Below are 55,915 nucleotides of genomic sequence, written 5' to 3'. Positions count from 1 at the left end.
AGCCGCTGTCCGACCACGGATTCCTCGGTCAGCCGAAGGCGCTGGCCAACCTGTTCGGCGTCGAGATGTGGGAGAGATTCTCCTTCTACGGGATGCAGGGCATCCTGCTCTATTACCTCTACTACTCGGCCACCGAGGGCGGGTTGGGGATCTCGGAGGCGTCCGCGGTCTCGATCGTCGGCGCCTACGGCGGCACCGTCTACCTGTCGACGATCCTCGGCGCCTGGGTCGCGGACCGGGTGCTCGGCTCGGAACGGACGCTCTTCTACAGCGCCGTGCTGGTGATGCTGGGGCACATCGCGCTGGCGCTGATCCCCGGCCTGACGGGCGTCGGAGCCGGGCTGATCCTGGTCGCGATCGGCAGCGGCGGCCTGAAGGCGAACGCCACGTCCCTGGTCGGCGACCTGTACGCCGAGGGCGACGAACGCCGGGACGCGGGCTTCTCGATCTTCTACATGGGCATCAACATCGGCGGCTTCCTCGGCCCACTGCTGACCGGGTGGGCGCAGAAGAACTGGGGCTTCCATGTCGGGTTCGGTCTGGCCGCGGTCGGTATGGCGCTGGGCCTGATCCAGTACACCCTCGGCCGCAAACGCCTCGGAACGATCGGTGCGACGCCGGCGAACCCACTGCCGCGCACGATGCTGTGGAAGTACGGCGCCGGGGCACTCGCCATGGTGCTCGTGGTGGTCGTGCTCTGCCTGGTCGGGGTGATCACCACCGGCAACCTGTCCGACGTGGTGGTCGGACTGACGATCGCCGCGGCGGTCGGGTACTTCGCGGTGATCCTGTCCAGCAGGCAGATCACCAGCACCGAACGCAGCCGGGTGGTGGCGTTCATCCCGATGTTCCTGGCCAGCGCCGCGTTCTGGTCGCTGTTCCAGCAGCAGTTCACCGTGGTCGCGATCTACGCCGACAAGTTCCTCGACCGCAACCTGCTGGGCTGGGACTTCCCCGCCTCGTGGGTGCAGTCCATCAACCCGGTGTTCATCATCATCTTCGCCGGCGTGTTCGCGGCGATGTGGACGAAACTCGGTCCGCGGCAGCCGTCCTCGCCGCTGAAGTTCGCGATCGGAACCACGCTCATGGGCCTGGCGTTCCTGGCGTTCCTCCCCTTCGCCGACGGCCAGCCGAACGGCACCCCGCTGCTGGCGCTAGTGTTCATCCTGCTGCTGTTCACCTTTGCCGAACTGTTCCTGTCCCCTGTCGGGCTGTCGCTGTCGACGAAGCTGGCCCCCAAGGCGTTCCACACCCAGATGGTGGCGCTGTTCTTCCTGTCGGTGGCGTTGGGATCCTCGATGGCAGGCACCCTCGCGAAGTTCTACGACACCGACCACCAGGCCCCGTACTTCCTGTGGATCGGCATCGGTTCGATCGCGGTCGGGGTCGTCATGGTGGCCCTGTCACCGTGGATCAGCCGGATGATGCGCGGGGTCCACTGACCGAGGCCACGACGTGAACGGGCGACTGGGCACGCGAATCGGGCTGTGGCTCACCGGCTACACCCGGACCTGGCTGGTTCTCGGGATCGCGATCGGGGTGATCGCGGGGCTCGGTGCGGTGGTCTTCCTGGTGCTCCTTCAGTGGACCGGCAGGCTGCTGCTCGAGGGGGTCGGCGGCTACACACCGCCGCAGGCCGTCGGCGACGGCGGCGGCGGCTCCGACGGCTTCGGCCGCTGGTGGGCGATTCCGCTGGTGGTGTGTGGTGGCGCCCTGCTCTCCGCCGCTCTGGTGGCTCGCTTCGCACCCGAGGCCGAAGGCCACGGCACCGACGCCGCGATCGAGGCCTATCACACCGATCCGCGGTCGATCCGGGTCCGCGCGGTGCTCGTGAAGATGCTCTCCAGCGCGCTGACCATCGGCTCGGGCGGGTCCGCGGGACGGGAGGGCCCGACCGCCCAGATCTCGGCGGGTTTCGGCTCGTTGCTGACCCGGTGGCTGAACCTGTCCGACGATGTCGGGCGGATCGCCGTCGCGATCGGGATCGGCTCGGGGATCGGTGCGATCTTCGGGGCACCGCTGGGGGGCGCGGTGCTGTCCGCGGCGGTCCCGTACCGAGAGGACTTCGAGTTCCGGGCGCTGATCCCCGGCCTGATCGCGTCGGTCACCGCGTACGGGGTGTTCGGGTCCTTCCTCGGCTACGAGCCGCTGTTCGGGTTCGCGTTGCCCGACTACCGATTCGACGACGCCACGCATCTGGTGTGGTTCCTGGTGATCGGGGTCCTGGGCGGGGTGGTGGGACTGCTCTACATCCGGATCTTCTACGGGGTCGCCGCGGTGACCCGTCGACTGCCGGGCAGCAAGGTCGTCAAGCCCGCGGTCGGTGGTCTGCTCGTCGGTCTGCTCGCGCTCGCCGTGCCCCAGGTTCTCGGCAGCGGGTACGGCTGGGTCCAGGAGGCGCTGAGCCGGGACTCGCTGCTGGCCCTGCCGCTGTGGATAGTCCTGATGCTGCCGCTGCTGAAGATCGTGGCCACCGCGCTGTCGATCGGGACGGGCGGATCCGGCGGGATCTTCGGTCCCGGCATGGTGATCGGCGGCTTCGTCGGCGCCGCGGTGTGGCGGCTGACCGAACCGTGGGCATCGTCGGTGCCGGACAGCCCGGCGCCGTTCGTGATCGTCGGGATGATGGCCTGTTTCGGCAGCGCGGCCCGCGTCCCGTTGGCGGTGATGGTGATGGTGGCGGAGATGACCGGCGGGTGGGCCGTGGTGCCGGGCGGGATGATCGCCGTCGCAGCGGCGTATCTGATCGTGCGGCACAGCGATTCGTCGATCTATCTCCGACAGCGCCGCAACCGTGCGGATGCGGAAACCGAACGCGACCGAGGCACCTGACTCACCGCAGGGCGAGCCACCCGGCCAGGCCGAACCCGGCCGCCGCGACCGCGATCCGCAGCGCGTTCGGCGGAATGACCTTCACCAGGGGCGGCCCGCACCAGCCACCCAGCAGCGCCCCCAGCGCCATCGCCGCCGCGGCACCCCAGTGCACCTCCCCGGACACCGAGAAGGCCAGGGCGGCCACGAGGTTCGCGATCCCGAGCAGGAAGCTCTTGAGGATCGTCGCCCGCCACACCGACAGCGCCGTGCAGATCAGGGTGAGCGCCAGGAAGATCACCCCGGCGCCGGCCCCGAAGTAGCCGCCGTAGACCGCCACCAGCCCCAGTGCCGCGGGGAAAAGGACCGGGAACTCCCTGCCGACGGCCAGTTTCCGGATTCGCGGCTGGGCCAGCAGTGCCACCGCCGCGCCCGCAACCAGGTACGGCACCACCGCCTCGAACGACCCTTCCGGTGCCCACAGCAGCAGCGCGGCCCCGGCGAGTCCGCCGGCGGCGCAGACCGCCGCCCACCGCCACAACCGCGGCCCCATCTCGGTCAGCTCCCGCAACGAGTTCGCGGTCGCCCCGATCCCGACCGCGACCAGCGCGACGGTGTTGGTGACGTTCGCGGCGATCGGCGTCAACCCGACCGCGAGCAGCGCCGGATACGACACGATCGACGCGAGCCCGGTGACGAAACCGACCAGCCCCGCGGCGAATCCGGCGACGACGAGCAGCAGGTAGTCGAGCGCGGTCACCGTGGCAGCTGGGCCTGGATCGGCCGCAGGAACCGGCCGGCGGCGTCCACCGCGGGCACGGAGCTGTCCGCGCCGGCGACGAACACTGCGAACGCGACGTCTCCCTCGCTGCCGACGAACCAGCCGTGCGCGGGCTGCCCGGCGACCTCCGCGGTGCCGGTCTTTCCGCGCAGGTCGGCGATGTCGGTGAGCTGCGTCGCGGTACCGGCGGTGACGGTTTCCCGCATCATCGTCTTCAGCGCGTCGGTGACCGCGGCGGGTGCCGGGGTGGGGCCCGCGTCGCCGACGCCGGGTTGCCCCTGGACGAGCATCGGTGCGGGGGTGGACCCGTGCGCGATGGACGCGGCGACCAGCGCCATCCCGAACGGGGACGCGGTCACCCGCCCCTGCCCGATCGCGGATTCGACGCGCTCGGCGGGGGTGTCGGCGGGCGGGACGCTGCCGGTCACGGTGGTCAGGGCGGGCGTGACGTAGTCGATGCCGAGGCCGAACTGCTGCGCCGCCTCGTGCAGCGCCATCGGCGTCATCGACACCGCCAGCTGTCCCATCGTGGTGTTGCAGGAACGGGCGAACGCGGTGTGCAGCGGCACCGATCCCAGGTCGAAGTTGTCGTCGTTCGGGATGGTGCGGCCCTCGATGTTCGCGCTGCCGGGGCACGGCAGCACGGTGTCGGCGGTCACCGAACCCTGCTGCAACGCAGCCGAAGTCGTCACGGTCTTGAATGTCGACCCGGGCGGGTACAGGCCGGTCAACGCGATCGGGCCCTGGGCGCTGGCGGCGGCGTTCTGCGCGACGGCGAGCACCCCGCCGGTGGACGGCCGGATCGCGACGATCGCCGCCTGCTGCGGCAGGTCCGCGATCGCGGCCTGGGCGGCGGCCTGCACGGCGGGGTCGAGGGTGGCCGCGATGTCGGGGGCGGTGGTGCCGTCGTGTCCGGTGAGCCGTTCGGCGGTGCCGTCCGGGTGCACCAGTTGCACCGCCCAGCCGGCGTTGTCGGCCTGTCCCTGTTCCCACATCGTCCGCAGCCCCTCGAGCGCCGGCGACTGCACCGCCTTGTCCACGGTCAGCAGCCGGGTCTGCTTGACGAGGGTGACCCCGGGAATCGCGGCCAGTTGCGCCTCGATCGGTGCGAGGTCGGCGTCGCGGAGGGTGATGACGGTCAGCGGACGGCCTTGCGTCGCAGCGAGATCCGAACCGAGCGTGGCTGCGGAGATGGTGGGCGCGACCGGTGCGAGCAGGGGTGCGAGGGCCGCCGTCGCCGCGGCGGGGTCGCCGACGGTGGCCGGATCGAGATTGACCAGGGTGACGGTCTGCTCGGTCATCAGCGGAGTTCCGTTGGCGGCGAACACGGTCGGCGATCCGCCGGACAGGGTGGTGTATCTCAGGGTGGTCGTCGCGTCGAGCCCGGGCGCCAGCAGTGCCGGGTCCCAGGGGATGGCCCCGCCGTCGGCGACCGACCGGCCACCGCCGCTGGTGGTGTAGGTCCAGTCCTCCGGTGCCGGTGCGGCGGTCGTCGGGGTCGGGGTCGGGGCGCCGGTGGTCTCGGCGACTCCGGTCTCCGTCGGGGCGGCGCCGAAGGTCCAGTCGGCGGCGAGCGTGAACGTGCCGGCGTCGCTGTCGGTGCCCGCGACGGTGAATCGCGCGTCCGTCGCGTTCAGTCCGTCGAACATCTGCCGGATCGCGGTGGCCGCGGCCGCGGGGTCCGAGGTGAGGTCGGCGGCGGCCTGGGCGTCGCGACGGGTCAGAGCGTCGGCGAACTGCTCGGCCGCCGTCTCCGTCTCCGTCGGGCCGCTGCTGCACGCAACGCCGCCGACCAGCAGGGCCGACACCGACATCACCGCGACAACCGGTCTCATGCGCATCCCCCGACCCTAGGCGGCTCCGCCACTCGTGCGCGGTTTGCGGGTCCCGAGACTCGCAAACCGCGCACGAGCGCGTAGCGCCTGAACGCCAATGGGCGTAGCGTTGTAATCAAGTAATCATTGCAACAACCGAGGTGAGAGCAATGGGATACTCATCGAATCGCCGGTTCGGCCGCAGCGGCGGCTGGCAGCAAGCGCAGGCGCCCGACACGCGCGACGTGGCCGAGTGGTTCTCCGGCCGCCTGCCCGACGACTGGTTCACCGGCCCGCCGACCATCGAGGTGGACCGCGAGGAGATCGTGGTGACCGGCGAGCTGGCCCCACCCGAGGAGGCCACCCCGTCAGCGGTGGAGGGACGCGTTTCCCGGTTCCGCGAGTCCACCCGGACGCAGCGGATGCGGATCGCGGACGAGGCCGAGGACCGCTACGGCCGCAAGGTCGCGTGGGGCGTGACCATCGGCGACCACCACCAGCTGTTCACCCACCTGGCGGTGCCGGTGATGACGCGGCTGCGGCAGCCCGAACGCAAGGTGCTCGACACCCTCGTCGACGCCGGTGTCGCCCGGTCCCGCGCCGACGCGCTCGCCTGGACGGTCCGGCTCGCCGGCCAGCACGCGGACGAGTGGCTCGCCGAACTGCGCGAGGCGATGCGCAAGGTCGACGACCTGCGCGCGGAGGGCCCGCAGCTGTAGCGGACCGGGCCGCCTGGTGACGCCGGACAAATTCGCTTGCCCGCACGGGCGGACGCCCCTAGCCTTGAGGACGTCCTGTTGTCGACGATCGGAAGACCATTGCTCATTCGGAGGTAGTGACCGCGCGCCGCGTCTCTCGCGTGCGCACCGCACCCACCCTTCGAAGGAGCTCCATGTCCTCATCTCCAAGAGCGCTGTCGACCCTGTCTTCGCTCGTCCTTTCCGACCTCTCGTTCTCCTGGCCCGACGGTGAATCCGTGCTCGAAGGCGTCGACGCCGTGTTCCCGCCGGGGCGCACCGGCCTGGTCGGACGCAACGGGGCAGGCAAGTCCACGCTGCTGCGGCTGATCGCCGGACGCCTGCGACCCGACCGCGGCTCCGTGACCGTCGGCGGCGATCTCGCCTACCTGAGGCAGGACCTCACCCTGGACCCCACTCGCACCGTCGACGCCGTCCTCGGCATCGAGGGGCAGCGAAAGGCGCTGCACCGCATCGAGTCCGGGGAGGGCACCGAGGACGACTACACCGTCGTCGGCAGTCACTGGGACGTCGAGGAACGTGCCGTCGCCACCCTGGACCGGCTCGGTCTCGCGCATGTCGCGGGCGACCCCGACGGCCTCGGCCGCACGGTGGGAACCCTGTCCGGCGGCGAGACGATGCTGCTCGGCCTGACCGCCGCGCTGCTGTCCGACCCGCAGGTGCTGCTCCTCGACGAGCCGACCAACAATCTCGACCTGCACGCGAAGGCGCGCCTGTACACGGCGGTCGACCAGTTCCCGGGCATCGTCGTCGTGGTCAGCCACGACCGCGCACTGCTGGACCGGATGGACACGATCGCCGAACTCCGCGACGGGGGGCTGCGCTTCTTCGGTGGCGATTTCACGCACTACGAGCAGGCGGTGCAGGCCGAGCAGGAGGCCGCACGGGCCACGGTCCGGGACGCCCGCGCGGACGTGCGCAGGCAGGGCCGCGAACTGATCGAGGCGCAGATCAAGATCGACCGCAGGCAACGGTACGGCAAGAAGATGGAGTCGAGCCTGCCCCCGATCCTGGCCGGCGAACGCAAGCGGCAGGCACAGGTCTCCGCGGGCAAGCTGCGGGGCAACCACCAGGACAAGCTCGACGAGGCCCGCCGCACGCTCAGCGAGGCCGAGGACGCCCTCCGCGAGGACAAGCAGATCCGAATCGACCTGCCCGACAGCGTGGTTCACCCCGGACAGCGGGTGCTCGACGTCCACGTCACGCTGCCGACCGGCCAGCACGTCGAGCTCGGCGTGACGGGCCCGGAACGGATCGCCCTGGTCGGCCGCAACGGAATCGGCAAGACCACTCTGCTGCGCGCGATCGCCGACGCCCCACCCGCGGTGCCGTGGCGGGTGCTGCCGCAACGCCTCGACGTCTTCGACGAGTCCCGGACGCTGGCGCAGAACGTCGCGGACGCGGCACCGCACGCGACCGACGAACAGGTGCGGGCGCGGTTGGCGCGCTTCCTGTTCCGTGGACGCGATGCGGACGTGCCGGCCGCGGCGCTGTCCGGCGGCGAACGACTGAGGGCTGCGCTGGCGACGATCCTGCTGGCGGAGCCCGCGCCGCGCCTGCTGCTGCTCGACGAGCCGACCAACAACCTCGACCTGCCGAGCCTGCAGCACCTGACCGAGGCCCTGACCCAGTTCCGGGGCGCGCTCGTGGTCGTCAGCCACGACGTGCCGTTCCTGCGCGACATCGGGATCACCCGGTGGCTGGAGTTGACGGAGTCCGGTGTCACGGACATCGATCCGCTCTAGAGTCGGCATATGACCGTCGGCACCACTGCAGTCCACGCGTTCCGCGACGACGCCCTCGGCGACCTCGACGCCACCGGGATCGCGGCCCGCCTCGCGTCCGGTGAGATCACCGCTCGGGAGGCGGTGGAGGCGGCGATCGCGCGGGCGGAGGCGGTGTCACCGCTCGCGGCGATCGAGACCGCCGACTTCGAGCGGGCCCTGGGATGGGCGGACGGCCCGCTCGACGGCCCGTTCGCCGGCGTGCCGACGTTCGTCAAGGACAACATCGACGTGGCGGGCCTGCCGACCGGTGAGGGCTGCGCGGCGTTCACCCCGCGGCCCGCCCGGGCGGACAGTCCGGCCGTGACGCAACTGCTGTCGAGTGGCCTCGTGTCGCTGGGCAAGACCCGGCTGCCGGAGTTCGGGTTCAGTCCGAGCGGGGAGTTCGCGACCGCCGAGGCGGTGCAAAATCCGTGGAATCCGGCGTACTCGTCGGGCGCGTCATCGGCCGGCGCGGCGGCGCTGGTGGCGGCGGGGGTGGTGCCGATCGCACACGGCAACGACGGCGGCGGCTCGATCCGGATTCCGGCCGCGGCCTGCGGCCTGGTGGGGCTCAAGCCGACCCGGGGCCGGATGCTCGCGGACCCGAAGGACCAGTCGATGCCGGTCCGCCTGGTCACCCAGGGTGTGGTGACCCGGACCGTCCGGGACACGGCCCGCTACTACGCGGCCGCCGAACGGTACCGCCGCAACCCGAAGTTGCCGCCGATCAGACTGGTGGAGGGCCCGAGCGCGACGCGGCTGCGGATCGGGGTCGTCACCGATTCGGTCAACGGCAAACCCACCGACGACGAGACCCGCGCGGCGGTCAGCGCGACCGCGGACCTGCTCGCCGACCTCGGCCATCACGTAGACGACGCGCCGCTGCCGGTGGGCCCGGAGTTCGTCGAGGATTTCAGCATCTACTGGGGCTTCCTGTCGTTCGCGATCTGCGCCGGCGGGAAGAAGATGCTCGGTCCCGACTTCGACAAGGCCCGCACCGACAACCTGACCCGCGGCCTGGATGCACTGTACCGCCGCAACATCGCCCGGACCCCGCAGGTGCTCTACCGGCTGCGTCGCACGGCACACCGGGCGGTGCAGTTGTTCGCCTCGTATGACGTGATCCTGTCCCCGGTCCTCGGTCACACCACCCCGGAACTCGGGTTCCTCTCCCCCGCACAGCCTTTCGAGACGTTGTTCGACAAGCTGATCACCTACACGGCGTTCACGCCGTTGAACAACGCCGCGGGCACCCCGGCGATCTCACTGCCGCTGCACACCACGTCGACGGGTCTTCCTCTTGGCGTGCACTTCTCGGCCGCGCACGGCGACGAACGCACCCTGCTCGAGCTGGCGTTCGAACTCGAGCAGGCTCGTCCGTTCGCCCGCATCCACGGTTAGGCCACCGGGACCGTCTCGTCCTGCTCGGCGACCACCGACTCGGGCCGCCTCGCCAACGCGCTCGGCCACCAGACGCGCGGCCCGATGTCGTGGACGAGCGCGGGCACCAGCAGCGACCGCACGACGAGCGCGTCGAGGAGGACGCCGAACGCCACGATGAACGCGATCTGCGCGAGGAAGATCAACGGGATCACCGCGAGCGCGGAGAAGGTGGCCGCGAGCACCACCCCGGCCGAGGTGATCACCCCGCCGGTGACGGTGAGCCCGCGCAGCACCCCGGCACGGGTGCCGACCTTCGCGGCTTCCTCGCGCACCCGGGTCATCAGGAAGATGTTGTAGTCGATGCCGAGCGCCACCAGGAACACGAACGCGAACAACGGCACGACGGGGTCGGCTCCCGGGAAGCCGAGGATGTGGTTGAACACGATCGACGAGATGCCCAGTGTCGCGGCGAACGACAGGATCACCGTGCCCATCAGCAGCAACGGCGCGAGCAGCGAGCGCAGCAACAGGCACAGGATCGCCAGGACCACGAGGCTGACCACGGGGATGATCAGGTTGCGATCGTGCGTCGCGGTGGTGCGGGTGTCGAGGTCGGTGGCCGTCGGCCCACCGACCAGGGCGTCCGCCCCGTCGATCGCGTGCACGGCCTCGCGCAGTCGCTGCACGGTGTCCTCGGCGGCGAGCGAGTCGGCGGGGTCGGTGAGGGTCGCCTCCAGCAGGACCCGGCCGTCGACGATCTTCGCCGCGCCGCCCTCGGAGAGGACGGTGACGTCGACGACGCCGGGGACGTCGGCGGCGGCACGCACCGCATCGAGCGTGTCCGCGTTGGCGACGATCACGGCCGGTGACCCGTTGCCCGCGTCGAAGTGGTCACCGAGCACCTGCTGACCGGCGACGGAGTCGGCCTCGAACAGGAAGGTGTCGGACTGGGCCACACCGCCGGCCCGGAACTGCGGCACCAAGAGCGCGAACAGCAGCAGTACGAGCGCGGAACCGACCCAGAACCGGCGCGGGTTGCGCCCGATCCGGGCCGCGAGGGACGCCCAGAATCCGTGCCCACCGTCGTCGGCGGCTCCGGTGCACTCCGGTCGGCGCGGCCAGAACGACGCGCGGCCGAGCAGGACCAGCACGGCGGGCAGGAACGTCATCGAGGCCACGAACGAGGCTGCGATGCCGATCGCGGCGACCGGGCCGAGGCCGCGGTTGGAGTTGAGGTCGGAGAGCAGCAGGCACAGCACGCCGGCGATGACGGTGCCCGCTGAGGCCGCGACGGGTTCGAGGGTGGCACGCCACGCGGCGGCCATCGCCCGGTAGCGGTCACGTTCGCGGCGCAGTTCCTCCCGGAACCGGGCAACGAGCAACAGCGCGTAATCCGTTGCGGCACCGAACACCAGGATGAACAGGATGCCCTGGCTCTGGCCGTTGAGGGTGATCGCGCCCGCGTCCGCGAGCAGGTACACGAGCAGGCACGCCAGGACCAGGGCGAACAGCGCGGAGAAGATGACGACGAACGGCAGGATCGGGCTGCGGTAGACCACGATCAGGATGAGAATCACCACTACCCCGGCGACTAGCAGTAGCAGCCCGTCGATGCCCCCGAAGGCGGCGCTGAGATCTGCCGCGCTCCCCGCCGGACCGGTGACGTGCACGGACAGCCCGTCGGGTGCGCCGGCGAGGGCGGCCCGCAGGTCCGCGACCGTGTCCTTCAGTTCGCCGGTGCTGTCGACCGGAACGAACATCTGCAGCGCCCTTCCGTCCTCGGACCGGATCGGTGGGGAGAACTGCGGACCGAAGCCCTCGGTCCCGGCCATCTCGCCGATGCGCTCGTTGAGGAACGCGGCGTCGGCGGTCTCGACACCGGAATTGCGTTCCGCGACCACGATCGCGGGCACGAAGGTGGTGTCCTGGAAGCCGCTCTGCAGCCGGGCGACCTCGGTCGCCTCCGCGGACGCGGGCAGGAAGGAGGTGCTGTCGTTGGTCTGGACGTCGGTCAGCTTGCCCGCGAACGGGCCACCGGCGCCGGCGAGCGCGAGCCAGGCGAGGATCAGAAGTGCTGGCAGAATCCAGCGCAGACGCCGAGTCCTGGTCGGTGCCGTGGTCGTCACGCTCGTCCTCCGGAGGGATTCGATGGCCATGTCCGATTCGGGATTTTGCTCAGCCTGCTGAACAAATGCAACCCGCACCCGAGGGAGGAGGAACGCGATGGACCCCGACAGCACCGACACCTGGCCCACCGGACGCCTGCTGTCGACCGCTGCACGCCTGGTCGAACAGTCCTGGGAGTCGTTGCTGCGCACCCACGACCTCACCCATGCCGGCCTGTTCGTCCTGCACGCCGTCGCGGCGGCACCGGCATCGCAGCGCGAGATCGCCCGCACCGCGCGGGTGACCGACCAGACCATGAGCCGGACGCTCGAGAAGCTCGAACGCGCGGGGTACGTCAGCCGCGAACCGGACCCCCACGACGACCGCCGGAAGCTCGTGACCGCGACCGAAGCGGGGCTCCGCACCTATCGGCGCCTGATCGAAGTGGAGCGGGAGGACACCACGCTGACCGCCGCGGTCGGCGACGTGACCGCCCTGCGCACCCAGCTGCTGGCGCTCGTCCGGGCGCTGCAACCACCCGCCGCCGGGTGACTCACGGTTCAGCGCACCGCCCTGACCCAGTCGACGAGGGCATCGACGAGCGGGGACCGGGTGCGCGAACGCAGCGAGTACATCGCGGCCTCGGTCTCGGGGATGCCCAGGTCCTCGCTGAATGCGAGCAGGGCGAGTCCCCGGCCGGGAGTCCACCCCGATCCCACGAGCACGGCGTCCGTCGCGAGCACGGTGGAGGTCAGCAGCTCATAGTTGTCGAGTTCGATCGAGGCCCGCAGCAGCGAGCGGTCGAATCGCACCGGCAGCGAGTTCAGGTAGCCGTTCCACGCGGTGACCGCGACCACCGGGTAGTCCCGCAGCGCCTCCACCGGGACGGGGTTTCCGGTGTCGAGGGGGTGCCCCTCGCGGACGCTGAACTCCACCCGGCTGGGACCGAGCCGATCGACGCGAAGCCGGTCGAGGGAGTGCGCGGGATGCGCCAGCGCGAGGAACACCTCGACGGACCCGGCGAACAGCGCCTCGGTGAGCGCGTCGACGGAGTCGATCGTGATCCGCACCGACAGTTCGGGATGGTCGCGAACCACCTCGGTCATCAAGCGCGGCAACAGATTCGATGCCGACGATGGCGAGATCCCGAACGAGATCTCTCCCGCCAGGCCCGCGGCGGCCGACCGCATCACGTTCTTGAGCTCCTCGGCTCCGCGCAACAGGGTGTCCGCGGAGGCGAGAACCTGCCGGCCGACCTCGGTGATCAGGACGCCGTCGCGGCCGCGTTCGAGCAGCCGCACCCCGTACTGCCGTTCGAGGGACTGGATGCTGCGGGACAGCGCAGGCTGCGACATGTGCAGCGTCTCGGCCGCGCGGTGGAAGCTGCCGCAACGCGCGACCTCGGCGAACTGCTCCAGTTTGCGCAGGTCCATCCGTCGATCCCTTCACCGGCCGGCCGCCCCCGCCGGGCAGCCTAGCCGGTGAAGAAATCCACCGAAAACTAACTCGCGTAGTCGATGACGCCGCGGATGTTCACACCGGCGTGCATGTCCGCGTACGCCTCGTTGATCTGGTCCAGCGTGTAGCGGCGGGTGACCAGCTCGTCGAGGTGCAGCTTGCCCTCCGCGTAGAGGTCGAGCAGGCGCGGGACCGCCTCGCGGGGCGATCCCATGCCGAACAGGACACCCTGAATCCGCTTCTGGTACATGGAGATCTCGAAGAGGTTGATCGGCATGCCGACCTCGGTGACGGCCCCCTGCGCTGTCACCACGACGGTGCCGGCCTTGCGGATCGCCGCGAACGCCTCGCCCACGTGCTCACCGTGGATGACGCCGACGGTGACAATCGCGGAGTCGGCGCCCTGCCCGTTGGTGATGGACTTGGCGAACCCGGTGGCCTGCTCCATGTTCTCGTACGCCTCGGTGGCACCGAGCTTGAGCGCCATCTCCCGTTTGAACGCGACCGGGTCGACCGCGATGACGTGCGCCGCGCCCGCGTGCGCGGCGCCCTGCACGGCGTTGATGCCGATGCCGCCGACACCCATCACGATCACCACGTCGCCGACCTTCACCTCGGCACCGTTGGTGGCCGAACCCCAGCCGGTGGGTACACCGCAGCCGACCAGGCACGCGACGTTCAGCGGGACGTCGTCGCGCACCTTGATGCACGACACCTCGTCGAGGACCTGCCATTCCGCGAACGTGCCGAGCATGGCTGCCGTGGCGACGTCCTCGCCGTCGGTGGTGTGCATCCGGAACCCGCCGTCGAGCTGGGTCCCCTCGAGGATGAGCGCGCCGTTGTCGCAGAGGTTCTGCATGCCGGACGCGCACCAGCGACAAGTCCCGCAGGACGGGATGAAGGACGTCACGATGTGGTCGCCGACGTTCAGGTTCCGCACCCCGGCACCGACCTTGCGGACGATGCCTGCGCCCTCGTGCCCGCCGCAGAACGGCAGGTGCCCGACCGGGGAATCGCCGACCGCCATGTGGTCGTCGGAGTGGCAGAGCCCGGTGGCGACCATCTCGACCAGCACCTCACCGAAGCCGGGATCGTCCAGCTCCACGTCGATGACCTGCCAGGCTCCGGGCTGTTCCTTCAATACCGCTGCGCGCGTCCTCATTGACCGCTCCTCGTGAACCGGCGCCGGCTCGGGTCGTCCGGCGTCCGATTTGTGACGCTAGTCACGCCCGTTCGTGGTCGTCCAATGCAACTTTCGGCGTCCGGCGATGCGCCGTGCGCATCGCCGCGGACGGCATTGGCACCATGGTCGGGTGAACTCGTACTGGGCCGGCTGGTCGGCGTATCTCCCCCTCGTGCTGGCCGCGGCCGCGGTGCTGTGGCGGCCGCTGTGGAATCTGACGCGGCACGTGGTGACCCTGGCACACGAGGCCGGCCATGCGCTGGCGGCCGTCGCGACCGGCAGGCGACTGACGGGCATCCGGCTGCACTCGGACACCTCCGGGTTGACGCTGTCGCGGGGCAAGCCCCGCGGTCCGGGGATGGTGCTGACGGCCGCGGCCGGCTATCTGGCGCCGTCCCTGCTCGGCCTCGCCGGGGCCGCGCTGATCGCCGCGGGCCGCCTGCCGATCCTGTTGTGGGGCGCGGTGGCGTTGATCGCCGCGATGATCCCGTTCATCCGGAACGTCTTCGGGTTCCTCGTCCTGGTCGCGTCCGGGGCTGCGGTCGGCGCCGTCGCCTGGTACGGATCCCCCACTCTGCAACTGCATTTCGCGTACACCGCGATCTGGCTGCTGCTGATGGGCAACCTGCGCACCATCCTCGAGGCCGCTCGAACCCACTCGGGCCGTTCGGATCTCGACCAGCTGCGCGTCCTCACCCACCTGCCCCGCGTGGTGTGGACGGTCCTGCTGATCGCGGTCGCCGTCAGCACCGGGGTCCTGGCCTGGCGGGCGCAGTACATGTCCTGAACCCAGGCGGTCGATCGACGCCGACCGGGCGATGCCGGTCGGCACCAAAAGGCCCACACCCGCTTCGGGTGTGGGCCTGATCAGCTTCCGGTGGCGTGCATGTCCGCGGGCGACGACTCTGCGGCAGGCATGGGCGGCGCCGACTCCGACGCGTTCGAGTCCTCGCCGCCGGACGAGCAGGCGGACAGTCCGAGGACCACCACTGCGGCGAGGCCGACTGCGGCTGGGGTCGGGTTCGTCTTCACCGTGATTCCCACTTTCGTCGATCTCGGTCGTGGGACCCAGCCTCTGCCGATGGACCGGTGCCGTCAGGCTTTCGACACCCACGGCGAATCGGATGGGTCGAATTCGCGGAAACTCTCGCGGGCCGATTCACGACACCCATCCGATTCCGCTGCCGCTCCGAACCGTTCACAATTGAGCAGAGAGGGCGTGGGATCCGATGACGACGGAAGCACACGGGGAACCGAACACGGAACCGGGGCAAGGCCCGCAAGTGAGCCGGTGGCGAACGCTGCCGGGACGTGCACTGTCGGGAGTGCTCGCCGCCGCGGTGATTCTGGGGGTCGGCGAGCTGGTGGCGGTGCCGATCGGCTCGTCGGCGTCCCCGTTCTTCGCGGTCGGGTCGACAACCGTCGACCGGAGTCCGGCGTGGGCACGCGAATTCGCGATCAAGACGTTCGAGACCAACGACAAGCCGGCGTTGTTCATCGGCATGAGCGTCCTGATCGTGGTGCTCGCCGCGATCGCAGGCATCGTCGAACGCACCCGCCGACCGTACGGCAGCGCCATCCTCGTGGCACTCGGCGCGGTCGGGGTGTACGCGGCGACCACCCGCCCCGGCGCGACCGCCGTCGACGCCGTCCCCACGATCGTCGGGGTCGCCGCCGGAGTTCTCACCCTGAGGCTCCTGACCTGCCGTGCTCGCGACCTCGACGAGCCGGCACCCGAACGGGTCGCCATGTCCCGCCGACGGTTTCTCGTGCTGGCGGGCACCGCGGCCGCGGTGGCGGTGGCCGCGGGGGCGGCCGGACGTCACCTCGCAGGCACGATCGCGGGGGCGGTGCGCAACCGGATGGCCTTCGTCCTACCCGCGGTCGCCGCGAGGAACCGGGCACCGGCCGTCGCGCCGGGCATGGACATCGCCGTCCCCGGGGCGACCCCGTTCGTCACGAGCAACGAGGACTTCTACCGCATCGACACCGCCCTGCGGGTGCCGATGCTCACCACCGACGACTGGAGCCTTCGCATCCACGGCATGGTCGACCGCGAGATCACGGTGCGGTGGGCGGATCTGGTCGCCCGGACCCCGATCGAACGCACCATCACCCTCACCTGCGTCTCCAACGAGGTCGGCGGCAGCCTCGCCGGGAATGCCACCTGGATCGGCTACCGGATCAAGGACCTGCTCGACGAGGCCGGCGTGTCCCCCGACGCCGACATGCTGCTGTCGACCAGTTCCGACGGGTTCACCTCGGGCACCCCGATCGCGGTCCTGCGCGACGGCCGGGACGCGATGCTCGCGGTCACGATGAACGGGCAACCGCTGCCGTTCGAGCACGGCTACCCCGTCCGGCAGGTCGTGCCCGGCCTCTACGGATTCGTCTCCGCCACCAAGTGGGTGGTGGACTGGGAGGTGACCCGCTTCGACCGGGCCCAGGCGTACTGGACACGGCGCGGCTGGGGTGAGCGGGCCCCGATCAAGACCGCCTCCCGGATCGACGTCCCGGCGTCGTTCGCCCACGTGGGCGCCGGTGACGTCCTGGTCGCGGGCACGGCGTGGGCCCAGCACCGTGGCATCGCCCGTGTCGAGGTCCGCGCCGACAACGGCCCGTGGCAGGACGCGACCCTCGCCCCCGAGTACTCGATCGACACCTGGCGGCAGTGGACCTGGCGGTGGCGTGCCACCCCCGGCACCCACACCCTGCAGGTCCGCGCCACCGACCTCGACGGGAACGTCCAGACCGAGCAGCGCGCCGAACCGATCCCGGACGGCGCCAGCGGGTGGCACAGCCGCTCGCTCACCGTCGGGTGACGCGCGGCTCGTGGAGGAACGTCAGCGCGGCGTCCACACCGCGACGGCAGTGCGGTCGTCGGCAGGTCCGGCCGGCTCGAACGCGATGCGGTCGGCGAGGTCGCCGAGGCGGGGCGGGTTGGTCCACCCCGTCGCGAACGAGGCGGCGACGGCGCTGCCGCCGTCCTCGAACGCGTCCGCGACACCGTCACTGCACACCATCAGCAGTTCTTCCGGACCGATCTCGTAGCTCGTCCCGGTGACGACCGCGTCGTCGGGCACCGGCAGCGCGAGGGCCCGTGAGATGGCGACCTCACGGCGCGTCAGCCGTCCACCGGACATCAACAACCACGGTTCGAAGCCCAGCGCACCGGAGCGGGTGCGACGCCACCACGCACTGCTGTCGCCGACGGTGGCCGCGTGGGCCAACCACGGTCCGGGGCCGTCGACGCCCTCGATGGCGAGCGCGGTCACGGTGGTGGCCATGACGTCGGCAACCTCGTCGAGGCTCGGCGCGCGGTCCCCGAGCAGGTCGCCCGCGGCCCGCGTCACCGCCAGCGAGGCCACCCGGAAGTGCGGGGTCCAGTCGCCGGAGACCTCCAGGTCGGCGGTGAGCAGGTGATCGGCGAGTGCCGCGCTCGCCGCCGCCGCGGCCAGGTGCGAGTACTCCATCGCGCCGAGGCCGTCACAGACGACGGCCGCGATCCGGCCGTTGCCCTGCCGTACGGCGTACGAATCCTGCCTTGGCGTCAGGTCCGATTCGTGCGAGGTTCCCCGCATCGACGCCGCGCGGACCGTCCATCCCCGCACGTCGAGTGCGTCGTGGACGGCGTCGGGTACGACGCCGCCCGGTATCGGGCTCCCAGACACAGACATGGATCCATCCAACACCGATGGCGGCCGCTCACCCAGGCGACGCGCGGTCGGGGCGACGATCGGCGCGGCCCGAAATGTTCGTGAACAACCGGCGACATTTGGCCCGTGCAGTTGAACAGCTGTCCATATTCGGGTTTGCTCCGTGTCGGTGCCCACCCTTTCGAGACGAACGAGGACAAGATGACGGAGTTCGACGGAATCGATCGACGGCGATTCCTCACCGGCGCGGCGGTGGCAGGCGCCGCCGTCCCACTCGCCGCGATGACGCCGGCGGTCGCCGCCGCGGCTGCCGCCGACAGCGACAAGTTCGCCTTTCCCACCGGATCGACGCTCCGCGTCCTCCTCACCGGTGACGCGGGCACCGGCGCCCAGCCTCAGTGGGCGGTGGCCGACGCGATTCGCGACCTCCACGGCCGCGAACCCCTCGCCATGGCACTGGGTCTCGGCGACAACATCTACGAACTGGGCCCCACCAGCGAGGACGACACCCAGTTCACCACGAAGTTCGAGGACCCGAACCACGGCCTCGACTTCCCGTGGGTGATGGCACTGGGCAATCACGACAACAGCGCGGTCTTCCCGGGCGACGGCGGCTGGCTGTTGCGCGGCGACGAGGAGGTCGACTACCACCGGCGCTCGCGGAAGTGGTGGATGCCCAGCCGGTACTACTCGGTGCGCGTGCCCGAACGGAACCCGGTCGTCGAGTTCTTCGTGCTCGACCTCAACCCGCTCGCCGCGTACCTCCCACCGCTGCTCTCGCCGTATTGGTCACCCGACGGACAGTTCATGAGCGAGCAACGTGCCTGGCTCGATGCGGCGTTGGCCTCCTCGACGGCGAAGTGGAAGATCGCCGTCACCCATCATCCGTATCTCAGCAACGGATCCCACGGCGATGCCGGCAAGTACGACGGGATCCCGGTCGAGCCCATGAACGGTGTCCACGCGAAGCGGTTCTTCGAGGACCACGTCGTCGGCCGATGCCACTTCATTCTCTCCGGACACGATCATTCGCTGCAGATCCTCGAGCCGACGGCGGCCTCCAAGGGAACGCGTCAGATCGTGTCGGGCGCGTCGGCGAAGAACAGCCACGGCAAGGCCGGAGCCGAGGTCGACCGCAGGAACCTCTTCCAGAACTACACCGACGTCGGATTCATGGTGATGGACCTCGCCCCGGATGCCGTCACCATCCGGGTGTACACGGTGGACATCGCCACCGCGCAGTCGACGGTGGCGTTCGAGCGTCGACTGGCCTGATCGACCGCAGGTCCCCGCCGGGGTCCGTCCGGGAGGGCGCCCCCACTCGCCGACCCGCAGGCGGTCCGTCACCCGGTGCGGGGAAGGTACTTCTTGCCCTGCATCCAGGCCAGCACATCCAGGATGCGCAGCGCAGGCACCGCCTCGTCCAGCCCGGCCTGATCACGCAGGCGGATCAGCCGGCGGTGCAGTTCGCCCTCGTTGGCCCTCAGCGCGACGCGGATCTGTTCGAGGTGCGTGACAGTGGTGCCCAGTTCGATCCCCACGACCCGGTCGTAGATCGGGTACAGGCGAGGGCGTTTACGCGCAATGAGTTTCGAGGCCGTGGTCCGGCCGACGCCGTGGATCTCACGCAGCACCGTGTCGAGCCGCCACACCGGAGCCGACTCGGTGAGCACGTCTGTCTCGTCCGCGAGGTCGCGGTCCGGGCCGACCTCCCGCAGCAGGGCGCTCAGCTCGGCACGCTTCTCCCCCAACACGACCAATGCGCCCTGCCCGGGAACCTCGACCGACAGCAGGGTGACCGCGACGAGGTCGTCGGCGGTGAAGACGTCGCGATCGGCGTCGCGGCGTCCGCTGGGATCCCAGTTGTCCCACAGCGCACCGGTCCTCAGGTATCCGGTCTTGACGACCTTGCGGGTGAAGTACTCGCTCAGCACGTCCAACGCCGCGGCGTCGTCGCCGTCGCGAAGGACGCGGGGCAGCCGGATGGGCAGCGGGTCAGTCATCGGCGGCCGCCCGCCCGAGCACGTGCGCCGCGAAGGCGCGGTTGTGGTACTGCGCATACGGCCCGCGCCCCTTGGTGCCGAGGTGGTCGGTCAGCGGCCGGATCGCCTTCGCCAGGGGCAGGTCGAAGAACTGGTCGTCGGCGCCGTCGTCGGAGACGAACCAGTCGATCAGAACACCGTCCCCTCCGGCGGAAGCCATGTCGGTCGGGTGGCACCGCAGCAGCGGGTAGCGGAGCGCGAGTTCGTCCAGGCTCGACGATGTTTCCTCGGTCAGTGCCGACAGCGACGCGTACAGGGCGACCCGATAGTCGACGATCTCCCCGTCCTCGAGGAAACGCTCGACGAACAGCACCTCCATCGGCCCGGCATTGAGGGTGAACAGCCGCTCCCGTTCAGCGGACCGGTTGGTCGCGGGGAGCGCGCTGAGCGTCCACCGGTCCACCTCCCCACCTGCCGGGTCGTCGAACGCGTCGGTCAGGTAGTCGGCGATCAGGTCGGTGACCACCTCGAAGAACGGGTCCTGTTGCAGCTCTTCGAAGTTCTCGTCAGTCGCGGACGGGTGAATGGTGGCCATGACAAGAACTGTATCTACCGGGCTTCCGGCGGGGGCGTCAGCACCCGACGTGCACACACCTTTTCCAGCGTGCACACTCCTTCTCCACGTCCAGCACCCCTGCGTGTGCCCGAAAGAGTGTGTGAATGACCGCGCGGCCGTCACCCACCGACAGTCGGCGAGCTCAGCTCGTAGTCGTCGAGCGGGAACGAGCGCGCCTCCTTGAACGCGTTCGCGGTCGACGTCGGGCGCAGCAGGGCCGCCTCGCCGTGCTGGTTGAAGTAGTACGACCGCGACGTGCTGCAGCTACCGGCGTAGAAAACGGAGCCGTCGAGGTTCGCGGTCATCCGGTCCAGGAAGTGCTCGTTGGCCTGCTCGGTCACCTCGAACACGTCCGCCCCGCGACGCTTCATCTCGCCGAACAGCCGGGTCATGTGCGCCATCTGGGACTCGATGGTGGTGAAATACGACAGTCCGCTGTACGAGTACGGGCTGGCCAGGGTGAGGAAGTTCGGGAACTTCGGCACGGCGACACCCTCATATGCCTGGAATCGGTTGTCCCGCCACCACTTTCCGAGGTTCCTCTGGTCGCGTCCGATCACCTCGATGGCCGGGAAGTTCACGTCCCACAGGTTGAAGCCGGTCGCGAGGATCAGGGTGTCGATCTCGGTCTTGCGGCCGTCCGCGGTGACGATGCCGTCCGCTTCGATCCGTTCGATGGATGCGGTCTCGAGGGCGACGTTCCTCTTGGTGAAGGTGCGGAAGTAGCTGTTGGAGAACGTCGGCCGCTTGCAGCCGAAGTCGTAGTCGGGGGTCAGCGCACTCCGCAGCTTCGCGTCCCGAACCTGGGTCCGCAGGAACAGCCGGGACGCCGCGGCGGCGGCCTTGTTCAGCAGCTTCGCCTGCCTGTAGTGCAGCACCGCACTGACCATCAGGCCCTCCAGCAGTCCGTCACTGACGGCGCGGGCGGCACGTTGGGTGGCCGGCACCTTCGCGAACAGCCGTTGCAGCACACCGGGAATCGGCATGTCCAGCTTGGGTACCACCCAGATCGGGGTGCGCTGATACACGGTCAGCGCGGCGGCCTTGCGGGCGACCTCGGGGATCAACTGGACGGCGGTAGCGCCGGTGCCGATGATCGCGGCCCGCGCACCGGCGAGGTCGACACTGTCGTCCCAGGCAGTCGTGTGCACGATCCGGCCGGCGAACGCGTCGATGCCGTCGATGTCCGGCATGTGCGGCTGCGACAGGAATCCGGTCGCGGTGAGCAGGTAGCGGCCCGTCACCGGCTCCCGACCGTCGATCGCCACCACCCAGTGCCGCGCATCGTCGTCCCAGCGGGCTCCGGAGACGACGGCACCGAAACGCATGTAGCGACGCAGGTCGTACTTGTCGGCGACGTGGTCGGCGTACTTCTTGAGTTCGGCGCCGGGCGCGAACAGGCGCGACCAGTGCGGGTTGGGTTCGAACGAGTACGAGTAGGTCACGGACGCGATGTCCACGGCCAGGCCCGGGTAGCGGTTGACGTGCCAGGTTCCGCCGAGGTCGTCCTCGCGTTCGAGGATCGCCAGATTCGTCATGCCGAGCCGGTTGAGCGCGATCGCCGCGCCCATTCCACCGAATCCGGCGCCGACGATCACCGCGTCGAACTGCGTGTTCTGCTCCACAGGCCCACCCTTCCCAGTGTGTGTCACTTTCAGTATCACTCACTTTCCCGCCTCGGAACACCCCGTTTCGGGAATTCCGGGGTTCCTCGGCGAGCGTGACGGTGGTAGGCCGGAATCATGACCTCGACCATCGAGGACCTCGGCCGGGCACTCGACGCGACCGCCACACTGGTGGCCGCCGTCGCCGACGACCAGTGGTCCGCACCGACGCCCTGCACCGACTGGTCCGTCCACCAGCTCGTCAACCACCTGACGGCCGGCAACCACATGTTCGCGTCCGCGCTCCACCAGCGCCCGCTGCCGGTCGCGGCCGTCGCCTCGCCGCCCGACCTGCTCGGACCCGACCCGGCCGGCTCATTCCGCGCCGCCGCAGATGCCCTCGTGCAGGCGTTCGCGGCGCCCGGTGCCCTCGAGTCCGAGGTCGACCTGCCCATCCGGCGCATGCCCGCGACGGTGGCGCTGAACCTGCGCACCGTCGAGACGATCACGCACGGGTGGGACCTCGCGCGCGCCATCGGGCAGCCGACCGCCTACGACGACGCGGTGATCGAGGAGCAGATCGCGTTCAGCCGGGCGCTGATTCCCCAGCTGCCACCGGGGCGCACCCCGTTCGCCCCGCCGCAACCGGTCACCGACGACGCCCCACCGATCGACCGCCTGGTCGCCCTCCTCGGCCGCACCCCCTGACGCGACCCACGCGGCGAGTGCGCGGACGGGGACTGCCCCCGCATTCCGGTTCGACGTGAAACGCGACGCAATTTAGTTAGTGCGCTATCTATTCGTGTACGCTTCGATTTGTGACCACCACCGACACCGATCCACTCGCCCTCGACCGGCAGGTCTGCTTCGCGCTGGCCGTGGCGAACCGGGCCGTCCTCTCGGTGTACCGCCCCCTGCTCGAGCCGATGGGGCTGACGCACCCGCAGTATCTGGTGATGCTCGCGCTCTGGGGCGAGGCTCCGATGTCCGTCAAGGCGATCGGCGCTGCGCTGCAACTGGATTCACCGACCCTCTCCCCGCTGCTCAAGCGCCTCGAGGCGTCCGGACTGATCACCCGCACCCGCAGCGCGGAGGACGAGCGTGCGCTCGTCGTCGACCTGACGGACGCAGGACGCGCGCTGCGCGACGAGGCGGAGAAGATCCCGCCGGCCGTGGTCGCGGCACTGGGCGTCGGGCTCCCGCAGCTCGAAGAGCTGCACCGCGTCCTCACCGACATCAACAAGGCCGCACTCGCGGCCGGAGCACTGGAGAAGTGAGCGAGAAGTGAGCACACGCAAGATGGGTGTCACCCGCCCCAACCCGCTGCAGTGGATCGCCTACGCATTCGGGGCGAAGCTGCCCGAGTCGATGAACGAGTGGGTCCGCAACGACATCACCGGCGACCACTACGTCGTTCGCCACCTGCTGCGGCAGCAGGTCCCCTTCATCCCGCTGTACCTGGCGTTCATGCTCTTCCCCGGGCCACTGTGGCTGCGCGCGTCGATGGTGCTGCTCGGCATGTCCCTGGCGGTGTTCTTCACGGTGGTCTACATCCACCAGAACCGCGCGCGGCGGCTGCAGAAGAACGGCCTGCCGATGGACCTCGACAACGACAAGCGCCGGGCCGCCCGCGAAGCCGAGATCAGCGCATACGACCGGCTCTGGCGGTAGCCGCCCGGGCGCCGCACCCGCCGGGTCCGGGCAAAGCGGCGTGCGAACGACGAATCGTTCCTAGAATCAGCGTTTGGTGATCGTCTTCAGCCGTGCGATCGAGAGGACCCAGATGCGCTTCCTCGGACTTGCCGCCACTGCCGCCGCACTCGCCGTGCCTGCCGTCCTCGCGGCACCGGCCGCACAGGCACTGACCCCGCAGACCGTTTTCGGGACGGTGTCCTGCAAGAGCGGGGCGCGCAGTTCACCCCCGGTCGCGACGTACGTCGCCGCCGAGAAGGGCGAATCCGGATGGGCGGAACTCGACGACGTCCCCGGCGCCCACGGGTGGGTCAAGTCGTACTCGTTCACCACCTACGACGCGGGCCGGTTCCGGCTCGTCGTGGCGTGCGGCGGCACGGAACAGCAGCCGAGCCAGGGCGTCGTCACCGGCTGGATGAAGCCGGGCCGGCACAACCTGGTCGTGAACTTCTGACGAACGAGACGCTCAGGCGCCGGTCTCGACTCCACGGCCGGACGCGATCCACGCCTCGGTGCCGCCGGCGACGTTCACGGCGTTGACGCCGGTCGCATTGAGGTACTGGGTCGCCTGCGCGCTGCGCCCGCCCATCGCACAGATCACGTACACCGTGTCCGCGGAAGGAATCTCGTCCAGCCGGGCGGTGAACTCGCTGAGCGGGACGAGCACCGCCCCGGGCACGCGCGCCTGCGCGAACTCGTCGGCCTCGCGCACGTCGATCAGCGGGGCGCCCGCGGCGAGCGCCATCTCCAGTGCGGTCACATCCACTTGCTGCATGTACGTCCTCCAGACAGATCGCCGCCAGTGTACCGATGACGGGGACACCACCAGGTCAGTAGCGGGCCACCGCACCGTCGACGGCATCCTGCAGCCGATCGTGCACCAGCCGCGCGATCGCCGCCGGCTTCTCGGGCAGGTCCGTGACCGGGGTGTCGAAGTAGATGCTCGCGCCGCGGACGTTGTCTGTCCGCCCCTCGCCGGTGCCGCCGTAGCTGATGCCCATGTGCACCAGCACCGGAGCCACACCGAGTCTCACCGCCCGGCTCGTGATGTGCCCGACGCCGCTGCCGACCGCCTGCAACTGCGTCGGATCGCCCTCGTTGCAGGTGCCCTCCGGGAAGATCGCGAGACTGTCGCCGCGGCGCATCCGCTCGGCGCACACGTCCATCATTCGCTGACCTGCGGCGTTGACGGCGCGCATGCCGTGGTTCTTGCCACGGAACACGGGGATGGACCCCATCAGGTCGATCCGGTCCCGCAGCTTGTTCTCGGCGAACAGTTCGTCCTTGGCCAGCACCCGGGTGCGTCCGATCACGGATCGCAGCGGGCTGCGCCACGCCGCCGCGGCCACCGTGTACGGGTCGGATTCGGACAGGTGGTTCACCGACAGCACGATGCTGGCGTTCGACCGCACCGCCGCCCGGATCTTCTCCCGCGCACCGTCCGCGAAACCCACCCGAGGCCGGAACTTCGCCGCCAGCGTCGCGTACGCCGCCTTCGCGAGCAGCCGGTTCTGCTGGTGCGCGAGGTAGAAGTCGTAGACCGCGTCGGAGTTCTCGAGTGTCACGTCGGGCTTGTCCATGGCCCCACTGTACGGATGGGGACCGAGTGGCCCACGTCACGAAACGTGCCATACCACAACGTAATTGACACCGACGGGCGGGGATCCACGCCCCGCGGGACCGTCCGGATCGCGTGGTGACCGGGACCCGCACTAGCATTTGTCCATGACCATCGCCTTCGTCCAGGCCACCTGGCACCGCTCCATCGTCGACCACGCGCGGGACGCGTTCGTCGCCCGCTGGCGCGAGCTGGGTCACGACCCCGCCGACGTCGAGTTCTTCGAGACGCCCGGCGCCTTCGAGATCCCGCTGCACGCACAGCGACTGGCCCGTACCGGCCGCTTCGATGCCGTCGTCACCGCAGGCCTCGTCGTCGACGGTGGCATCTACCGGCACGAGTTCGTCGCCTCGGCGGTGATCGACGGCCTGATGCGGGTTCAGCTCGACACCGACGTGCCCGTGTTCTCCGCGGTGCTCACCCCGCACCACTTCCACGACCACGCCGACCACGCCGACTTCTTCACCGCGCACTTCGACAAGAAGGGCGCCGAGGTCGCGGACGCCTGCTCCGCCACCCTGGCCTCGCTCGCCACCATCAAGTAGCCGAGCACCCCACCAGCGGTTCCCTAATGTCACATCGGGTCACCTGACGACCCCCAATGTGACATTAGGGAACGGCGTCAGGCGTCGAGGCCCGCGAGGAAGTCGAGCCAGATCGCGTTGACCTCGTCGGGCTTCTCCATCTGCACGAAGTGCCCGGCCCCGTCGATGACGTGGGTGCCGACCAGTCCGGGGACCAGGGCGCGCATGGCGGCGAACGGGTCCCGGCCCATCATCTCCAGCACCGGATCACGGGAGCCGGCGACGAACACCGTCGGCACCTCGACCGGGACGTCGTGCAGGGTCTCGTTCTGCTCCCACACGGAGTCCTCGGCGCGGTACCAGTTCAGCCCGCCGGTGAAACCGGTCCTGCTGAATTCGGCGACGTAGTGGTCGAACTCGTCCTCACCGAGCCACGGCCACGGCAGCGCCGGTGGTTCCGGGAGGACGTCGAGGTAGCCGTTGCCCTCGGACGGGAACTCCCAGCAGTCCAGGTACCGGTTCGCGCCGGACAGCGCGTGCAGGATCTTCGCGAGGAACTCGCGCGGGTGTTCGTTCAGTTCGGCGTCCGCGACGCCGACCTCCTGGAAATAGTGCACGTGCGCGAAGTGCTGGGATGCGAGGTATTCGAACCCGACGGTCGGCCGCACCGGCAGCCTGGGGGTGCGCGGGACGCTGAGTTGCATCAGTGCCCGCACCCGGCCCGGCGCCCACGCGGGCAGGTCCCACACCAGGTGCGCACCGAAGTCGTGGCCGGCGAACACCGCCTGCTCGATGCCGAGGGCGTCGAGCAGGCCCACCATGTCGGCGACGGTGTGCGGCCGGTCGTAGGCGCTCGCGTCGGCGGGGGCACTGCTGCGGCCGTAGCCGCGCATGTCGGGCGCGATCACGCGGTACCCGGCACGCGACAGCGCGTCCAGCTGGTGCCGCCAGGTGAACCACAGGCCGGGGAAGCCGTGGCACAGCACGACCGGCGCGCCCTCCCCCTGCTCGGCCACGTGCAGGTCGATGCCGTTCACCTCGAGCGTTCGATGCGTCAACTGTGACATCACGACCTTCTCTTACGATCCGGTGCCGAGCGGCAGCAGGGACGACGACCCGGCCGCGGACCCGGTGTCCAGGGACCCGGTGCCCGGGATGCTCGGCGGCGGCGTCCACGTCAGGTCGCCGGTGGGAGAGATCGCGACGGCGCCCTGGCTGACGGATTCGGTGCCGTTCTCGATGTGCCCCACCCAGCGGCGGCGGAAGGTGTCGTCCTCCACCACGGTCAGCGCCGCGTCGTACCAGCCCTGCGTCGACGACACGGAGAAGGCGGTCTCGGTACCGGCGGCGACGGTCCGGTCGGCGCCCGCGACCCGCGCGGTCACCGGCGTCGCCCCGCCGTTGCGGACCGTCACGGTCAGCGTCCGCGCCCCCGCGTCGACGGCGGTGCGCGCGGTCACCCCCGCGGCGGCGCCGCTCACCGATCCCGCGAACTCGCGCCGGAATCCGTTGGGGCCGAGCACGGTCAGCGCGTATCGGCCCTGCGGCAGCGGCACCGACGACTCGACCGACGACTCGACGTCGAAGTGGCGCGGCGCCTCGAATTCCCCGGCGTACGGGTACATCGCGAGATGGGCGCTGCGGGCGCCGGCGTTCCGCAGCGTGACCAGCAGCGCGCCGCCGTCAAGCACGGCGTCCGCGTCCGGCTGGTACGGCAGCGCCCGAGCGGGGCGGGTTCCGCTCTCCTGCAACGGCATCCGCTGCGCGGTCGGCGGCGACGGCACCCAGCGGGGTTGCAGTGGCGGAGCCGGCGGAGGCGCGGTGAGCGACGGCCGGGAGCGAGGCTTCGCGAAGTCGAACGCGCCCGTCAGGTCACCGGCGACGGTGCGTCGCCACCCACTGATCTCCGATTGGAGGAACCCGAACCGCCGCTCCAGGAACTGGGTGACCGAGGTGTGGTCGAACACCTCCGAGGACACGTAGCCGCCGACCGTCCAGGGTGAGATCACCAGCATCGGCACCCGCGGTCCGAGTCCCAGTGCCTGGTCCGCGACCCATTCGTCGCCCACCGCACGCGGCGGTTGCGGCGGCGGGACGTGATCGTAGTAGCCGTCGTTCTCGTCGTAGTTCACGAGAACGACCGTCTTCGCCCAGATCTCGGGCTTGGAGGCGAGCGCGTCGAGCACCTGGTACAGCAGGGTGGCGCTCGCGGCGGGCGACGAGTCGGACGGGTGCTCGGAGTCGACGGTCGACGGCACCAGGTACGAGACCTGCGGCAGCGTCCCGCCGTCGACGTCCTTGCGGAACTCGGCGGCAAGGGTGCCGGGCCGCGACCGGAACAGCGCCCGGTCGTACAACTGCCGGTCGGCCGGGGAGAGCGAATCCGCCGCGGCGGCAAGGGCCGCCACCGCCGCGTCCTGCGCGGCCGCGGGCATGACACCGACCGCGCCGTAGAACGCGGCCAGCGTCGAGAACTGGTACGGCACCAGCGACGGGTGTCCGAACATCCGGCTCGCCAACTGCTTGAAGGTGACGAAATACTCCAGGTTGTTGTCGGTGAAGTTGTCCCACTCCTGATAGGTCTTCCACGAAACACCCGCCGCCTGGAGGCGTTCGGGGACGGTCGTCCAGGTGTAGCCGCCGTGGATCGGCAGGTAGGCGGAATTCGTCACGGCGCGGGTTCCGCCCGGCTCGAACCCGGTGTATCCGGACACCCAGTAGTTGCGGTTGGGGCTGGTCGACGTCGGCACCGAGCAGTGGTAGGCGTCGCAGATGGTGAACGAGTCGGCCAGTTCGTAGTGGAACGGGATGTCCTGGCGGTCGTAGTACGCCATCGTCGCGGCGGTCTTCGCCGGTATCCAACCGTCGTGCCAGCCGCCTGCGAGCGCCTCGTGACCGCCTGCCCATTCGTGGTCGAGGGCGGTGACGTTCTGCGTGTCCATCCGCTGCGCTGCCGCGGAATCGCGGATCGGGTACGGCACCACCACGTGGTCGCGATCGGGCTGCTCGTACACGGTGCGGCCGGTGCGCAGCGTCAACGCGTTCGGGTCACCGAAGCCGCGGACGCCGCGCAGCGCGCCGAAGTAGTGGTCGAAGGCCCGGTTCTCCTGCATCAGCAGCACCACGTGCTCGACGGAGTCCAACCCACCCGGCGGGACGGGGTTCGCGATCGCGGCCTGCAGCGACGGCGGCAGCAGAGATCCGGTCGCGGCGGCGCCCAGCGCCCCCGCACCGAGCGCCATGAACCGACGCCGGGACATGTTGGGGTTCAAGAAGAAACCTATCGACGTGCGAGCAACAAAATCCGCACGTTACCCAACCGGCCCGGATCCGGGGCGCGAACCGGCGGTTCAGTCGAGGTGGTCCTTCAGCCAGCCGACGACGTCATCGAGCACCTGCTCCTGCTCGGGCTCGTTGAACACCTCGTGGTAGAGGCCCGGGTACTCCTTGTAGGTCAGGTCCTCGGTGCCCGCGGTGGACGCGATCATCCGGCTGCCGTTCACATTCGCCAGCCCGTCCTTCTCGCCGTGCAGCAGCAGCAAGGGCAGCGTCAGCGTCGGCAGCCGCGGCGGCAGGGACTCGGCGTTGAGGATCATGCCGCGGGCGATGCCTGCCGGTACCTTGCCGTGGTGCACGAGCGGATCGTCGTTGTAGGCGGCGACGACCTCCGGGTCGCGGGAGACGAGGTTGGCGTCGAGGGTCTCCACCGGCAGGCCCGGCAGGTACTTGCCGATGACCTTGCCGAGCGCGACGACGATGCCGGGTGTTCCGGAGGTGACGTCGACGGCGGGACCGGACAGGATCAGCCCGGCGAGGTCGGCCTGGTGGTCCAGCGCGTAGTCGAGGGCGATCGCCCCGCCCATGCTGTGGCCGAGCAGGTACACCGGCAGCCCCGGGTGTGAGGCGCGGGCGAGGTCGAACACCCTGTGCAGGTCGTCGGTGTAGTCGTGCCAGTCCTTGAGCTCGACCCGCTTGCCGCCGGAGCGGCCGTGCCCGCGGTGGTCCGGTGCGTACACCACCAGCCCCAGGTCAAGCAGCCGCGCGATGACGTGGTCGTAGCGGCGGGCGTGCTCGCCGAGCCCGTGCGCCAGAACCAGGATCGCGACCGGCTCCCCGTCGGGGTTCCAGATGTCGTAGGTGATCCGGGTGCCGTGATTGCCGGTGAACGTTCCCTGTGTGTGCGCCACGTCACCACGATAGGCGTCTCCGGCGCCTGTGCGCGCTTTTCGTCGTCCTGGCCACCAAAAGTGCGCACAGGCGGCGAAGCCGCCCCGGCCCGGCTACGGTGCGATGCCATGGCAGATCTCCTCGGCACCCCGACCGCGGTTCGACCCCGCCTACGCCGGCTCCTCGACGCGGACGAGCCGCTCCTCGCCCCGGGCGCATACGACTGCCTGTCCGCGCGGCTGCTCGAGGCCGCCGGGTTCTCCGCCGCCTACATGACCGGCTTCGGTACCGCCGCGAGCATGATCGGCCGGCCCGACGTCGGCCTGCTCACGGCCACGGAGATGGCGGACAACGCGCGCCGGATGGCCGCCGCGATCGACCTTCCGCTCATCGCCGATGCCGACACCGGATACGGCAACCCGCTCAACGTCATTCGCACCGTGCGCGAGTACGAGAACGCGCGTGTCGCGGCGATCCAGCTCGAGGACCAGGTGGCCCCGAAACGCTGCGGGCACATGGCAGGCAAGGCCGTCGTCTCGACCTCGGAGATGGTCGCGAAGCTGGAGGCGGCGACCGCGGCCCGCACCGACCCGGACTTCCTGATCGTCGCGCGCACCGACGCCGCGGCGGTCGAGGGTCTCGACGCCGCGATCGACCGGGCGCAGCGGTACGCCGACGCGGGGGCCGACCTGCTGTTCGTGGAGGCCCCGAACAGTGTCGACGAGGTGCACCAGGTGGCGACCCGGCTGAAGGGCCACCGGCTGGTGTTCAACTGGGTCGAGGGTGGACGCACTCCCCCGCTGCCGCTGGACACCCTCACCGAACTCGGGTTCGCCCTGGTCCTGTTCCCGATCGGCGCCCTGCTGGCCGCCACCCGGTCCATTCAGGACTTCTTCGCCACCATCGCCAGGGACGGCACCCCGGCGGCCGCGCTACCCGGACTACCCGCGTTCGACGAGTTCACCGGGTTCATGGGCCTGCCGGAGGTCAACGAGCTCGGTGCGCGTTTCGGCGACCGCTGACTCCCGGCGCGCAGCGCCCGGTGGTGGCGAGGCGTGGCGCGACCGGATCTCTCAGGGGACTGCCGGGCTCGGCACACCGGACAGCCAGGTTCGTCGAACACCATGTGAATGCGCAACCGCGCAACACTGTTCGACCGAAAGGTGTATCACCATGGATCTGAGCTACCTGTCCCAGTTCTTCGGCGCGTTTTCCGATGCCTTCAGCGCACTCGACTTCCTCAGCGGCTCCCTGGGCGGCTGACCGCTCACGAGCCTCTGGCACCGCCGCTGCCGTGACGTCGAGCCGGGCCACGCTCCGAGGGATGCGTCCCCGGAGACGGTGACGGTGGCGGAACAATCACGAACCAGGGCACGGGAGATTCGACTGCGCATCCGTGCCCTGGTTCGCGGCGCTCGTCACTCTCCAGCGGCCTGGCTGTCAACGCACTAGGCTGGACCCGCGAGCATCGAACATCCGTCATCTCGAACCCGTGAACACTCACGTCGAGGGAGGCACGGTGACCGATCGACATCCGTCCGAGCCGGCGTGGCCGTCGCTTCGTGTGGACGACTGGACCGCTACGCGCGACACGCTCCACATGTGGACGCAGATCGTCGGCAAGATCCGCTTGGCACTGTCCCCGATGATCAATCATTGGTGGCAGGTGACGCTCTACGTGTCCGCGCGCGGACTGAGCACCGGCGCGATCCCGTACGGCACCCGGGTGCTCGACATCGAGTTCGACTTCGTCGACCACCTGCTGCGGATGCGCACCAGCGACGGCGGTCTCGCCGAGGTGGCGCTCGAGCCGAAGTCCGTGTCCGAATTCCACTTCCAAACGATTCGGGCGTTGTCCGGCATGGGAGTCGAGGTCCACATCCGGGCCACACCGAACGAGGTCGAAACCGCGATCCCGTTCGCGGACGACGAGGTGCACACGTCGTACGACGCCGAATCTGCGACGCTGTTCTGGCGTCAGCTCGTCCAGGCCGACCGCGTGATCCGGGAGTTTCGCTCGTACTTCACGGGAAAAGTTACACCCGTGCACTTCTTCTGGGGTGCAATGGATCTGGCGTGCACCCGATTCTCGGGTCGACCGGCACCGAAACACCCCGGAGGCGCCCCGAACTGCGGCGACTGGGTGATGGTCGAGGGCTACTCGCACGAGCTGAGCAGTTGCGGGTTCTGGCCGGGCGGCGGCCAGGAGGGAGCGTTCTACTCCTACGCCTACCCGGCCCCGGACGGCTTCGACAGCGCCGTCGTCCCGGAGGGCGCCTTCTACAGCGAGCAGTTCCGTCAGTTCCTCTTCCCGTACGAGCGTGCGCGCTCGGCACCGGATCCCGACGCGGCCGTCGGCGAATTCCTGCACAGCACATACGCCGCTGCCGCCGACCTCGGAGGCTGGGACCGCGCAGCGCTCGAGTGCGATCCGCACCGGTGGAGTTCCCACCGTTAGAACACCCACCCGACCTCGCCGGGCACGGTCCCCCGAATGGAGAACGAACTGGATTCGACCCGGGCCCGCGCGGCCGCGGCTACGCGAGGTGGCACGCCACCTGACCGCCGCCGGGGACATCGGTGACCGCGGGGACCTCGGTGCGGCAGCGGTCGGTCACCAGTGGGCAGCGGGTGCTGAACGCGCATCCCGACGGCGGGTTCGCCGGGTCGGGCAGCTCGCCGGTGAGCCGGATCCGGTCGCGGTCGCGTTGCCGGCGCGGGTTCGGGACGGGCACCGCGGACAGTAGGGCCTTGGTGTAGGGGTGCGCGGGTTCGGCGAACAACCGCTCCGACGGCCCCCACTCGACGATCTTGCCGAGGTACATCACCGCCGTCGTCTGGGCGATGTGCCGCACCACCGCCAGGTCGTGGGCGATGAACAGGTACGCGATGCCCAGCTCCCGGGACAGCCGTTCGAGCAGCGCGATGACCTGGTTCTGGGTGGAGACGTCGAGTGCGCTGACGGCCTCGTCGGCGACGATCAGTTTCGGTTCGACGGCGATGGCGCGGGCGATCGCGATCCGCTGACGCTGGCCGCCGGAGAACTCGTACGGGTACCGCTGCGCGTGCTCGCGACGCAGGCCCACCTGTTCGAGCAGGTCCCCGACCCGTCGCCGACGGGCGTCGGCGTCGAGTTCGGTGTGCACCTCGAGCGGCTCGGCGATCGCGTCGCCGACCGTGCGCGCCGCGTCCAGCGACGAGTACGGATCCTGGAACACCATCTGCATGTTCCGGCGGGCAGCACGAAGGTCGTTGCGGGACAACGAGGTCACGTCGACTCCGTCGAGCATGACGGTGCCCGCGGCGACGTCCACCAATCGCAGGATGCCGCGCGCGGTGGTCGACTTCCCGGACCCGGACTCCCCCACCAGCGCGAACGTTTCGCCCGCGCGGATGTCGAAGCTGACGTCGTTGACCGCCCGCACCGTGCGCTTGCCACCGAAAAGAGCCGACCCGCTGCGAAACTCCACGTTGAGCCCCCGCACACTGAGCAGCGGGGCCTCCTCGCGCGACTGGACGTCGACGGTCATGAGCATCCCTCCAGGATCAGTTCCTCAACCCTCGCACAGCGCGACAGTCGTTGCCCACCAGCGAGATCGGTGAGGGAAACGTTGCCCTCACACACCGGCTGCCGGTACTCGCAGCGCGGCGCGAACCGGCACCCGCTGGTGATCGTGCCCGGGACAGGCGGGGAGCCGGGAATCGTGTGCAACTCGGCGCGGCCGTCGATCGACGGCACCGACTTGAGCAGGCCCTCCGTGTACGGGTGACGGGGCGCGTCGTACAGCTCCGCGGTGTGCGCCCGCTCCACGACCTGTCCCGCGTACATCACCACCACTTCGGTGCACAGGTCCGCGACGACACCGAGGTCGTGGGTCACGAACAGCACTCCCATGTCGAATTGCGCTGCCATGTCGCGGATCAAGTCGAGCACCTGCGCCTGGATGGTCACGTCCAGCGCGGTCGTCGGCTCGTCGGCGATCAGCAGTTTCGGTTCGCACGCGAGGGCCATCGCGATCATCACCCGCTGGCGCATGCCACCGGAGAACTCGTGCGGGTACTCCTTCACCCGCCGGGCCGCGTTGGGGATGCCAACCAGGTCGAGCACCTCGGTGGCACGGGCGAGCGCCGCCTTGCGACCGACGCCGCGGTGCCGTCGGACCACCTCGGCGATCTGGTCGCCCACGGTGAACACCGGGTTCAGACTCGTCATCGGCTCCTGGAAGATCATGGCGATGTCGTTGCCGCGCACCGACCCCAGTTCGCGTTCCGACGCCGCGAGCAGATCCTTGCCCTGGAACAGGATGCGGCCACCGGTGATCCGCGACTGCCGCTGCGGCAGCAGCCGCAACACGGTCGAACAGGTGACGCTCTTCCCGGACCCGGACTCGCCGACCAGGCCGACGAGGTCACCGGCCCGGACGTCGAAGGTGACGTCCTGCAGCACCGGCGTCCACCCTCCGTGGGTGAGGAACTCGACGCCGAGCCCCTCGACGGACAGCAACGGGGTCCCGCTCATCGCTCGCTCCTGTTCTCTCGCCCGACTGAATCGCGGATGCCGTCGCCGAGGGTGTTGCACGCCAGCACGGCCAGGATGATCGCGATCGCCGGGATCAGCACCGGCCACGGCGTGTAGTTCCACGCCTCCCGCCCCTCGGCGAGCATCCGGCCCCAGCTCGGGTTCGGAGGCTGCACGCCGAGGCCGAGGAAGCTCAGCGACGACTCCGACAGCATCGCGAATCCGCACGCCAGGCTGATCTGAACGATCAGCGGCGAGAAGATGTGCGGCAGAATGTGCTTGCGGATGATCCGGCCGGTGGGCGTGCCGATACTGCGGGACGCCTCGATGAACGTGTCCTCGCGCACCGAGATCACCGCACCACGGACCACCCGGTAGAACCGGGGCGCGAAGACGATGCCGATCGCGATCATGGCGTTGGTCAGGTTCGGTCCCATGACGCCGACGATCGCCATCGCGAGCAGCAGCGGCGGAAAGCTGAGGAAGGCATCCGCGACACGCGAGATCACCGCGTCCCAGCGCTTTCCGAGGAAGCCTGCGACCAGTGCGGGAACCACGCCGATCACCAGTCCGACCGAGACCGAGATCGCGGCCGCGGACACCGCGACCCGCATCCCGTACATCAACCGGGACAGCGTGTCCCGGCCGAGGTTGTCGGTGCCGAGCAGGTAGCCGTCGCTCAGCGGCGGCAACCGACGCGCCGTCAGGTCCTGGACGAGCGGGTCGTGCGGTGCGATGAGCGGGGCGAGCAGACCGACGACGGTGATGACGATCAGGAACACCGCCGACACCAGTGCCGCGCGGCGGCCACGGAACCGGCGCAGGAACCGCCGGCGCGGCGACTCCACGCTGTCGGCGACGGATTCCGCAGAGACCGACGAGGATTCGTCCAGTGCGGTCATGCCGCCCTCCTGGTCTTCGGGTTGAGGTAGCCGTACGAGATGTCGACGATCAGGCTCATGACGACGGTGGCGAGCACACCGAAGATCACCACCCCCTGGATCGCGGGCAGGTCTCCGGACAGCACCGACTGAACCGCGAAGTCGCCGAGACCCTTGAGCCCGAACACCGACTCGATGACGGCGGTGCCGCCGAGCAGGAAGGCGATCTGCATGCCCAGGACGGTGGCCGTCGGGATGAAGGCGTTCTTCAGCGCGTGCTTGACCAGGACCGTGCGACGGGGCAGCCCCTTCGCGGTCGCGGTGCGGACGTAGTCCTGCTGCATCACGTCGATCATCGAGCTGCGCAGCTGGCGGGCGATCTCCGCGGCGGCCGCGACACCGAGTGCGATCGCGGGCAGCAGCAGATGCGACAGCCACGGCCACAGTCCCTTGTTCAGGGGTGCGTACCCGGTGGCGGGCAGCATCTTCAGATTCATCGCGAACAGCATCACCAGGAGAAGCGCGAGAACGAAGTTCGGGGTGGCGACCCCGAGCGTCGACCCGATGCTGCTGACCCGGTCCTGCCAGCTGCCGGGCCGGCTACCGCCGACGATGCCGGCGGGAATCCCGATCAGCAGCGCGATCACCACCGAGACGATGGCCAGCGACAGGGTCACCGGGATCCGGTCGACGATCATGTCCAGCACCGGCGCCTTGTAGGTGAAGCTGGTGCCGAGGTCCCCCTGCAGCAGACCCGTCAGGAAGTTCACGTACTGCACGACCACCGGCCGGTCGAGACCGAGTTCCTGCCGGACCATCTCGATCTGGTCGGGGGTCGCGGACTCCCCGGCGATGCGGTGCGCCGGGTCCCCCGGGATGAGGAAGACCAGGCTGAAGGTGATCGCCGTCGCGATGAGCAGCAGCGGTATCACCGCCAGCAGCCGGCTGGCGATCAGGCGTAACACGAAACGGTCCTCCTCGTCGGTGGGCGGGTCACTGCGCGGCGGCGATCCCGACGCCGCCCCATTCGTCCATCGCCCGGTACGGCTGGTAACCGACGACGCGATCGGTGACGATGCCGCCGAGGTCCGCGAAGGCCAGAGGCACCATGGGCGCCTGCTCCATCACGGCCGCCGAGGCCTCCGCGATCCGCTCACCGCGGACGGCGGGATCGGATTCACGGTTCGCGGCGTCGAGAGCCTCCTGGAACCCGGGCATCGTGTCCTTCGACGGATTCTGCGGTGACGTCGGCGAGTAGTACGTGGTGAGCAACAGTGACGGATCGGCGCGGCCGACCACGGTGGTCAGGACGGCGTCCAGTTCGCCCCGGTTGAACACCGGCGACATCTCCTGCGGGGTCATGATGCGGATCTCCATCCGAACGCCCACCTTCGACAACTGCTCCTGCACGATCTGGGCGATCAGCTGGTTCTCGGGCAGATTCATCACACCCGCGGTGAAGGTGAAGCCATTCGCCACACCGGCCTCGGTGAGGAGCTTCCTGGCCGCCTGCTCGTCGTAGGTGTACCGGTCCGCCAGATCGTCGTTGTAGGCGAAGTAGCCGGACGGGAAATTCTGGCTCGCGGCCTCACCGTGACCTTCGAGCGCGGCCTGCGCGATGACCTCGCGGTCGATCGCCCGGGTGACGGCCCGTCGGACGTCGACCTTGCCGAACTCGCTGCGCGTCCGGTTGAAGTGCAGCACATAGTGGTTGAGGCTGGTCTGCACCTCGGCCTCCAGGCCCTGCTGCTGCGCCGGGTCGATGATCAGCGGTGTCGCGATCGCGGCGTCCATCTGGTCGGACGACAGCGCGGCCAACCGGGTCTGAGGGTCGGCCATCACGGTCCAGCGGAAGGTGTCGGCCTTCACCGACTCCGGGTCCCAGTAACCGTCCCAGGACGCGAACTCGTATTCCGCGCCCGGGGTCGAGCGCGCCACCGTGTAGCGACCGGCGCCCACCGGGTTCAGGACCAGCGCCGCGTCCTTCTCCGGGGTGCCGAAGGCGGCGGGGCTGACCATCATTCCCGGCAGGTCCGACAGTGTGAGGACCAATTGGGCACCCGGACCGTCCAGCCCGAGCACCACGGTCCGCCGGTCGGGCGTGTCGATCCGGACGACCGGCGCCAGCATCGTGGTGGTGATCGAGTCCGGCTGCTGCGCCCGTTCCAGATTGGCCTCGACCGCGGCGGAGTCGAAGGGCGTCCCGTCCTGGAACACCACCCCGTCCCGCAGGTGGAACGTCAGAGTCGACCCGTCCGCGGAGAACTCCCACGACTCCGCCAGCCCGGGAACGGGATTGGCGTCCGCGTCGCGGTGCACGAGCCGGTCGTAGACCTGGGCGAGCAGGATGTTGTCCTGAGCGACCTTCGTCTTGTGCGGATCGAACGAGGACGTGCCGTACGTCGTTGCGTAGCGGAACGTCGCCGTCGGATCGGTCTCCACCGAACCCGACGAGGACGCTGTCTCCGTCGAACTCGAACATCCTGCCAGCAGGGCAACGGACAGCCCGATCGCGGCAATCATCCTACGAGACAATGTCACTCTCCCCCATTCACCTACCGTCGTTCTGGAAACCCCGATCCGAACCGGTCGAGGAACGCGCGATTCGTTCAGTTCGCGGCAACCCCGACGCCGCGCCACTCGTCGACGACCCGGTTGGGTTCGTATCCGACGACCTGGTCCGAGGTGATCGCCCCGAGCTGTGCGAAAGCGATCGGCAGCATCGCGGCCTGGTTCATGAGCACCTCGTTGACGTCACCGAGCAGCGCGGCCCGCTGCGCCTCGTCCGTGGCCCGGTTCGCGGCGTCCATCGCCTCACGGAATCCCGGGATGTCGTCGTGGGACGGGTTCTGCGCCGAGTTCTGACCGTAGAACGATGTCAGCAGCAGCGAGGGGTCCGCACGACCCACCAGCGTCGTCAGGATCGCGTCGAGTTCGCCGCGGTTGAACGCGGGGTTGAGGTCGGTCGGTGTCATCGACCGGATCTCCATCGTGATGCCGACCCTCGCGAGCTGTTCCTTCATGATCTGACCGATCATGGTGTTCTCCGGCAGGTTCGACACGCCTGCGGTGAACGAGAATCCCGCAGGGACACCGGCCGTCGTCAGCAGATCCTTCGCCTTGGCAGGGTCGAAGGAGTACTGGCCGTCGAGCGCGTCGTCGTGCGCGAAGTAGCCCTTGGGGAAGTTCTGGCTCGCCGCCTCCCCGTGGCCCTCCAGCGCGGACGCGACGACGGCGTCCCGGTCCACGGCGTGTGCGAGGGCCTGGCGCACCTCGACCTTGCCGAACTCGCTGCGCGTCCGATTCAGGTTCAGGACGTAGTTGTTCAGGCTCGTCTGCACCTGGGCATCCAACCCCTGGCTGGTCGCCGAGTCGATGGACTGGGGGGTCGCGATGCCGGCATCGAGCTGTCCGGACGCGACACCGCCGACGCGGGTCTGCGGGTCGGTCATGACCGTCCACTGGAAGTTCGCGGCCCGTACCGCTTCCGGATCCCAGTAGCCCTGCCGGGCCGTGTACTGGTACTCGGCACCGGGCTGCGCCTTGACCACCGTGTAGCGGCCGGCCCCGACCGGGCTGAGCACCAGGGCCGCGTCCTTCTCCGGTGTGCCGAATGCGTTCGGGCTGATCATCATTCCGGGCAGGTCGGACAGCGTGAGGACCAGCTGCGCGCCGGGGCCGCTGAGCCGCAGCACCACCGTCTGTGCGTCCGGCGCGTCGACGGCGGCGATGCCGGCGAGCATGGATGCGGTGATCGAGTCCGGCGCCAGGGCACGTTCCAGGTTCGCCTTGACGGCGGTCGCGTCGAGCGCGGCGCCGTCGGAGAAGGTCACACCCTCGCGCAGCTTCAGCGTCAGCGCGGTTCCGCCCGCGTCGAACTCCCACGACTTCGCAAGTCCGGGTACCGGATTGCCGTCGATGTCACGGTGCACGAGGCGGTCGTAGACCAGGTTCAGCATGGTCGAGTCGCTGGTGATCTTCGTCTTGTGCGGATCGAAGGAGGAGGCACCGTAGGTGGTGGCGTAACGGAGGGTGGCGGTCGCGTCGACGTCGGCGGTTGTGGCACCACCGGAATCGGTGGAACCACAGCCGGCAACGAGGGCGGCGGACACCGCGAGCGCGGCCGTCAGCTTTCGTGAGAACACAGGCATCCTTCGGTCGGGACGGGAGGGGAGTCTCGGTTCGGGCTACTCGGCGGCGAGGCCGACACCGCGCCACTCGTCGATGAGCAGGTTCGGCTCGTAGCCGACGACCCGGTCGTCGAGAGTCGATCCGAGCGCGAAGAACACCAGCGGCAGGGCCAGGGCGTTGTCGCTGACGATCCTGGACACCGCACCGATCTTCTGACCGCGCGCGGTCAGGTCGGACTCCGAGTTGGCGGCGTCGAGCGCCTCCTGGAAGCCGGGAGCGTTGGCGTGCGAGGGGTTCTGCGGCGACGCGGCCCCGTACAGCGAGGTGAGCAGGATCGACGGATCGGCCCGGCCGGTGAACGTGGTCACGATCGCGTCGGCGTCACCGCGGTTGAAGGTCGGGGAGGCGTCCGCCGGCGGCAGTGGGCGCAGCTGCATGTCGATGCCGACCGCGGCGAGCTGCTGCTGCACGATCTGCGCGACGAGCTGGTTCTCCGGCAGGTTGAGCAGGATCGCGGTGAAGCTGAAGCCGTTCGGCAGTCCGGCCTGGGCCAGCAGCTGCTTGGCCTTCTCCGGGTCGTACGGGTAGGCGTCCTCGAGCCCGGAGTCGTACGCGAAGTACTGCTTCGGGAAGTTCTGGGTCGCCGCCTCGGCGTGCCCCTCCATCGCCGTGTCGGCGATGGCCTGACGGTCGATCGCGTACGCCAGCGCCTGGCGCACCTCGAGTTTCGTGAACTCGCCACGAGTGCGGTTGAAGTTGATGGCCATGTGGTCCATCCGGATCGGAGCCTCGACGGTCAGGCCCTGCTGCTCGGCGGCGTCGATCGTCAATGGCGTGATGATCGACGCCGACAGCTCGCCGGAGGCGACGCCGTTCATCCGCGTCTGCGGATCGGTCATCACGGTCCACACGAACCGCTTCGACTTGACCGCTTCGGGATCCCAGTAGCCGTCGCGCGCCTCGAACTCGTACTCGGCGCCGGGCTGCGAACGGGCCACCGTGTACCGACCGCTGCCCGCCGGCGTGAGTGCCAGCGCCGCGTTCTTCTCCGGGGTTCCGAAAGCGTTGGGGTTGACCATCATCCCGGGCAGGTCGGACAGGGTGAGTACCAGCTGGGCGCCCGGCCCCGACAGTGCGAGGACCGCGGTCCGCGGGTCGGGTGTCTCGACGCCGGTGAGCACCGTGAGCATCGCGGCGGTCACCGAGTCCGGCTCCTTCGCCCGGTCCAGGTTCGCCTTGACCACCGCGGAGTCGAAGGGGGTGCCGTCCTGGAAGGTGACGCCGTCACGCAGGTGCAGCGTCAACTTGCCATCGGCGACCTCCCACGACTCGGCCAGTCCCGGAACCGGATTGGCGTCCGTGTCCCGATGCACCAGCCGGTCGTAGACCAGGTTGAGCATGGTCGCGTCGCTCGTGATCTTCGTCTTGTGCGGGTCGAAGGAGGAGGCGCCGAAGACCGTCGCGTAGTGGAACGTGGCATTCGGGTCCACCGCCGCCGTGGACGGCGAGGTGTCGGCACTGCCGCATCCGGCGAGCAGGGCGGCCGTGAGGCCAAGGGCAACAACAAGTCTGCGTGACATACACATTCCTTCGCGAGGCGCACCCGTGCCGTGGTGAAGGCACGCGGGAACACACCGAATCCGTCGGTCTGCCGCGAACGTATGCGGTGTGACGGGGAGCACTTTCATCCCGTCTCGCTCAGTGGGACCTGAGCGAGCGCGAGAGCCGCCGTCCCTGATCTCCCGAGGGACCGGCGCGCCCCGGTCCCACCCCGCGGGACCGGCCCGCCGGGTACGGTCCCCCGCATGGAGAACGAACTGGATTCGACCCGGGCCCGCGCGGCCGCGGAGGCGGCACTGGCTGCGGCACAGCAGGACGGCAAGCGGATCAGCGTCGCCGTCGTCGATCATCGGGGCCACGACGTGCTCGTGGTTCGCGGGGACGGCGCGCCGTGGTTCACCGCGGGCGTGGCACGAGCGAAGGCCGCCACGGCCGCGCTGATGGGGGCGGCGTCCGGCGATCTCGCCGGACTGCGGGCGGCCCACCCGGAGTTGATCGACCTGATCGGCGGGCAGACCGCGCAGCCGATGACCACCCTCGCGGGCGGGGTGCCGGTGCGCCTGGCCGGCGTGGTGGTCGGCGGAATCGGGGTCAGCGGCGCCGACCCCGACGAGGACGTCGCGTTCGCCCGCGCCGGTCTGGCCGCGCTCCGGGCAGTCGGCGATCAGCCGCCGGCGTGACCGGCGATCAGTCGATGTCGTAGACCACCGAGACGGTGACCGTCAGCTCCTGTGTTCCCGGTTCGACGGGCGTCGACGCGACCTGATCGGACTGCATGCGCCCCGGCAGCGGACCGGGTGGCGCGGCGGCGACCTCGCTGATCGACCGCACGCCCCCGAGTTCCACCCCGGCGGCGTCGGCGATCTGACCGGCCTGGGCCTTGGCCTGCTCTACGGCCTTCGCGCGGGCCTGGGCGCGGAGGTCGCTGTCGTCGCCGATGGAGAAGGTCATCTGCTGTACCCGCACCGCGTCGCCGGCCGCGGCGGCCGCCGCGTCGATCAGGGCGCCTGCGCCGGCGATGTCGTGGACGGTGGCGGTCACCTGGTTGGTCACCTGGTAGCCGGTGATGTCGGTCGACGCAGGCGCGAACGTCGGCTGCACCGAGAGTCCGCTGGTGGCAATGTCCTTCGACTCGATGCCCCTGGACTTGAGGGAATCGATCAGCGCGGTTGCCTTCTCGGCGTTCGAGGCGAGGGCGGCTTCGGCGGTCGCGGCCTGGGTCTGCACGCCGAGAACCACCGTGGCGGTGTCGGGTGCGGCGGTGACCTTGCCGACGCCCTGTGTGCTGATTCCCGGTGGCGGAGACTCGGTACCACCGGTCGCGGTGTCCGCGGCACAGCCCGCCACCAGGACCACACTCGCCGCCGCGGCCGCCGCACCCACCGCCCGCAGGGTCGCCGGGTGTGCTGCCCGCCAGGTTGCCATGCCCAACTATGACCCAGCGGTCTCGGTCGCGGGGCGGTATCCCGCCCGGCGTGTCCCGATCCAGGCCAGGGCCGCTCCGAGCGCCACCGTCGTACCGGCGAACAGAACCATCAGGTTTCGGGTGTCGAGCAGACCCGGTCCCGCGGTGCCACCGGTCTCGATCACCGCAACGGGGGCGGCCATCGTCGTGGACATCGCGTCCTGCTGCACGCCACTGCGGGCGGGGATCGCGTCGATGCCCTTCGTCAGCTGTTCACCGAGCTGCGTGGACACCGACTTCAGCTGCGAGACCCCGGCCAGGATCTGATCCGTGGTGCTGCCCAACAGTTCCGGGGCCTGCGCGGCGATCGGCCCGATCCCCGATTGCAATTGCCCTCCGGCCTCGGAGAGCTGGGCGGACACGGACTCGAGCTGCCCGAAGCCGCTGCCGATCGCGCTGCCGAGGTCGGTGTCCGGTCCCACGCCGGTGCCGAGCAGTCCGGTGATCGCGGTCAGCTGCCGGGACAGTTCGGCGAGGTCGGCCGACGTGCGCTCGAGCGAGTGCGCGGCGTCTGCGTCGAGCCCGGCGACCCGCGATGCCACGGCGTCCAATCCCGTTTCGAGGCGACCGACGCCGGTCGTCACGTCCCCGATCGTCACCCCGAGTTCGGTCAGTCGCGTGGACAGTTCGGTCGCAGGCCCGCGGGCCTGCGACACCATCCCCGACACCTGACCGGCGACGTCCACGAGCTGGTTCGCGCCGTCGTTCGCGGTCTGCAGGTAGGGCAGCATCTCCTCGACGCCGCCGAGCATCTGCCGGGCCTGGGTGTCCGCGGCCGCGGTCGCGGTGGTCAGCAGTTGGGCGGGCAGCATCGCCTGCTGCAACTGCGCGCGCGCCGACGCCATCCCCGACAGCAGGTTCCTGATGCCGGTGGCCGAGGTGACCTCGGAGACGGTCGCAGTCAGCCGGGACATGGCGTCCGCGTCGGCCGCGGCACCGCGCCGCACCGACAGTTCTGCCTGCCGCGGGGTGGTGCTCCCGAGCGAGACGACGGCGTCGGAGAAGTCCTCCGGAATGGTGACGGCGGCAAGGTAGTTCCCGGCCGCTGCGGTGTCGGCGTCCACCACCTCCCAGCTGAAGTCCCCGGACGACTCGAGGGTGTCGATCACCCGCTCCCCCATCCCCGCGGACCCGGTGTCCTCGTTGACGATCGCGACCGCCTGCGACGACGGCGCCGGCGACCGGAGACCGAGACCGAGACCGAGACCGGCGCCGACCACGAGCACCCCCACGGTCAAGGCAAGGACGGGCCACCAGCGGCGCAGACGGGACTCGGACAGTGCGGAGACGGCCATACATCCGACCGTACGGACTGTTCCTGGCGTGGCACTGGCACGCGATTGAGAATTCCCTGGCCCGGACCGCGTCGCCCGGACCATCCGCCGGGGTCAGCGCCCGGGGAGCGGAGCGAGCGCGGTGTCAGTCTCCGGCGTGGGTGCGCTGGACGCGGATTTGAAACGGCGGCGCACCCACCATCCGAGCGCCACCATCGCGGCCACCCCGACCAGCAGCCAGGTTCCGCTGCCGAGCGCGGATTCGACTCGCTCGTAAGAGTTTCCGGCGAGGAAACCGAGCAGCACGTTGCCGGTCCCGAAAATCAGCGCGGCGACCGCGTTGAAGGCGAGGAATCGCCGGTAGGGCATCCCGCTGATTCCCGCCAGGGCGGGCATCACGGTGCGGAGGTAGGCGACGAATCGGCCGAAGAACACCGCCGGGCCGCCGCGACGGCGCAGTAGCTCCTGCGCACCGTCGAGCCGGCCACCGGCCAGGAACGGTATCCGCAGGATGCGGGGCCCGACCCGCCTGCCGAGTCCGAAGCCGACGGTGTCGCCGAGAATTGCAGCCACCACGACCACCGCGACCATCGCCCAGAGTTGAACGTGGGCCTGACTGGCGATCACGCCGCCGACGATGGCCGCGGTCTCCCCGGGGACCACGAATCCGACCAGCAGCGCGTCCTCGACGAACACGAATGCGCTGACGACGAGATACACGACGAGCGGTTCGAGTTCCTGAAGCCGCTCCAGCAGGGCGGTCACACCGGGCCCACCTTCGGCAGGTCAAGCAGTCCGTGGCCGACGAGGTCGAACCCGCGGCGCAGCATCTCCTCGAAGGCCGGCACCCCGTCGTCGGGCCGCCAGCCGCGGTATGCGGTGTGCACGACCGCGAGGGCGGTGTTGACCACGAGCACGATGAGCAACGGTTCGGCGGGGATGCGGGTGCCGACCCATTCGCGGATGAACCCCCTGAACGGTTCGCTGGCCGCGAGTGCCGGCTCGAGCATCGCCTGGCACTGCTCCATCATCGCCTTGCGCAGCAGAAGCTTGGACTCGTCCCGGCAGGCGACCGCGACGAGGATCTCCCGCAGCGACTCCCACAGCGGCTCGTCGGCCGGACGGGCCGCCGCCAGTGCACGCCACCGCGCCGGATCCTCCGGATCGGGGTCGAGCAGCAGCGCCTCTTTGGAGTCGAAGTAGTTGAACAGTGTGCTCTTGGAGACGCGGGCGGCAGCGGCGATCTCCTCGACACTGACCGCGTCGAACCCGCGGGCCGTGACCAACTCGAGGGCCGCTCCCCGCAGGGCGTGCCAGGTGTCGAGCTTCTTGGTCGCACGCAGCCCGTGAGTCTGGGTCATTCTTCGAGCCTACGTCCGTATTTGCACTCGGTACAAATTTGTCCCCGGTACAAAGGCAAAGAAAGGGGTCGTCCGGGAATAGCGCTCCGCACCCCCGCGGTTGGGGCAGGCATGGGCAGAACAGTGGTCGCCACCGCGTTCGGCGGACCCGAGGTCCTCACTGTCGTCGACGAGCCGGTACCCGACCCCGGGCCCGGCGAGGTGAGGGTTCGTCTTCGGGCGATCGGCGTCAACCCCTTCGACTACAAGTCGTACAGCGGCACATTCGGTGCCGACCCCGACCGGCTGCCGATCCGGCCCGGAATCGAGGCGTCCGGTGTCGTGGAGTCCGTCGGGGCGGACGCCGTCGGCCCCACCGGACAGATAGCCGTGGGCGACGAGGTGATCGTCAACCCAGGAGCACGCGGCTACACCGAACTGATCACCGTGCCCGCCGCCGTGACCTTCGCGAAGCCGCCGAACCTGTCGTTCGAACAGGCCGCCGCACTGCTCTCCAGCGGAACCACCGCCGTCGACGCCCTGACCACCACCCGGGTGTCCGCGGGCGAGACCGTGTTGGTCCACGGCGCGGCCGGCGCCGTCGGCGGCGCGGTCGTCCAACTGGCCCAGGCCCGCGGTGCGACCGTGATCGGCACCGCCAGGAGGGCACACCACGATCATCTGCGGGCGCAGGGCGTCGTCCCGGTCGAGTACGGCGACGGTCTGCTCGATCGCCTCCGCGCCCTCGCACCGGACGGCGTCGACGCGGCGATCGACACCGCAGGCACCGACGAGGCGATCGACGCCTCGCTCGCCCTGGTCGCCGACCGGAGCCGGATCGTGACGATCGTGGCGTTCGACCGCGCAGAGCGGGACGGCTTCCGCGCCGTCGGCGGCGGCAACCCCGACAGCGCTCGCATCCGCCGCGAGGCACGGATCGAACTGATCGCCCTCGCGGGCCGTGGCGATTTCGAGGTGACCGTCGCCAGGACCTTCCCCCTGGCCGAAGCCGCCCGCGCCCACGCCGAACTGCAGGGACACCACCCCCGCGGCAAGTTCGTCCTGGTGCCGTAGGCGCCCGGGGCGGCCGGGCGTCGGCGGTGGTCGTCATGGCGACGAAGGCCGGTTCTCACCCCGTTGACACCTAGACACTTGTATGAATAACTGTCTAGTAGGGTGACCCACGTCTCATTCGTCAGGAGCAACCATGACCGCTCGCGTGTCCGTCGTCGTCGGTGGCGCCTCGGGCATCGGGTGGGCCACTGCGCAGCTGCTGCACTTCCAGGGCGACACCGTCGTGATCGCGGACGTCGCGGAGGATGCGGCCCTCGCGTGCGCCACCGAACTCGGCGAGCACGCGAGCGGCAGGCACGTCCAGGTCACCGACGAGAGCAGCGTGCGCGCGCTGTTCGACGCCGTTCGCACCGAGCACGGCGCGGTGAATGCAGTGGTGAACTGCGCGGGCGTCTCCCACCCCGGCGCCCTGGTCGACCTCCCCCTCGACGACTGGAAGGCCACGCTGGACGTGTGCCTGACCGGCACGTTCCTCGTACTCCGGGAGGCCGCGAAGGTGATGGAGGACGGCGGCGCGATCGTGGCGATCTCCTCACCCATCGGTCACCGGCCCGGCGCGGCGACGGGTGCGAACTGCACCGCCAAGGCCGGGGTGCTGAGGCTCACCCGGGTGGCCGCCTTCGAACTGGGCCCGCGTCGCATCCGCGTCAACGCGCTCTCCCCCGGCTTCGTGCACACCCCACCGGCCGCGGGCGCGACCCTGGCGCCGGAGTTCGTCGAGGACACTCCGCTCGGCCGCGGCGGCGACCCGGACGACGTCGCGCAGGCGGTCGCGTTCCTGCTCTCCGAGCAGGCCGACTGGATGACCGGCGCGACGCTCGACCTCGGCGGCGGCGCCCACCTCCCGCACCCGGACGTCCTCACTCGCGTCTCGGCCATGACCGACTGAGGCGCGGGAATACCGCTCCGCCGCGTGCGTTGAGGTACGGTGAGGTAGTTGAACAATCAACTACATGACCGGAGGAGCACACCATGCCTGCCGTGACCGTCGACAACATCCTCGCGCTGCCCCGCATCGCCGAGACCGCGCCCGACGCCAACGCGCGTCCCGTGCTGTCGGTGACCACCGCACCGCGCGGTTTCGAGGGCGAGGGGTTCCCGGTTCGTCGCGCGTTCGCCGGCGTCGACCTGAAGTATCTCGACCCGTTCATCCACATGGACCAGATGGGTGAGGTGAACTACGCGCCCGGCGAGCCGAAGGGCACCCCGTGGCACCCGCACCGCGGGTTCGAGACGGTCACCTACATGATCGACGGGACCATGGAGCACCAGGACTCCAACGGCGGTGGCGGCATCATCAGCGGCGGCGACACCCAGTGGATGACCGCCGGTGGCGGCATCCTGCACATCGAGGCCCCGCCGGAGCAACTGGTGATGACCGGCGGCCTGTTCCACGGCGTGCAGCTGTGGGTGAATCTGCCGAAGAACAACAAGATGGCCGCACCGCGCTACCAGGACATCACCGGCAACAAGGTGGCCCTGCTGTCCTCCCCGGACGGCGGCGCACTGATCCGGGTCATCGCCGGTGAGCTCGACGGCCATCGGGGTCCGGGCTCCACGTACACCCCGATCACCCTGCTGCACGCGACCATCGCCCCCGGCGCGAGCGTGACGCTGCCGTGGAACCCCGAGTTCAACGCGCTGGCCTACGTCCTCGCCGGGGACGGCACCGTGGGCACCGAGCGACGGCCGGTGCACATGGGCCAGACCACGGTCTTCGGGCGCGGCGACACGATCACGATCGCGGCGGCCGACACCCAGGACTCGCGCACCGAATCCCTGGAGGTGTTCATCCTCGGAGGCAGGCCGATCCGGGAACCCGTCGCGATGGCAGGACCGTTCGTGATGAACACCAAGGCCGAGGTCATCCAGGCGTTCGAGGACTTCCAGGCGGGGCGGCTCGGATCGATTCCCGCCGCCCACGAGACATTGGAGTGAACGTGACCGGGATCGTGGTCCAGCGTGCGCGCGACCGTGCGCACCAGAACTACGGTTGGCTGGACTCGAGTCAGAGCTTCCCCTTCGCGGGGAACTTCGACCTCGCCGCCCACGCCCACGGCCTGCTGCTGGTGAACAACGAGGACGTCGTCGACATCGGTGAGGGCTTCGACACCCACCAGCACCGGGACGCCGAGATCGTCACGTGGGTACTCAGCGGTTCGCTGGTCCACCAGGACTCCGAGGGCCACTCGGGTGTCGTGTATCCCGGTCTCGCGCAACGGATGAGCGCGGGTCGGGGCATCTTCCACTCGGAGCGCAACGACCGCGTGCGCACCGACGGGTCGCGTGCCGCCGAGCCAGTTCACCTGGTGCAAATGTGGATTCCTCCGGACGAATTCGGCATCGAACCGAGCTACCAGGAACTGCCGATCGACGACGAACTCGACGCCGGCAAACTCGTGGTCGTCGCCTCCGGGTTGCCGCGCCACCGTGACGACGCCGCAATCGGCCTGCGCAACCGCCACGCCGGATTGCACGCCGCGCGACTGCAAACCGGCCGGTCGGTGACGATCCCCGACGCGCCCTACGGGCACCTGTTCGTCGCTCGCGGCGCCGTCGACGTCGAGGGTGTCGGCCCACTCGAACACGGTGATTCCTTGCGGCTCACCGGTTCCGGCGGAAATCGGGTCACCGCGACCGAGGCGGCGGAGGTGCTGATCTGGGAGATGCACGCCGCCACCGGGTGACCCACCCGGACCGGGCCAGTCCGTGCCGTGAACGTCCGAATTCCGGCAACGTTCACGCATCGGACCGGTCACGACAGAGGGGAACATCACCACCTCTGGCTATGTTGAAGGACGAAGTTCACGTAGGAGGCATGCATGACGGCACCGACCACCCCGCACGTCGACGTCCGCCGCGCCGGCGACCGGCTCGCAACCCGGATCGCCTGGCTCGATTCGAAGCACTCCTTCTCGTTCGGCCAGCACTACGATCCGGACAACACCCATCACGGCGCGCTACTCGTCAACAACGACGACATCGTCTCCCCCGGTCAGGGCTTCGACACCCACCCGCATCGGGACATGGAGATCGTCACGTGGGTGCTGCGGGGCTCGCTGGTGCACCAGGACTCGATGGGACACACCGGAGTGATCTACCCGGGTCTGGCTCAGCGGATGAGCGCGGGCACCGGGATCCTGCACTCCGAGAAGAACGACTCGTGGCGCCTCGCCGGGTCGCCGGGCCCCGAGCATGCCGACCCGGTGCGGTTCATCCAGATGTGGGTACTGCCCGACGAGGCCGGGGTGACGCCCGGCTACGAACAGCTCGAGATCGAGGACGAACTGAGTGGCGGCGGCCTGGTCGCGGTGGCGTCGGGCATGCGCAAGCATCGCGGACAGTCCGCGATCACCATCAACAATGCGGGCGCCGCGCTGTCCGTCGCCCGGATGCGCCCCGGCGACAGCATCACGCTGCCGGAGGCGCCGTACCTGCACCTGTTCGTCGCGGAAGGTGCCGTGGACCTCGAGGGCGCCGGACGATTGTCCGAGGGCGACGCGGTCCGGTTCACCGCGACCGGCGGGCAGCGGCTCACCGCCGCCGACGAACCCGCCGAGGTGCTCGTCTGGGAGATGCACACCCGTCTCGGCGGCTGAGTGCAGACTCCGTGCCGTGATCCCGTCGACCGGGACGGGCCGGGGCAGGCGATTCCCCGCCTGCTACGCATGACGTCATGACGACAACCGCGACCCGGCCCCGTGGCGTCGACCCCCTGAACTCGATGATGGGGGTCCGGGTGCGCTCGATGTCGCCTGCGGGCACCGACTTCGAGGGCGAGACCGGGAACCGCTTCCACGACCACCGCGGTCACTCCACACTGGCCTCGGTCGGGGTGCTGGCGGACTCGGCCGTCGCGGGGGCGTTCTTCGCGTCCGTGCCGACCGGCAGCCGGACGGTGGTCTCCCAGCTCACGGCGGTCACCGCCGCACCCCTTCCGGCCGACGGCGTCGTCACGGCGCGCGCCCGCACCGAACACCTGGACCTGGCCACCGGAACAGGACTGTCGGGAGGCCGCATCACCAGCGACGACGGCACCACCTGCGTCCAGCTGCTGGCCCGCAGCGTCGTGGTCAGCCGCCCGGCCCAGGACGACGTGCACCTCGCTCCCGGACCCACCACCACCTTCCCCGAGCCGGAACCGGCGACTGCGGCCGCCGAACTGACAGGCATCGAAGGTCGGGCAATCGTGGAGGGGATCGCCGCAGGCACGGTCTCCCGCGGACCGCTCGCCGGGCTGATCGGCCTGTCCGTCGACGCCGTCGGCGACGACACGGTCACCGCCCGCCTGGACCCACAGCCGTGGATGAGCAACCAGGTCGGCTCGGTACACGGCGGAATGCTGTTCGCGGCCGCGGCCCTCGCGTCGGGTCTGGCCGCCCAGACCCGCACCACACCCGGTCAGGAGCATCACCTGCAGGACCTGACCATCGACTTCGTCCGCTCTCCCGCGGTCGGCGGTCCGTCGATCACGATCGAGGCGCGGGTCGTCCGGGCCGGGCGAAGGATCGTCCTGATCGAGTCACGGCTGCTCGACCCGGACGGGCGGCTCCTGGCCCGGTCCGGCTCGAGCGCGCAGCTCCGTCAGGGCGTGACGGGCAATCCCTGAACCGGGATCACGTCCGATGCAGCCGGACTCCGTTCAGGACCAGGTCCGCAAGGTGTCGCACCAGCGCCTCACCGTCGAGCGCGGGGCCGGCGAGGGTGTGCATCATGACCGCGCCGCGCAGGGTGTCGAGGACGGCGGCACCGTCGACGTCGGGCCGCACCTCGCCCGCCTCGACACCGCGCGCGAACACCTCCGCGTAGCGATCCCGGATCGGCGCGATGAATTCCTCGTCCGCCCGGCGCTGCAGTTCCGGGTCGGCGACCATGTCGGAGACGAGCCCCGGTAGCCCGCGCCGATATTCGGCTCGCGACTGGTGCTCGACCATCTCCCGGATCATGGCGGTGACGGTGTCCGTGAACGACATGGACGGGTCCGGCCGCGCACCCCTGGCCTGCCGGGCGAACAGAGCCTCCTGCACCAGCGCCGCCTTCGATCCCCACCACTGGTAGAGCAGGGGCCTGCCGACCCCGGCGCGGCGGGCGACGGCGGCCAGCGTCAGTGCGTCGTAGCCCTCCTCGGCGAGCAGGGACCGGGTCGCGTCGAGGACGGCCCGGTGTCGTTCCGGATCCCGGGGGCGCCCCGGGGACTTTTCGTCGTTTCCGCCCACACATTTACCTTACAAGCTGTACGTTAATTCTGTTCGGTTGCGCCGCAGAGTTTCTGGAGGGACATGCACACGATCGCACTGGACCGGCCCACCCCCGACATCCTCGTCGCGACGTTGAATCGGCCCGAGCGCCTCAACGCGCTGAACCCCGCCCTCGTTTCCGACCTGCACACCCTGCTCGACGACGTCGCCGCGGACACCGCGTGCCGGGTACTCGTGCTGACCGGCGCGGGCCGCGGGTTCTGCTCGGGACTCGATCTGTCCGAACCCGCGACCGCGCCCGGAACGGAGACCTTGAGCCGGCCCGCCGCGGGAATGCGTACCCAGGAGTTCATCGCGTCGCTCGTCCCCCGGATCCAGCGACTGCCGCAGCCGGTCATCACCGCGGTCAACGGCGCCGCGTACGGCGGAGGGATGGCACTCGCCGCCGCCTGTGACCTTCGGATCGCCTCCGCGACGGCGCACTTCGGCACCCAGTTCATCCGGCTCGGACTCTCCGGCTGCGACATCGGCATCAGCTACACCCTGCCGCGGATCGTCGGATCCGCCCGAGCGTCCGAGCTGATCCTGACCGCGCGCCGAGTCGACGCCACCGAAGCCGAGCGGATCGGCCTGGTCTCCCGCGTCGTACCCGAAGCCGAGCTCCTCGACGCCGCGCTCGACCTCGCCGAAAGTCTCTGCGAGCACAGCCCGTTCGGGCTGACCATGACGAAGCAGGTACTGAACGCGAACGCGGACGCCGCCAACGTGGACGCGGCGATCGCGTTGGAGAACCGCACACAGATCCTCGCCGGGACCGGTGGCGACGAGTTCGCCGAGGCGGTCACCGCGTTCATGCAGAAGCGTCGGCCGCGCTGGTCGACCCGCCGGGATGCCCCCGGCACCCGGAACACCGAAGGAGCCCGGTAAGTGAACCGCACCAAACTCGACTCGCTCTTCGACCTGAAGGGCCGGACCGCCATCGTCACCGGCGGCACCCGCGGGATCGGCCTCTCGATCGCGGAGGCCTACTCCGTGTCCGGCGCCAACGTCGTCGTCGCGAGCCGCAAACCCGATGCCTGCACGACGGTCGCGAACCATCTGAACAAGCTCGGCGGCAAGGCCATCGGCGTCGCGACCCACACCGGCGACCTCGATGCCCTGACCTCGCTGGTCGACGCCACCGTCTCCGAGTTCGGAGGTGTCGACATCGTCGTCAACAACGCGGCGAACCCGCTCACCCAACCTCTCGGCGCGTTCACCCCCGAAGCGTGGACGAAGTCGTACGAGGTGAACCTGCGCGGGCCGGTGTTCCTGGTGCAGGCGGCGCTGCCGTATCTGGAGAGGAGCGATCACGCGGCGGTGCTCAACGTGATCTCCGCGGGGGCGTTCATGTTCTCCCCATCGACGGCGATGTACTCGGCGGGCAAGGCCGCCCTGCTGTCGTACACCCGGTCGATGGCGGCCGAGTACGCGAGCCGCGGCATCCGGGTCAACGCCCTGGCACCGGGCTCGGTGAACACCGACATGGTCCGGGCGAACCCGCCGGAGTTCGTCGACGCGATGGCGTCGGCCTCGCTGCAGCGGCGCATCGCGGACCCGGACGAGATGGTCGGCCCGGCGCTGCTGCTGACCTCCGACGCGGGCAGCTTCATCACCGGGCAGGTGGTCGTCGCCGACGGTGGACTGGTCGCCCACTGACGGCCCCGATCCTGCCCGCTGGTAGACAAAGGGTCATGACCTCCACCGATGCCCCGCGAGTCGACCGCCTCATGGCGATGATGGGCGCCCGCCCCGGCCCCGTCGCACCCGGCCGCACCGAGCACACCCAGGAGGTCGGCCCCCGATTCCACGACCACCGCGGCCGAACCATCCTCGGGTCGGTCGGCGTGCTCGTCGACTCGGTGCCCGGCGGCGCCGTCGGGGGCCTCGTTCCGGCCGGAACGCAGACGGTGCTCTCACAGATCACCGCGACGCTGGCCGCACCGCTGCCCGATCGCGGCGCCATCGTGGCCCGCGGACACGCCGTTCACCTCGATCTCGACACCGGGATCGGCCTGTCCGCGGGCGACCTGACCGGCCCGGACGGGGAGTCCTACGCGGTGCTGACGTCGCGCTCGGTGGCCGTCAGCCGCGGCGCCACCCATGCCGAGACCGTGTTCGGCGGAGCGGCGCTGCCCGTGCCGGAGGCCGAACCGGGAACCGATCCCTCCGAGTTCGCGGACCGCACCGGGCTCGCCGTCGTCTCGGCGATCGCGGCGGGCGACATCGCGCGCGGACCCCTGGCCGGCCTCTTCGGGGTCGAGTTGACGGGCGTCGAGCACGGCCGAGTTGTCGGCGAGTTCGCGCCGCAGCCGTGGATGGCGAACTACCTCGGCACCGTGCAGGGCGGAAACCTGATCTCCGTGTCCGACCTGATGACAGGCCTCGCCGCGCAGACGCTCACCGCGGCGGGTCAGGGCTACCGCGCCCTGGACCTGCGCCTCGACTTCGTCCGGTCCCCCGCGCTCGACGGCGGCCCGGTGCGGGTCCGTTCGGAGGTCGTGCGGGCCGGGCGACGCCTGGCGTTGATCGACACCGAACTCGTCGACACCTCCGGCGTCCTCCTGACGCGCACGCAGTCCAGCGTCCAACTGCTCTGACGCGCCCGGCGCCGATCCCGGCGAATCGGACGGCCCGGGGTTAGTCTGCGAAGGGTGGACGCCGAGTGGCGGCCGTGCCAGCCGAGGAGTGTCATGACCAATCAGCCGCCGAATCCCGAGGAGACGCCCGAGGGGACACCCGAGGGGCAGCAGCCGCAGTACGGACCCCCCGGTTCCACGCCACCGCAGTACCCCGGCGCCCAGCCGCAATACCCCGGTCAGCCCTACCCCGGCGGCCAGCAATACCCCGGCCAGCAATACCCCGGCCAGCAATACCCCGGCGGCCAGCAATACCCCGGCGGCCAGCAGTATCCCGGGGGCCAGTACCCCACCGGGGGCTATCCGGCGGCCGGATACCCGGCGCAGCCGCCTGCCCGGAGCAACGGCGCCGGCATCTCCGCGTTGATCCTCGGTGTCCTCGCCATCCTCGGCGTCTGGACCATCGTCGGCGGCATCGTTCTCGGTGTACTGGCGATCATCCTGGGCTTCATCGGCCGCTCGCAGTTCAAGAAGCAACGCGCCACCAACGGCGGGATGTCGCTGGCCGGCATCATTCTCGGCGCCCTGGCCGTCGTCATCGCGATCGTGTTGGTCGTGGTCGGCGTCGGCATCTTCAACAAGGTCGGCGGCCGCGACTTCGCCGACTGCATGCGCGACGCCGGCAACAACCGCGCCGCCCAGCAGCAGTGCGAGGACGAGTTCCGGCAGAACCTCGAGAACCAGTTCTCGATCACGCTGACGCCGGCGCCGCGCTGACGCACCCGTGCGTGAATTGCACCCTCACCGGAGTGACATTCACGCACTGCCCGCGGAGCCGATTCACAGCGATCTCACCGGATGAGCCCAGCCGCCTGGCAGCACGACAGGTCAGGATCGAGTCATCAACGAGATCGATCGGAGTTCAGCGTGAACAAGGATATCGAGCAGAGCCGCGCCCGGGTCAGCCGCCGGCGGGCCCTCGCCCTCGGCGGCACGGTCGGCCTGTCCGGGCTGATCGCGGCATGTGCCGGCAGCGGATCGTCGGACACCTCGACGACCTCCGCCGCGACCGCGACCACGACCGGTAGCGGGACGACCGCCGCCGGCGACGACGTGATGGCCCTGCTCGCCCAGGCCCCGCAGTGCGTGGCGAGCAAGGAGGAGACGCAGGGCCCGTACTGGTTCGACGTCGACTCGATCCGCAGCGACATCCGCGAGGACCGACCCGGCACCACATTCGAACTGGCTCTGCGCGTGCAGGATTCGGCCACCTGCACCCCGGAGGGCGGCGGCGGGATCGCAAACGCCGTCGTCGAGATCTGGCACTGCGACGCGGGCGGGGTGTACTCCGGCTTCGAGTCGGGCTCGCTCGGCGCCAACAGCGCGACTCCGCCCGCCGGAGGCGGGTTCGGCTCGATGGGCACGCCGCCGTCCGGCGAACCCCCGCAGGGCGGGATGCCGATGGGCACGCCGCCGTCCGGCACACCCCCGCAGGGCGGGATGCCGATGGGCACGCCACCGGAGGGCGGTATGGGCGGAGGTATGGGCGGAGGCATGGAAGGTTCCGGCGAACCGGCGGACGGCTCCTACGCCGTCGGCGACACCCAGGCCGTCACCACCTACCTGCGCGGCGCGCAGACCACCGATTCGAACGGCGTCGCGACGTTCACGACGATCTTCCCCGGCTGGTACATGAGCCGGACCACGCACATCCACATGAAGGTCCACGTCAACAAGGAGACGGTGCTGACCACGCAGCTGTTCTTCGAGGAGGACCTGCTCGACGAGATCTACGCGACCAGCCCGTACAACGAGCACACCGGCCGCGAGAACAACGTCACCAACGCCACCGACAGCATCTTCGACGAGTCGGGCATGGTGACCGTCGTCAAGACCGCGGACGGCTACCTCGGCGCCGTCAACATCGGCGTGTAGG

At 69.9% G+C, this 55,915-nt stretch carries 55 protein-coding genes (1 of these 55 only partly in view); 28 read left to right on the top strand and 27 right to left on the bottom strand.

Annotated elements, in window-relative coordinates; genetic code table 11:
- Both ACWDU4_RS01120 and ACWDU4_RS01115 read left to right on the top strand, forming a co-directional pair.
- A protein-coding gene (locus tag ACWDU4_RS01120; protein ID WP_450111984.1) for a peptide MFS transporter crosses the window boundary here: on the top strand, positions 1 to 1,442 show its 3' portion. Its footprint begins 28 nt before the window's first position; the window shows 1,442 of its 1,470 coding nt (coding positions 29-1,470); its start codon lies beyond the left edge, outside the window; its stop codon occupies positions 1,440 to 1,442.
- 13 nt (positions 1,443 to 1,455) lie between these two features.
- Positions 1,456 to 2,832, top strand: coding sequence for a chloride channel protein (locus ACWDU4_RS01115; RefSeq protein WP_450111983.1), 1,377 nt, complete (start codon positions 1,456 to 1,458; stop codon positions 2,830 to 2,832).
- Between the two features lies 1 nt (position 2,833).
- On the opposite strand, the gene ACWDU4_RS01110 is transcribed toward ACWDU4_RS01115, so the two are convergent.
- A complete protein-coding gene (locus tag ACWDU4_RS01110) occupies positions 2,834 to 3,571 on the bottom strand; it encodes a TSUP family transporter (RefSeq protein WP_450111982.1) in 738 nt (245 codons plus the stop codon).
- Complete coding sequence (locus ACWDU4_RS01105; protein ID WP_450112056.1) at positions 3,568 to 5,406, bottom strand: penicillin-binding transpeptidase domain-containing protein; 1,839 nt, start codon at positions 5,404 to 5,406, stop codon at positions 3,568 to 3,570. The genes ACWDU4_RS01110 and ACWDU4_RS01105 overlap by 4 nt, the downstream gene beginning before the upstream one ends.
- 170 nt (positions 5,407 to 5,576) lie before the next feature.
- Here ACWDU4_RS01105 and ACWDU4_RS01100 point away from each other — a divergent pair, with 170 nt between their 5' ends.
- From ACWDU4_RS01100 to ACWDU4_RS01090, 3 genes are all read left to right on the top strand, one after another.
- On the top strand, positions 5,577 to 6,125 hold the full coding sequence (locus ACWDU4_RS01100) for a hypothetical protein (RefSeq protein WP_450111981.1): 549 nt from the start codon (positions 5,577 to 5,579) through the stop codon (positions 6,123 to 6,125).
- Positions 6,126 to 6,298: 173 nt separating this feature from the next.
- Positions 6,299 to 7,909, top strand: a complete 1,611-nt coding sequence (locus ACWDU4_RS01095) for an ABC-F family ATP-binding cassette domain-containing protein (RefSeq protein WP_450111980.1) — start codon at positions 6,299 to 6,301, stop codon at positions 7,907 to 7,909.
- Between the two features lie 9 nt (positions 7,910 to 7,918).
- A complete protein-coding gene (locus ACWDU4_RS01090; RefSeq protein ID WP_450111979.1) occupies positions 7,919 to 9,331 on the top strand; it encodes an amidase in 1,413 nt (470 codons plus the stop codon).
- On the opposite strand, the gene ACWDU4_RS01085 is transcribed toward ACWDU4_RS01090, so the two are convergent.
- A complete protein-coding gene (locus ACWDU4_RS01085) occupies positions 9,328 to 11,469 on the bottom strand; it encodes an MMPL family transporter (protein ID WP_450111978.1) in 2,142 nt (713 codons plus the stop codon). The two genes, ACWDU4_RS01090 and ACWDU4_RS01085, sit on opposite strands and share 4 nt — an antisense overlap.
- Before the next feature lie 67 nt (positions 11,470 to 11,536).
- Here ACWDU4_RS01085 and ACWDU4_RS01080 point away from each other — a divergent pair, with 67 nt between their 5' ends.
- Entirely contained in the window at positions 11,537 to 11,971 is a 435-nt protein-coding gene (locus ACWDU4_RS01080) for a MarR family winged helix-turn-helix transcriptional regulator (RefSeq protein ID WP_450111977.1), read from the top strand.
- An 8-nt stretch (positions 11,972 to 11,979) separates the two neighbouring features.
- Here the strand turns inward: ACWDU4_RS01080 and ACWDU4_RS01075 are convergent, their stop codons facing one another.
- Positions 11,980 to 12,852, bottom strand: a complete 873-nt coding sequence (locus tag ACWDU4_RS01075) for a LysR family transcriptional regulator (protein WP_450111976.1) — start codon at positions 12,850 to 12,852, stop codon at positions 11,980 to 11,982.
- A 68-nt stretch (positions 12,853 to 12,920) separates the two neighbouring features.
- A complete protein-coding gene (locus tag ACWDU4_RS01070; RefSeq protein WP_450111975.1) occupies positions 12,921 to 14,039 on the bottom strand; it encodes an NDMA-dependent alcohol dehydrogenase in 1,119 nt (372 codons plus the stop codon).
- A 151-nt stretch (positions 14,040 to 14,190) separates the two neighbouring features.
- Between ACWDU4_RS01070 and ACWDU4_RS01065 the strand changes: the two genes are divergently transcribed.
- Positions 14,191 to 14,847, top strand: a complete 657-nt coding sequence (locus ACWDU4_RS01065) for a M50 family metallopeptidase (protein ID WP_450111974.1) — start codon at positions 14,191 to 14,193, stop codon at positions 14,845 to 14,847.
- A gap of 80 nt (positions 14,848 to 14,927) precedes the next feature.
- Here the strand turns inward: ACWDU4_RS01065 and ACWDU4_RS01060 are convergent, their stop codons facing one another.
- The gene (locus ACWDU4_RS01060) at positions 14,928 to 15,092 is read right to left on the bottom strand and encodes a hypothetical protein (protein ID WP_450111973.1); all 165 of its coding nucleotides are present in this window, start codon (positions 15,090 to 15,092) and stop codon (positions 14,928 to 14,930) included.
- Positions 15,093 to 15,289: 197 nt separating this feature from the next.
- On the opposite strand from ACWDU4_RS01060, the gene ACWDU4_RS01055 reads away from it, so the two are divergent.
- Positions 15,290 to 16,882 carry a molybdopterin-dependent oxidoreductase gene (locus ACWDU4_RS01055; protein WP_450111972.1) on the top strand — a complete coding sequence of 531 codons (1,593 nt, stop codon included), beginning with the start codon at positions 15,290 to 15,292 and terminating at the stop codon, positions 16,880 to 16,882.
- 21 nt (positions 16,883 to 16,903) lie between these two features.
- Here the strand turns inward: ACWDU4_RS01055 and ACWDU4_RS01050 are convergent, their stop codons facing one another.
- A complete protein-coding gene (locus tag ACWDU4_RS01050; RefSeq protein WP_450111971.1) occupies positions 16,904 to 17,737 on the bottom strand; it encodes a protein phosphatase 2C domain-containing protein in 834 nt (277 codons plus the stop codon).
- Positions 17,738 to 17,917: 180 nt separating this feature from the next.
- Here ACWDU4_RS01050 and ACWDU4_RS01045 point away from each other — a divergent pair, with 180 nt between their 5' ends.
- Positions 17,918 to 18,991: a metallophosphoesterase gene (locus ACWDU4_RS01045; RefSeq protein WP_450111970.1), complete on the top strand. Its 1,074-nt coding sequence runs from the start codon at positions 17,918 to 17,920 to the stop codon at positions 18,989 to 18,991.
- A 68-nt stretch (positions 18,992 to 19,059) separates the two neighbouring features.
- Here ACWDU4_RS01045 and ACWDU4_RS01040 read toward each other — a convergent pair whose 3' ends face one another.
- From ACWDU4_RS01040 to ACWDU4_RS01030, 3 genes are all read right to left on the bottom strand, one after another.
- Positions 19,060 to 19,719 (bottom strand): DUF6308 family protein, encoded by a 660-nt coding sequence (locus tag ACWDU4_RS01040; protein WP_450111969.1) that lies wholly within the window; start codon positions 19,717 to 19,719, stop codon positions 19,060 to 19,062.
- On the bottom strand, positions 19,712 to 20,293 hold the full coding sequence (locus ACWDU4_RS01035; protein ID WP_450111968.1) for a hypothetical protein: 582 nt from the start codon (positions 20,291 to 20,293) through the stop codon (positions 19,712 to 19,714). The genes ACWDU4_RS01040 and ACWDU4_RS01035 overlap by 8 nt, the downstream gene beginning before the upstream one ends.
- Positions 20,294 to 20,433: 140 nt before the next feature.
- Positions 20,434 to 21,885: a flavin-containing monooxygenase gene (locus ACWDU4_RS01030; protein WP_450112055.1), complete on the bottom strand. Its 1,452-nt coding sequence runs from the start codon at positions 21,883 to 21,885 to the stop codon at positions 20,434 to 20,436.
- Positions 21,886 to 22,056: 171 nt separating this feature from the next.
- On the opposite strand from ACWDU4_RS01030, the gene ACWDU4_RS01025 reads away from it, so the two are divergent.
- From ACWDU4_RS01025 to ACWDU4_RS01010, 4 genes are all read left to right on the top strand, one after another.
- Positions 22,057 to 22,626: a TIGR03086 family metal-binding protein gene (locus ACWDU4_RS01025; RefSeq protein ID WP_450111967.1), complete on the top strand. Its 570-nt coding sequence runs from the start codon at positions 22,057 to 22,059 to the stop codon at positions 22,624 to 22,626.
- A 110-nt stretch (positions 22,627 to 22,736) separates the two neighbouring features.
- Positions 22,737 to 23,195, top strand: a complete 459-nt coding sequence (locus ACWDU4_RS01020) for a MarR family winged helix-turn-helix transcriptional regulator (RefSeq protein ID WP_450111966.1) — start codon at positions 22,737 to 22,739, stop codon at positions 23,193 to 23,195.
- Between the two features lie 22 nt (positions 23,196 to 23,217).
- Entirely contained in the window at positions 23,218 to 23,589 is a 372-nt protein-coding gene (locus tag ACWDU4_RS01015) for a DUF5313 family protein (protein WP_450112054.1), read from the top strand.
- A gap of 73 nt (positions 23,590 to 23,662) precedes the next feature.
- Positions 23,663 to 24,064 carry a hypothetical protein gene (locus ACWDU4_RS01010; protein ID WP_450111965.1) on the top strand — a complete coding sequence of 134 codons (402 nt, stop codon included), beginning with the start codon at positions 23,663 to 23,665 and terminating at the stop codon, positions 24,062 to 24,064.
- A 12-nt stretch (positions 24,065 to 24,076) separates the two neighbouring features.
- Here the strand turns inward: ACWDU4_RS01010 and ACWDU4_RS01005 are convergent, their stop codons facing one another.
- Together ACWDU4_RS01005 and ACWDU4_RS01000 are read right to left on the bottom strand one after the other, a co-directional pair.
- A complete protein-coding gene (locus ACWDU4_RS01005; protein WP_450111964.1) occupies positions 24,077 to 24,385 on the bottom strand; it encodes a rhodanese-like domain-containing protein in 309 nt (102 codons plus the stop codon).
- Positions 24,386 to 24,440: 55 nt separating this feature from the next.
- A complete protein-coding gene (locus ACWDU4_RS01000) occupies positions 24,441 to 25,190 on the bottom strand; it encodes a lysophospholipid acyltransferase family protein (RefSeq protein WP_450111963.1) in 750 nt (249 codons plus the stop codon).
- 145 nt (positions 25,191 to 25,335) lie between these two features.
- Between ACWDU4_RS01000 and ACWDU4_RS00995 the strand changes: the two genes are divergently transcribed.
- Entirely contained in the window at positions 25,336 to 25,773 is a 438-nt protein-coding gene (locus ACWDU4_RS00995) for a 6,7-dimethyl-8-ribityllumazine synthase (protein WP_450111962.1), read from the top strand.
- 77 nt (positions 25,774 to 25,850) lie between these two features.
- Here ACWDU4_RS00995 and ACWDU4_RS00990 read toward each other — a convergent pair whose 3' ends face one another.
- The 3 genes from ACWDU4_RS00990 to ACWDU4_RS00980 all read right to left on the bottom strand — a co-directional run bounded on the left by ACWDU4_RS00990 (position 25,851) and on the right by ACWDU4_RS00980 (position 29,939).
- Entirely contained in the window at positions 25,851 to 26,819 is a 969-nt protein-coding gene (locus ACWDU4_RS00990) for an alpha/beta fold hydrolase (RefSeq protein ID WP_450111961.1), read from the bottom strand.
- Positions 26,820 to 26,831: 12 nt separating this feature from the next.
- On the bottom strand, positions 26,832 to 29,024 hold the full coding sequence (locus tag ACWDU4_RS00985) for a phosphocholine-specific phospholipase C (protein WP_450111960.1): 2,193 nt from the start codon (positions 29,022 to 29,024) through the stop codon (positions 26,832 to 26,834).
- A 78-nt stretch (positions 29,025 to 29,102) separates the two neighbouring features.
- The gene (locus ACWDU4_RS00980; protein ID WP_450111959.1) at positions 29,103 to 29,939 is read right to left on the bottom strand and encodes an alpha/beta hydrolase; all 837 of its coding nucleotides are present in this window, start codon (positions 29,937 to 29,939) and stop codon (positions 29,103 to 29,105) included.
- A gap of 108 nt (positions 29,940 to 30,047) precedes the next feature.
- Between ACWDU4_RS00980 and ACWDU4_RS00975 the strand changes: the two genes are divergently transcribed.
- Both ACWDU4_RS00975 and ACWDU4_RS00970 read left to right on the top strand, forming a co-directional pair.
- Complete coding sequence (locus ACWDU4_RS00975) at positions 30,048 to 30,941, top strand: isocitrate lyase/PEP mutase family protein (RefSeq protein ID WP_450111958.1); 894 nt, start codon at positions 30,048 to 30,050, stop codon at positions 30,939 to 30,941.
- A gap of 497 nt (positions 30,942 to 31,438) precedes the next feature.
- Entirely contained in the window at positions 31,439 to 32,377 is a 939-nt protein-coding gene (locus ACWDU4_RS00970) for a DUF5996 family protein (protein ID WP_450111957.1), read from the top strand.
- Positions 32,378 to 32,456: 79 nt separating this feature from the next.
- Here ACWDU4_RS00970 and ACWDU4_RS00965 read toward each other — a convergent pair whose 3' ends face one another.
- The 7 genes from ACWDU4_RS00965 to ACWDU4_RS00935 all read right to left on the bottom strand — a co-directional run bounded on the left by ACWDU4_RS00965 (position 32,457) and on the right by ACWDU4_RS00935 (position 41,030).
- On the bottom strand, positions 32,457 to 33,449 hold the full coding sequence (locus ACWDU4_RS00965) for an ABC transporter ATP-binding protein (RefSeq protein WP_450111956.1): 993 nt from the start codon (positions 33,447 to 33,449) through the stop codon (positions 32,457 to 32,459).
- On the bottom strand, positions 33,446 to 34,438 hold the full coding sequence (locus ACWDU4_RS00960) for an ABC transporter ATP-binding protein (RefSeq protein ID WP_450111955.1): 993 nt from the start codon (positions 34,436 to 34,438) through the stop codon (positions 33,446 to 33,448). Before ACWDU4_RS00960 ends, ACWDU4_RS00965 begins: the two co-directional genes overlap by 4 nt.
- On the bottom strand, positions 34,435 to 35,340 hold the full coding sequence (locus ACWDU4_RS00955) for an ABC transporter permease (RefSeq protein ID WP_450111954.1): 906 nt from the start codon (positions 35,338 to 35,340) through the stop codon (positions 34,435 to 34,437). The genes ACWDU4_RS00960 and ACWDU4_RS00955 overlap by 4 nt, the downstream gene beginning before the upstream one ends.
- Complete coding sequence (locus ACWDU4_RS00950) at positions 35,337 to 36,284, bottom strand: ABC transporter permease (protein ID WP_450111953.1); 948 nt, start codon at positions 36,282 to 36,284, stop codon at positions 35,337 to 35,339. The genes ACWDU4_RS00955 and ACWDU4_RS00950 overlap by 4 nt, the downstream gene beginning before the upstream one ends.
- A gap of 28 nt (positions 36,285 to 36,312) precedes the next feature.
- Entirely contained in the window at positions 36,313 to 37,842 is a 1,530-nt protein-coding gene (locus ACWDU4_RS00945; RefSeq protein WP_450111952.1) for an ABC transporter substrate-binding protein, read from the bottom strand.
- An 86-nt stretch (positions 37,843 to 37,928) separates the two neighbouring features.
- Complete coding sequence (locus ACWDU4_RS00940; RefSeq protein WP_450111951.1) at positions 37,929 to 39,470, bottom strand: ABC transporter substrate-binding protein; 1,542 nt, start codon at positions 39,468 to 39,470, stop codon at positions 37,929 to 37,931.
- Between the two features lie 36 nt (positions 39,471 to 39,506).
- On the bottom strand, positions 39,507 to 41,030 hold the full coding sequence (locus tag ACWDU4_RS00935) for an ABC transporter substrate-binding protein (RefSeq protein ID WP_450111950.1): 1,524 nt from the start codon (positions 41,028 to 41,030) through the stop codon (positions 39,507 to 39,509).
- 225 nt (positions 41,031 to 41,255) lie between these two features.
- Between ACWDU4_RS00935 and ACWDU4_RS00930 the strand changes: the two genes are divergently transcribed.
- Positions 41,256 to 41,690, top strand: a complete 435-nt coding sequence (locus tag ACWDU4_RS00930) for a heme-binding protein (protein WP_450111949.1) — start codon at positions 41,256 to 41,258, stop codon at positions 41,688 to 41,690.
- A 7-nt stretch (positions 41,691 to 41,697) separates the two neighbouring features.
- Here the strand turns inward: ACWDU4_RS00930 and ACWDU4_RS00925 are convergent, their stop codons facing one another.
- The 4 genes from ACWDU4_RS00925 to ACWDU4_RS00910 form a co-directional block, all read right to left on the bottom strand.
- A complete protein-coding gene (locus tag ACWDU4_RS00925; RefSeq protein WP_450111948.1) occupies positions 41,698 to 42,435 on the bottom strand; it encodes an SIMPL domain-containing protein in 738 nt (245 codons plus the stop codon).
- A 6-nt stretch (positions 42,436 to 42,441) separates the two neighbouring features.
- Entirely contained in the window at positions 42,442 to 43,770 is a 1,329-nt protein-coding gene (locus tag ACWDU4_RS00920; RefSeq protein WP_450111947.1) for a YhgE/Pip domain-containing protein, read from the bottom strand.
- A 93-nt stretch (positions 43,771 to 43,863) separates the two neighbouring features.
- Entirely contained in the window at positions 43,864 to 44,514 is a 651-nt protein-coding gene (locus tag ACWDU4_RS00915) for a DedA family protein (RefSeq protein ID WP_450111946.1), read from the bottom strand.
- Entirely contained in the window at positions 44,511 to 45,110 is a 600-nt protein-coding gene (locus ACWDU4_RS00910; RefSeq protein WP_450111945.1) for a TetR/AcrR family transcriptional regulator, read from the bottom strand. The genes ACWDU4_RS00915 and ACWDU4_RS00910 overlap by 4 nt, the downstream gene beginning before the upstream one ends.
- A gap of 111 nt (positions 45,111 to 45,221) precedes the next feature.
- Between ACWDU4_RS00910 and ACWDU4_RS00905 the strand changes: the two genes are divergently transcribed.
- The 6 genes from ACWDU4_RS00905 (at position 45,222) to ACWDU4_RS00880 (ending at position 50,772) form a co-directional block, all read left to right on the top strand.
- The gene (locus ACWDU4_RS00905) at positions 45,222 to 46,163 is read left to right on the top strand and encodes an NADP-dependent oxidoreductase (RefSeq protein ID WP_450111944.1); all 942 of its coding nucleotides are present in this window, start codon (positions 45,222 to 45,224) and stop codon (positions 46,161 to 46,163) included.
- Between the two features lie 133 nt (positions 46,164 to 46,296).
- Positions 46,297 to 47,052 carry an SDR family NAD(P)-dependent oxidoreductase gene (locus tag ACWDU4_RS00900; protein ID WP_450111943.1) on the top strand — a complete coding sequence of 252 codons (756 nt, stop codon included), beginning with the start codon at positions 46,297 to 46,299 and terminating at the stop codon, positions 47,050 to 47,052.
- 83 nt (positions 47,053 to 47,135) lie between these two features.
- On the top strand, positions 47,136 to 48,101 hold the full coding sequence (locus tag ACWDU4_RS00895; RefSeq protein ID WP_450111942.1) for a pirin family protein: 966 nt from the start codon (positions 47,136 to 47,138) through the stop codon (positions 48,099 to 48,101).
- A gap of 2 nt (positions 48,102 to 48,103) precedes the next feature.
- Entirely contained in the window at positions 48,104 to 48,850 is a 747-nt protein-coding gene (locus ACWDU4_RS00890; RefSeq protein WP_450111941.1) for a pirin family protein, read from the top strand.
- Between the two features lie 135 nt (positions 48,851 to 48,985).
- Positions 48,986 to 49,762, top strand: coding sequence for a pirin family protein (locus tag ACWDU4_RS00885; RefSeq protein WP_450111940.1), 777 nt, complete (start codon positions 48,986 to 48,988; stop codon positions 49,760 to 49,762).
- A 77-nt stretch (positions 49,763 to 49,839) separates the two neighbouring features.
- Positions 49,840 to 50,772: a hotdog fold thioesterase gene (locus ACWDU4_RS00880; RefSeq protein WP_450111939.1), complete on the top strand. Its 933-nt coding sequence runs from the start codon at positions 49,840 to 49,842 to the stop codon at positions 50,770 to 50,772.
- A gap of 7 nt (positions 50,773 to 50,779) precedes the next feature.
- On the opposite strand, the gene ACWDU4_RS00875 is transcribed toward ACWDU4_RS00880, so the two are convergent.
- Positions 50,780 to 51,379 (bottom strand): TetR/AcrR family transcriptional regulator, encoded by a 600-nt coding sequence (locus ACWDU4_RS00875; RefSeq protein ID WP_450111938.1) that lies wholly within the window; start codon positions 51,377 to 51,379, stop codon positions 50,780 to 50,782.
- A 63-nt stretch (positions 51,380 to 51,442) separates the two neighbouring features.
- Between ACWDU4_RS00875 and ACWDU4_RS00870 the strand changes: the two genes are divergently transcribed.
- The 5 genes from ACWDU4_RS00870 (at position 51,443) to ACWDU4_RS00850 (ending at position 55,914) form a co-directional block, all read left to right on the top strand.
- Positions 51,443 to 52,288, top strand: a complete 846-nt coding sequence (locus ACWDU4_RS00870) for an enoyl-CoA hydratase/isomerase family protein (protein WP_450111937.1) — start codon at positions 51,443 to 51,445, stop codon at positions 52,286 to 52,288.
- A complete protein-coding gene (locus ACWDU4_RS00865; protein ID WP_450111936.1) occupies positions 52,289 to 53,059 on the top strand; it encodes an SDR family NAD(P)-dependent oxidoreductase in 771 nt (256 codons plus the stop codon). It begins immediately after the preceding gene.
- A gap of 35 nt (positions 53,060 to 53,094) precedes the next feature.
- On the top strand, positions 53,095 to 54,000 hold the full coding sequence (locus ACWDU4_RS00860; protein ID WP_450111935.1) for a PaaI family thioesterase: 906 nt from the start codon (positions 53,095 to 53,097) through the stop codon (positions 53,998 to 54,000).
- Between the two features lie 93 nt (positions 54,001 to 54,093).
- Positions 54,094 to 54,756 (top strand): DUF4190 domain-containing protein, encoded by a 663-nt coding sequence (locus ACWDU4_RS00855; RefSeq protein ID WP_450111934.1) that lies wholly within the window; start codon positions 54,094 to 54,096, stop codon positions 54,754 to 54,756.
- A gap of 150 nt (positions 54,757 to 54,906) precedes the next feature.
- On the top strand, positions 54,907 to 55,914 hold the full coding sequence (locus ACWDU4_RS00850) for a protocatechuate dioxygenase (protein WP_450111933.1): 1,008 nt from the start codon (positions 54,907 to 54,909) through the stop codon (positions 55,912 to 55,914).
- Position 55,915 lies beyond the last annotated feature (1 nt).

Source organism: Rhodococcus sp. NPDC003348 (assembly GCF_053589375.1).
The sequence above is the reverse complement of the archived record's forward strand: the minus strand, read 5'-3'. Positions and strand labels throughout refer to the sequence as shown.

What these genes read in the sequence shown, in the direction of transcription:
- ACWDU4_RS00895 (WP_450111942.1), top strand. Translation starts at nt 47,136, where the DNA reads ATGCCTGCCGTGACCGTCGACAACATCCTCGCGCTGCCCCGCATCGCC.
- ACWDU4_RS01105 (WP_450112056.1), bottom strand. Translation starts at nt 5,406, where the DNA reads ATGTCGGTGTCGGCCCTGCTGGTCGGCGGCGTTGCGTGCAGCAGCGGC.
- ACWDU4_RS01045 (WP_450111970.1), top strand. Translation starts at nt 17,918, where the DNA reads ATGACGGAGTTCGACGGAATCGATCGACGGCGATTCCTCACCGGCGCG.
- ACWDU4_RS01040 (WP_450111969.1), bottom strand. Translation starts at nt 19,719, where the DNA reads ATGACTGACCCGCTGCCCATCCGGCTGCCCCGCGTCCTTCGCGACGGC.
- ACWDU4_RS01050 (WP_450111971.1), bottom strand. Translation starts at nt 17,737, where the DNA reads ATGTCTGTGTCTGGGAGCCCGATACCGGGCGGCGTCGTACCCGACGCC.
- ACWDU4_RS00940 (WP_450111951.1), bottom strand. Translation starts at nt 39,470, where the DNA reads ATGCCTGTGTTCTCACGAAAGCTGACGGCCGCGCTCGCGGTGTCCGCC.
- ACWDU4_RS01075 (WP_450111976.1), bottom strand. Translation starts at nt 12,852, where the DNA reads ATGGACCTGCGCAAACTGGAGCAGTTCGCCGAGGTCGCGCGTTGCGGC.
- ACWDU4_RS00990 (WP_450111961.1), bottom strand. Translation starts at nt 26,819, where the DNA reads ATGTCACAGTTGACGCATCGAACGCTCGAGGTGAACGGCATCGACCTG.
- ACWDU4_RS00930 (WP_450111949.1), top strand. Translation starts at nt 41,256, where the DNA reads ATGGAGAACGAACTGGATTCGACCCGGGCCCGCGCGGCCGCGGAGGCG.
- ACWDU4_RS01000 (WP_450111963.1), bottom strand. Translation starts at nt 25,190, where the DNA reads ATGGACAAGCCCGACGTGACACTCGAGAACTCCGACGCGGTCTACGAC.
- ACWDU4_RS01080 (WP_450111977.1), top strand. Translation starts at nt 11,537, where the DNA reads ATGGACCCCGACAGCACCGACACCTGGCCCACCGGACGCCTGCTGTCG.
- ACWDU4_RS01030 (WP_450112055.1), bottom strand. Translation starts at nt 21,885, where the DNA reads ATGGGCGCGGCGATCGCGCTCAACCGGCTCGGCATGACGAATCTGGCG.
- ACWDU4_RS00965 (WP_450111956.1), bottom strand. Translation starts at nt 33,449, where the DNA reads ATGACCGTCGACGTCCAGTCGCGCGAGGAGGCCCCGCTGCTCAGTGTG.
- ACWDU4_RS00925 (WP_450111948.1), bottom strand. Translation starts at nt 42,435, where the DNA reads ATGGCAACCTGGCGGGCAGCACACCCGGCGACCCTGCGGGCGGTGGGT.
- ACWDU4_RS00920 (WP_450111947.1), bottom strand. Translation starts at nt 43,770, where the DNA reads ATGGCCGTCTCCGCACTGTCCGAGTCCCGTCTGCGCCGCTGGTGGCCC.
- ACWDU4_RS00905 (WP_450111944.1), top strand. Translation starts at nt 45,222, where the DNA reads ATGGGCAGAACAGTGGTCGCCACCGCGTTCGGCGGACCCGAGGTCCTC.
- ACWDU4_RS00975 (WP_450111958.1), top strand. Translation starts at nt 30,048, where the DNA reads ATGGCAGATCTCCTCGGCACCCCGACCGCGGTTCGACCCCGCCTACGC.
- ACWDU4_RS00885 (WP_450111940.1), top strand. Translation starts at nt 48,986, where the DNA reads ATGACGGCACCGACCACCCCGCACGTCGACGTCCGCCGCGCCGGCGAC.
- ACWDU4_RS01090 (WP_450111979.1), top strand. Translation starts at nt 7,919, where the DNA reads ATGACCGTCGGCACCACTGCAGTCCACGCGTTCCGCGACGACGCCCTC.
- ACWDU4_RS00860 (WP_450111935.1), top strand. Translation starts at nt 53,095, where the DNA reads ATGACCTCCACCGATGCCCCGCGAGTCGACCGCCTCATGGCGATGATG.
- ACWDU4_RS01015 (WP_450112054.1), top strand. Translation starts at nt 23,218, where the DNA reads ATGGGTGTCACCCGCCCCAACCCGCTGCAGTGGATCGCCTACGCATTC.
- ACWDU4_RS01070 (WP_450111975.1), bottom strand. Translation starts at nt 14,039, where the DNA reads ATGAGGACGCGCGCAGCGGTATTGAAGGAACAGCCCGGAGCCTGGCAG.
- ACWDU4_RS01025 (WP_450111967.1), top strand. Translation starts at nt 22,057, where the DNA reads ATGACCTCGACCATCGAGGACCTCGGCCGGGCACTCGACGCGACCGCC.
- ACWDU4_RS01085 (WP_450111978.1), bottom strand. Translation starts at nt 11,469, where the DNA reads ATGGCCATCGAATCCCTCCGGAGGACGAGCGTGACGACCACGGCACCG.
- ACWDU4_RS00880 (WP_450111939.1), top strand. Translation starts at nt 49,840, where the DNA reads ATGACGACAACCGCGACCCGGCCCCGTGGCGTCGACCCCCTGAACTCG.
- ACWDU4_RS01055 (WP_450111972.1), top strand. Translation starts at nt 15,290, where the DNA reads ATGACGACGGAAGCACACGGGGAACCGAACACGGAACCGGGGCAAGGC.
- ACWDU4_RS00870 (WP_450111937.1), top strand. Translation starts at nt 51,443, where the DNA reads ATGCACACGATCGCACTGGACCGGCCCACCCCCGACATCCTCGTCGCG.
- ACWDU4_RS00945 (WP_450111952.1), bottom strand. Translation starts at nt 37,842, where the DNA reads ATGATTGCCGCGATCGGGCTGTCCGTTGCCCTGCTGGCAGGATGTTCG.
- ACWDU4_RS00995 (WP_450111962.1), top strand. Translation starts at nt 25,336, where the DNA reads ATGACCATCGCCTTCGTCCAGGCCACCTGGCACCGCTCCATCGTCGAC.
- ACWDU4_RS00960 (WP_450111955.1), bottom strand. Translation starts at nt 34,438, where the DNA reads ATGAGCGGGACCCCGTTGCTGTCCGTCGAGGGGCTCGGCGTCGAGTTC.
- ACWDU4_RS01035 (WP_450111968.1), bottom strand. Translation starts at nt 20,293, where the DNA reads ATGGCCACCATTCACCCGTCCGCGACTGACGAGAACTTCGAAGAGCTG.
- ACWDU4_RS01005 (WP_450111964.1), bottom strand. Translation starts at nt 24,385, where the DNA reads ATGCAGCAAGTGGATGTGACCGCACTGGAGATGGCGCTCGCCGCGGGC.
- ACWDU4_RS00955 (WP_450111954.1), bottom strand. Translation starts at nt 35,340, where the DNA reads ATGACCGCACTGGACGAATCCTCGTCGGTCTCTGCGGAATCCGTCGCC.
- ACWDU4_RS00935 (WP_450111950.1), bottom strand. Translation starts at nt 41,030, where the DNA reads ATGTCACGCAGACTTGTTGTTGCCCTTGGCCTCACGGCCGCCCTGCTC.
- ACWDU4_RS00910 (WP_450111945.1), bottom strand. Translation starts at nt 45,110, where the DNA reads ATGACCCAGACTCACGGGCTGCGTGCGACCAAGAAGCTCGACACCTGG.
- ACWDU4_RS00900 (WP_450111943.1), top strand. Translation starts at nt 46,297, where the DNA reads ATGACCGCTCGCGTGTCCGTCGTCGTCGGTGGCGCCTCGGGCATCGGG.
- ACWDU4_RS00855 (WP_450111934.1), top strand. Translation starts at nt 54,094, where the DNA reads ATGACCAATCAGCCGCCGAATCCCGAGGAGACGCCCGAGGGGACACCC.
- ACWDU4_RS01095 (WP_450111980.1), top strand. Translation starts at nt 6,299, where the DNA reads ATGTCCTCATCTCCAAGAGCGCTGTCGACCCTGTCTTCGCTCGTCCTT.
- ACWDU4_RS01100 (WP_450111981.1), top strand. Translation starts at nt 5,577, where the DNA reads ATGGGATACTCATCGAATCGCCGGTTCGGCCGCAGCGGCGGCTGGCAG.